At 53.7% G+C, this 52,524-nt stretch carries 44 protein-coding genes (1 of these 44 only partly in view); 23 read left to right on the top strand and 21 right to left on the bottom strand.

Annotated elements, in window-relative coordinates; genetic code table 11:
- Window positions 1-222: 222 nt before the first annotated feature.
- The gene (locus tag PORAS_RS08575) at window positions 223-1,866 is read right to left on the bottom strand and encodes a fumarate hydratase (protein ID WP_169309396.1); all 1,644 of its coding nucleotides are present in this window, start codon (window positions 1,864-1,866) and stop codon (window positions 223-225) included.
- A 188-nt stretch (window positions 1,867-2,054) separates the two neighbouring features.
- On the bottom strand, window positions 2,055-3,335 hold the full coding sequence (glyA, locus tag PORAS_RS08570) for a serine hydroxymethyltransferase (protein ID WP_004331089.1): 1,281 nt from the start codon (window positions 3,333-3,335) through the stop codon (window positions 2,055-2,057).
- 595 nt (window positions 3,336-3,930) lie between these two features.
- Between glyA and PORAS_RS08565 the strand changes: the two genes are divergently transcribed.
- From PORAS_RS08565 to PORAS_RS08475, 19 genes are all read left to right on the top strand, one after another.
- Window positions 3,931-5,049 carry an Ig-like domain-containing protein gene (locus tag PORAS_RS08565; RefSeq protein ID WP_013760946.1) on the top strand — a complete coding sequence of 373 codons (1,119 nt, stop codon included), beginning with the start codon at window positions 3,931-3,933 and terminating at the stop codon, window positions 5,047-5,049.
- A gap of 252 nt (window positions 5,050-5,301) precedes the next feature.
- Window positions 5,302-5,733 (top strand): DUF5606 family protein, encoded by a 432-nt coding sequence (locus PORAS_RS08560; RefSeq protein WP_004331076.1) that lies wholly within the window; start codon window positions 5,302-5,304, stop codon window positions 5,731-5,733.
- Between the two features lie 65 nt (window positions 5,734-5,798).
- Complete coding sequence (kbl, locus tag PORAS_RS08555) at window positions 5,799-6,989, top strand: glycine C-acetyltransferase (protein WP_004331072.1); 1,191 nt, start codon at window positions 5,799-5,801, stop codon at window positions 6,987-6,989.
- A gap of 118 nt (window positions 6,990-7,107) precedes the next feature.
- Window positions 7,108-8,319, top strand: coding sequence for a 4-phosphoerythronate dehydrogenase (locus PORAS_RS08550; RefSeq protein ID WP_013760945.1), 1,212 nt, complete (start codon window positions 7,108-7,110; stop codon window positions 8,317-8,319).
- Between the two features lie 103 nt (window positions 8,320-8,422).
- Window positions 8,423-10,129, top strand: coding sequence for an AMP-binding protein (locus PORAS_RS08545; protein ID WP_013760944.1), 1,707 nt, complete (start codon window positions 8,423-8,425; stop codon window positions 10,127-10,129).
- Between the two features lies 1 nt (window position 10,130).
- A complete protein-coding gene (locus PORAS_RS08540) occupies window positions 10,131-10,742 on the top strand; it encodes a DUF2284 domain-containing protein (RefSeq protein ID WP_013760943.1) in 612 nt (203 codons plus the stop codon).
- Window positions 10,743-10,832: 90 nt separating this feature from the next.
- Window positions 10,833-11,840 (top strand): phosphate acetyltransferase, encoded by a 1,008-nt coding sequence (gene pta / locus PORAS_RS08535; RefSeq protein ID WP_004331071.1) that lies wholly within the window; start codon window positions 10,833-10,835, stop codon window positions 11,838-11,840.
- A 24-nt stretch (window positions 11,841-11,864) separates the two neighbouring features.
- On the top strand, window positions 11,865-13,061 hold the full coding sequence (locus tag PORAS_RS08530; RefSeq protein WP_013760942.1) for an acetate/propionate family kinase: 1,197 nt from the start codon (window positions 11,865-11,867) through the stop codon (window positions 13,059-13,061).
- Window positions 13,062-13,869: 808 nt separating this feature from the next.
- A complete protein-coding gene (locus PORAS_RS08525) occupies window positions 13,870-15,168 on the top strand; it encodes a hypothetical protein (protein WP_013760941.1) in 1,299 nt (432 codons plus the stop codon).
- Window positions 15,169-15,199: 31 nt separating this feature from the next.
- Window positions 15,200-16,345 carry an imelysin family protein gene (locus PORAS_RS08520; protein ID WP_004331074.1) on the top strand — a complete coding sequence of 382 codons (1,146 nt, stop codon included), beginning with the start codon at window positions 15,200-15,202 and terminating at the stop codon, window positions 16,343-16,345.
- A gap of 87 nt (window positions 16,346-16,432) precedes the next feature.
- Window positions 16,433-18,031 (top strand): di-heme oxidoredictase family protein, encoded by a 1,599-nt coding sequence (locus PORAS_RS08515; RefSeq protein WP_013760940.1) that lies wholly within the window; start codon window positions 16,433-16,435, stop codon window positions 18,029-18,031.
- A 151-nt stretch (window positions 18,032-18,182) separates the two neighbouring features.
- A complete protein-coding gene (locus tag PORAS_RS08510) occupies window positions 18,183-19,751 on the top strand; it encodes a di-heme oxidoredictase family protein (RefSeq protein WP_013760939.1) in 1,569 nt (522 codons plus the stop codon).
- Window positions 19,752-19,777: 26 nt separating this feature from the next.
- Window positions 19,778-22,018 (top strand): cytochrome c biogenesis protein CcsA, encoded by a 2,241-nt coding sequence (locus PORAS_RS08505; protein ID WP_013760938.1) that lies wholly within the window; start codon window positions 19,778-19,780, stop codon window positions 22,016-22,018.
- 514 nt (window positions 22,019-22,532) lie between these two features.
- Window positions 22,533-23,600 carry a helix-turn-helix domain-containing protein gene (locus PORAS_RS08500; RefSeq protein ID WP_013760937.1) on the top strand — a complete coding sequence of 356 codons (1,068 nt, stop codon included), beginning with the start codon at window positions 22,533-22,535 and terminating at the stop codon, window positions 23,598-23,600.
- Complete coding sequence (locus tag PORAS_RS08495) at window positions 23,597-24,112, top strand: PIN domain-containing protein (RefSeq protein WP_013760936.1); 516 nt, start codon at window positions 23,597-23,599, stop codon at window positions 24,110-24,112. The genes PORAS_RS08500 and PORAS_RS08495 overlap by 4 nt, the downstream gene beginning before the upstream one ends.
- Window positions 24,113-24,291: 179 nt before the next feature.
- On the top strand, window positions 24,292-26,331 hold the full coding sequence (locus PORAS_RS08490) for a fructose-bisphosphatase class III (protein ID WP_013760935.1): 2,040 nt from the start codon (window positions 24,292-24,294) through the stop codon (window positions 26,329-26,331).
- A gap of 75 nt (window positions 26,332-26,406) precedes the next feature.
- A complete protein-coding gene (locus PORAS_RS08485; protein ID WP_004331070.1) occupies window positions 26,407-28,761 on the top strand; it encodes a transglycosylase domain-containing protein in 2,355 nt (784 codons plus the stop codon).
- Window positions 28,762-29,100: 339 nt separating this feature from the next.
- Window positions 29,101-29,961, top strand: a complete 861-nt coding sequence (locus PORAS_RS08480) for a sigma-70 family RNA polymerase sigma factor (protein WP_004331078.1) — start codon at window positions 29,101-29,103, stop codon at window positions 29,959-29,961.
- Between the two features lie 120 nt (window positions 29,962-30,081).
- On the top strand, window positions 30,082-31,002 hold the full coding sequence (locus PORAS_RS08475; protein WP_013760934.1) for a DMT family transporter: 921 nt from the start codon (window positions 30,082-30,084) through the stop codon (window positions 31,000-31,002).
- On the opposite strand, the gene PORAS_RS08470 is transcribed toward PORAS_RS08475, so the two are convergent.
- Together PORAS_RS08470 and rsmA are read right to left on the bottom strand one after the other, a co-directional pair.
- On the bottom strand, window positions 31,003-32,694 hold the full coding sequence (locus tag PORAS_RS08470) for an alkaline phosphatase (protein ID WP_013760933.1): 1,692 nt from the start codon (window positions 32,692-32,694) through the stop codon (window positions 31,003-31,005).
- Between the two features lie 11 nt (window positions 32,695-32,705).
- The gene (gene rsmA / locus PORAS_RS08465) at window positions 32,706-33,521 is read right to left on the bottom strand and encodes a 16S rRNA (adenine(1518)-N(6)/adenine(1519)-N(6))-dimethyltransferase RsmA (protein WP_004331090.1); all 816 of its coding nucleotides are present in this window, start codon (window positions 33,519-33,521) and stop codon (window positions 32,706-32,708) included.
- A gap of 270 nt (window positions 33,522-33,791) precedes the next feature.
- Between rsmA and PORAS_RS08460 the strand changes: the two genes are divergently transcribed.
- Window positions 33,792-34,322, top strand: coding sequence for a CD225/dispanin family protein (locus PORAS_RS08460; RefSeq protein WP_004331093.1), 531 nt, complete (start codon window positions 33,792-33,794; stop codon window positions 34,320-34,322).
- Between the two features lie 452 nt (window positions 34,323-34,774).
- Here PORAS_RS08460 and PORAS_RS08455 read toward each other — a convergent pair whose 3' ends face one another.
- Entirely contained in the window at window positions 34,775-35,944 is a 1,170-nt protein-coding gene (locus PORAS_RS08455; RefSeq protein ID WP_013760932.1) for a sensor histidine kinase, read from the bottom strand.
- Window positions 35,945-36,051: 107 nt separating this feature from the next.
- Between PORAS_RS08455 and PORAS_RS08450 the strand changes: the two genes are divergently transcribed.
- The 3 genes from PORAS_RS08450 to PORAS_RS08440 are packed head-to-tail and all read left to right on the top strand — an operon-like array spanning window position 36,052 to window position 38,130.
- Entirely contained in the window at window positions 36,052-36,669 is a 618-nt protein-coding gene (locus tag PORAS_RS08450) for a TetR/AcrR family transcriptional regulator (protein WP_013760931.1), read from the top strand.
- Window positions 36,670-36,674: 5 nt separating this feature from the next.
- Window positions 36,675-37,424, top strand: coding sequence for a 3-oxoacyl-[acyl-carrier-protein] reductase (fabG, locus tag PORAS_RS08445; protein ID WP_004331067.1), 750 nt, complete (start codon window positions 36,675-36,677; stop codon window positions 37,422-37,424).
- 19 nt (window positions 37,425-37,443) lie between these two features.
- Entirely contained in the window at window positions 37,444-38,130 is a 687-nt protein-coding gene (locus PORAS_RS08440) for an RluA family pseudouridine synthase (RefSeq protein WP_004331064.1), read from the top strand.
- A 160-nt stretch (window positions 38,131-38,290) separates the two neighbouring features.
- On the opposite strand, the gene PORAS_RS08435 is transcribed toward PORAS_RS08440, so the two are convergent.
- The 16 genes from PORAS_RS08435 to porE all read right to left on the bottom strand — a co-directional run.
- Window positions 38,291-38,716, bottom strand: coding sequence for a DUF695 domain-containing protein (locus PORAS_RS08435; protein WP_013760930.1), 426 nt, complete (start codon window positions 38,714-38,716; stop codon window positions 38,291-38,293).
- 7 nt (window positions 38,717-38,723) lie between these two features.
- Window positions 38,724-39,362 (bottom strand): cytidylate kinase-like family protein, encoded by a 639-nt coding sequence (locus tag PORAS_RS08430; RefSeq protein WP_013760929.1) that lies wholly within the window; start codon window positions 39,360-39,362, stop codon window positions 38,724-38,726.
- A gap of 46 nt (window positions 39,363-39,408) precedes the next feature.
- A complete protein-coding gene (cdd, locus tag PORAS_RS08425) occupies window positions 39,409-39,888 on the bottom strand; it encodes a cytidine deaminase (protein ID WP_004331719.1) in 480 nt (159 codons plus the stop codon).
- 93 nt (window positions 39,889-39,981) lie between these two features.
- Window positions 39,982-40,872 (bottom strand): ACP S-malonyltransferase, encoded by an 891-nt coding sequence (gene fabD / locus PORAS_RS08420; RefSeq protein ID WP_013760928.1) that lies wholly within the window; start codon window positions 40,870-40,872, stop codon window positions 39,982-39,984.
- 13 nt (window positions 40,873-40,885) lie between these two features.
- Window positions 40,886-42,346, bottom strand: a complete 1,461-nt coding sequence (locus PORAS_RS08415; RefSeq protein WP_013760927.1) for an aminoacyl-histidine dipeptidase — start codon at window positions 42,344-42,346, stop codon at window positions 40,886-40,888.
- The gene (locus tag PORAS_RS08410; protein ID WP_013760926.1) at window positions 42,330-43,394 is read right to left on the bottom strand and encodes a lysylphosphatidylglycerol synthase transmembrane domain-containing protein; all 1,065 of its coding nucleotides are present in this window, start codon (window positions 43,392-43,394) and stop codon (window positions 42,330-42,332) included. The genes PORAS_RS08415 and PORAS_RS08410 overlap by 17 nt, the downstream gene beginning before the upstream one ends.
- 434 nt (window positions 43,395-43,828) lie before the next feature.
- A complete protein-coding gene (locus tag PORAS_RS08405) occupies window positions 43,829-44,116 on the bottom strand; it encodes a hypothetical protein (RefSeq protein WP_004330916.1) in 288 nt (95 codons plus the stop codon).
- A 45-nt stretch (window positions 44,117-44,161) separates the two neighbouring features.
- Entirely contained in the window at window positions 44,162-44,809 is a 648-nt protein-coding gene (locus PORAS_RS08400) for a C40 family peptidase (RefSeq protein ID WP_013760925.1), read from the bottom strand.
- A 48-nt stretch (window positions 44,810-44,857) separates the two neighbouring features.
- Window positions 44,858-45,268, bottom strand: coding sequence for a DUF4878 domain-containing protein (locus tag PORAS_RS08395; protein WP_013760924.1), 411 nt, complete (start codon window positions 45,266-45,268; stop codon window positions 44,858-44,860).
- Between the two features lie 55 nt (window positions 45,269-45,323).
- Window positions 45,324-46,760, bottom strand: coding sequence for an aspartate ammonia-lyase (locus PORAS_RS08390; protein ID WP_004330914.1), 1,437 nt, complete (start codon window positions 46,758-46,760; stop codon window positions 45,324-45,326).
- 138 nt (window positions 46,761-46,898) lie between these two features.
- A complete protein-coding gene (locus tag PORAS_RS08385; protein WP_013760923.1) occupies window positions 46,899-48,419 on the bottom strand; it encodes a ComEC/Rec2 family competence protein in 1,521 nt (506 codons plus the stop codon).
- 43 nt (window positions 48,420-48,462) lie between these two features.
- On the bottom strand, window positions 48,463-49,110 hold the full coding sequence (gene rpe, locus PORAS_RS08380) for a ribulose-phosphate 3-epimerase (protein ID WP_013760922.1): 648 nt from the start codon (window positions 49,108-49,110) through the stop codon (window positions 48,463-48,465).
- Window positions 49,111-49,146: 36 nt separating this feature from the next.
- Complete coding sequence (locus tag PORAS_RS08375) at window positions 49,147-49,704, bottom strand: FAA hydrolase family protein (RefSeq protein WP_004330913.1); 558 nt, start codon at window positions 49,702-49,704, stop codon at window positions 49,147-49,149.
- Complete coding sequence (rfbB, locus tag PORAS_RS08370) at window positions 49,701-50,861, bottom strand: dTDP-glucose 4,6-dehydratase (RefSeq protein WP_013760921.1); 1,161 nt, start codon at window positions 50,859-50,861, stop codon at window positions 49,701-49,703. Before rfbB ends, PORAS_RS08375 begins: the two co-directional genes overlap by 4 nt.
- A complete protein-coding gene (gene rfbC / locus PORAS_RS08365; protein WP_013760920.1) occupies window positions 50,858-51,424 on the bottom strand; it encodes a dTDP-4-dehydrorhamnose 3,5-epimerase in 567 nt (188 codons plus the stop codon). Before rfbC ends, rfbB begins: the two co-directional genes overlap by 4 nt.
- Window positions 51,425-51,444: 20 nt before the next feature.
- Window positions 51,445-52,524: the 3' portion of a PorE family type IX secretion system protein gene (porE, locus tag PORAS_RS08360; RefSeq protein ID WP_013760919.1), read on the bottom strand. Its footprint extends 918 nt past the window's final position; the window shows 1,080 of its 1,998 coding nt (coding positions 919-1,998); its start codon lies off the right edge, out of view — the gene reads right to left on this strand; it ends in the stop codon at window positions 51,445-51,447.

Raw genomic sequence — 52,524 nt, 5'->3', positions numbered from 1 at the left:
AAGTTACGAGTAGCGTCATGAGATAGCTCTTCATTGTAGCTGTAAAGTTATATCAGCTTCAGATTTTGAACTGATCAGATGTGTCGGATAGATCGTACGTAAACGGAGTGATCAGGGTCTTTAGTGACTCCGATCACTCCGATATTTATAATCCTCTCAGCAGTCTGCGTATCCGTCTTCCGAGCCTTCGTGGAGGCAGACAAGTCTCAGCATCGTGTGAGTCTAGCCACGGGGGCAGCCTGCACACTGTCTGATCTGCTGAAAGAAGTCGTTGCCCTTGTCATCGACTAAGATGAAAGCGGGGAAGTCCTCCACCTCTATGCGCCAGATCGCCTCCATACCCAGCTCGGGGTACTCCAGACACTCGACACGCTTGATGCTCTCCTGAGCTAAGATCGCTGCAGGGCCTCCGATGCTGCCGAGGTAAAAGCCTCCATGCGCCTTGCAGGCGTCGGTAACCTGTTGACTGCGGTTGCCCTTGGCAATCATAACGAGGCTACCGCCATGGCTCTGGAAGAGATCTACGTAGGGATCCATACGTCCTGCCGTCGTGGGGCCAAAAGAACCACTAGGCATCCCCTCAGGCGTCTTGGCGGGACCAGCGTAGTAGATCGGGTGATCCTTGATGTATTGGGGTAGCTCCTCACCACGATCGAGGCGCTCCTTGAGCTTAGCGTGGGCTATGTCACGCCCCACGACGATGGTGCCTGAGAGCGAGAGACGTGTAGAGACAGGGTACTGACTCAGCTGCTTGCGTATCTCATCCATTGGGCGGTTGAGGTCTACCTTAACGACCTCGCCCTCGGTGCCGTGGCGCATAGCCTCGGGGATCAGTCGTGCGGGGTGCTTCTCCAGTCGCTCGATCCATAGCCCCTCCTTATTGATCTTAGCCCGTACGTTGCGATCTGCGGAGCAGCTTACTCCTAGTCCGACAGGACAGGAAGCTCCGTGACGTGGCATACGGATTACACGGATATCGTGGGCGAAGTACTTACCGCCAAACTGCGCTCCCAGACCAATCTCGTGAGTCGCCTCAAGGAGTCGCTGCTCCATCTCTAGATCACGGAAAGCATGCCCCAGTTCGTTGCCTTCAGTGGGGAGTTCATCGTAGTACTTAGCACTGGCGAGCTTGACCGTCTTGAGGTTTGCCTCGGCCGAGGTGCCGCCTATGACGAAAGCTATATGATAAGGAGGACAAGCAGCAGTACCTAGCGAACGCATCTTGTCAACCAGGAAGGGGAAGAGCCGCTCCTCCGTGAGGAGTGCTTTGGTCTCCTGATAGAGGTAAGTCTTATTGGCAGAGCCACCGCCCTTAGCGATAAAAAGGAACTTATACTCATCGCCCTCGGTCGCCATAAGGTCTATCTGTGCGGGGAGGTTGCACCCCGTATTGACCTCACGATACATATCGAGGGGTGCATTTTGCGAGTATCGGAGGTTGTAGCGTGTGTAGGTGTCGTAGACGCCGTGAGAGAGGTACTCCTCATCGCAAGCACCAGTCCATACGTTTTGCCCCTTCTTACCTAGAATGATGGCGGTCCCCGTGTCTTGGCAGAAGGGGAGCTGCCCCAGAGCACTCACCTCAGCATTGCGGAGGAAGGTGAGAGCGACAAACTTATCATTGTCCGAAGCCTCAGGATCGGACAGTATCGATGCGACCTGCTCCTGATGGGCAGTGCGTAGGTAGAAGGCTACATCGTGCATAGCTCGCTCGGCAAGTATGCGTAGTGCCTCTGGCTCGACTTGGAGCATCTGGTGACCATTGCAGTCGACCGTGTGAACGTAGTCAGAGGTGATTAATTCGTACTCAGTCCGATCGGTTCCTACGGGAAACATCGGCTGGTATTGAAACGGTGGTGTCGGCATCTCTCTTGTGTCAGTTAAGTGTGTGTATAAAGAGCCTCGTGACATAGCTTGTCATAGGCTCGAATAGGGTAGGAGAAAAATAGTAAGAGACTGAGTGCTAGGGCTTGCTCCTTAGAAGTCTAAGCGTGCGTCCCCCTGCATTCAGTCTCTATCAGGTTTGTAAGAGGCTATGCCTCTTTGAGTTTATCTTACCAAGCGAAGATAGGTAGTGGAGACATCATCTCGTTGACCTCCTTACGTACCTTAGCTATCTCAGCCTCGTTCTCAGGATCACGTAGTACGCGGTCTATGAGCTCGACGATGTATGGCATCTTGTCCTCCTTGACACCACGCGTTGTGATAGCGGGCGTGCCCACACGGATACCAGAAGTCTGGAATGCAGAGCGTGAGTCAAAGGGTACCATGTTCTTATTGACCGTGATGTCAGCACGTACGAGTGCGTTCTCAGCCACCTTACCCGTTAGATCAGGGTACTTAGAGCGTAGGTCGATGAGTAGGCAGTGATTGTCTGTACCGCCAGAGATACAGTTGTAGCCCATCTTGATGAAAGCCTCGCCAAGAGCCTTAGCGTTCTTCATCACCTGCTTCTGATACTCCTTAAATGAAGGATCGAGAGCCTCACCAAAGGCGACAGCCTTAGCAGCGATGACATGCTCTAGTGGACCACCCTGGATGCCTGGGAAGACAGCCGAGTTAAGCAGCTGAGACATCATCTTGACAACACCCTTAGGCGTCTTGAGACCCCAAGGATTCTCAAAGTCCTTACCCATGAGGATGATACCACCACGAGGACCACGTAGGGTCTTGTGGGTTGTAGAGGTGACGATGTGAGCATACTTGACAGGGTTGTCGAGCAGCCCAGCAGCGATTAGTCCGGCAGGGTGAGCCATATCGACCATAAAGATAGCGCCGATCTCATCGGCTACCTTGCGGAAGCGTGCATAGTCCCACTCGCGGCAGTAAGCTGATCCACCAGCGATGATGAGCTTAGGCTTGTGCTGGCGAGCTAGTTGCTCCATCTCGTCATAGTCTACCGTACCGGTCTCCTTGCTCAGATTGTAGCCTATAGGATTGTAGAGGATACCAGAGCTATTGACAGGCGAACCGTGTGAGAGGTGACCACCGTGGTCTAGGTTTAGTCCCATAAAGGTGTCACCAGGCTTGAGGCAGGTGAAGAGGACAGCCATATTAGCTTGAGCACCTGAGTGAGGCTGCACGTTGGCATACTCCGCACCAAAGAGCTTCTTGACACGCTCTATAGCTAGGTTCTCAGACTTATCGACTACCTCACATCCGCCGTAGTAACGCTTGGCGGGGTATCCCTCAGCGTACTTATTGGTCATACAGCTACCCATAGCTTGCATGACCTGGTCGCTGACAAAGTTCTCAGAGGCGATCAGCTCGATGCCCTTTTGCTGGCGCTGATGCTCCTGTTCGATCAGATCAAAGATCTCTTGGTCTCTTTTCATTCTATGTGAAATTAAATAAGTTAGTCGTCATACATAGGTGTGCGAAGCCCCTAACCCCTCAAGCGCGAGCAGAGGCTCACACGATTCTCTCGCAAAGATAACAATAATATCTGAGTCAGGGCAATCTTTGCGGAAGTTTTCAACTTCGTAAATCGGATAACCCGATGAGACGAGTAACGATTTGCAGGGACGCTCGGATGTGGCACAGATCCGTTTGTACGGGGTGGACACAAATTGCTCGAAAGAGCGGATATCCACGTGGAGATTTTCGAATGCTCACGTGGAAATAAAAAAATCTCCACGTGGGGAAGAAATGAAACTTCGGAGGAATCAAATGATATGTCCGAGGAATCGTTTCGTCCCTACGTGGAGAATGAGAGATATCCACGTGGATATTTGAGATTTTCCACGTAGAGATCGGATTAGAGATTAGAAGTTAGAGATTAGAGATTAGAGATTAGAGATGTGTACTTGTGGAGGTGGTAAGCTTGTTGCGTGGGCGCTAAGTTGTTTTTTTTTGTGTTACATTTGTAGGCAACTCACGCGACAGAGTTGATCACACACTATAGTATAAACCAATAATTCAATCATCAGTATGAAAAGAACAATCTGCTATCTGCTACTGCTTCTCCCGCTCCTGACGCTCGTCAGTTGTGATGATGATCCCGTAGAGCAAAAGGTCGAGACCTTGGTCATCACACCTGCTGAAGCTACCATGACCATCGGCGAGAGCTTACAGCTACAGGTGACACAACAACCGAACCTCAACAAGCCAGTCGCCTTCCGTAGCCTCAATACTGAGCTGGCGACTGTCTCTGACAAGGGTGTGGTCACAGCTGTTGCCAAGGGCGAGACGACTATCTTAGCTGAGGTGGATGGTGTCTCTGCTCAGTGCAAGATCACGATCAAGGAGCCAGCTCCCAAAGGGGACTTTGCCATAGACATCCTTAGGGTGACGGCGACTAACATCTACATTAAGGTGACGCCTAAAGATCCTGAAATGCTCTACTCTGTCAACGCTGGTACGCGAGAGGGTTACGATCGCATCCTCGCCAACCTACAGTCTCAGCCTAATGCCAATCGTGAGTGGTGGAAGGCTGTCTCTGGAGGTGAAATCGGAAGTGCGGCATACAGAGCGACTATGGCTCGTGAGTCCTTCAAGGGGACGAAAGAGTTTGACCTAGGAGAGATCTCAGGCTCAGACTATCCTTATCCGGCAGATCACACCATCGTCGTAAGAATCTATGGTATGGATCAGGACGGCTACGAGCTGACTAAGGTCATTGAGCTCGAGCAGAAGACGAAGCCTCGTACGATGCTGGACTTCACCTTCAATGTCGAGGCCCTCACACCTAGCGACTCTTGGATATCAGCATTGGTTCGTCCGTCTGATATGACGAAGTCTTATTTCTACTCTATACAGAGCAAGCGCTATGTAGACTTTTACCGTAATCCGAAGCCTGGAAACGAAGTCCTAGACGGTATCCCCGCTAAGGAGATGATGTGCTACAAGCTAGTGCAGAGCGAATACCAGATGGATCCTATGCCAGATGCTTTCAAGGTCGGTGAGCTACAGATCAATAAAGAGACTAATGCTGGTCTGAAACCCAATACAGACTATGTCTTAGTGCTATTCGGATGGGATAAGGATCTAGGACTGACGACTGATCCTGCTTACTTCGACTTTAAGACCAAGCCTGCAGAGGGCGAATAGTGCTGGCTACGCTAGCTAAATAAGGACTGTGACATGAGTCGATGGTCTTCACAAGGACGACGGGCGCACGAGATCGGGCGTCCGTCGTCGTACAAATGAGTCTCATAGGGACGCACGTGGTGCAAATCCCTATCGTTACTCGCCTTACAGAATTTAAAGAGTGATCTGTGTACACACCATACGATACTATTTTGGTATCTTTGCAGGTGATATAACGAGAGCCTTAGGGGCTTTCGCCACATAATATAGTTTATGCTCAAAGAAATCTTATCCATCTCAGGCAAGCCAGGACTCTTTAAGCTCCTGACGCACACTAAGAATAGTATCATCGTCGAGGATCTAGAGACGAAGCGTCGCATCCCTGCGTACGCCTCCGATCGTGTCGTATCTCTAGGCGATATATCGATCTATACGACTACTGAAGAGGCTCCTCTGCGAGAGATCTTGCAGACGCTGCTCGACAAGTACGAGGGCAAACCAGTTGACCTCAAGGGAGTCAGCGGCAAGGAGGCTTACTTCGACCTCTTTGCGGAGGTACTTCCCGAGTACGATCGTCAGCGTGTCCACGACAACGATATCAAGAAGATCTTTCGCTGGTACAATATCCTCGTAGAGACGGGACATACCGACTTCTCCGAGCCTGCACCTGAGGAGACCAGTGAGGAGGCTCCCACAGAGGAGTAATAAACCCTCTCCTGAGCCACACTTGGCTCACCGACTCTTGTCTAATAACTTTACCACATAATATTATGTACAAAGAACTGAAGAACTTCCTCACCAAGGAGATCCAAGACACTAAGGATGCGGGTCTCTACAAGGAGGAGCGCATTATCATCACCCCTCAGACGGCCGCTATCAAGGTAGAGGGGGGCAAGGATGTCTTGAACTTCTGCGCTAACAACTATCTAGGTCTCTCCGATAATCCTCGCCTCATCAAGGCTGCCAAGGCTATGATGGATTCGCACGGATACGGCATGAGTAGCGTACGCTTCATCTGCGGTACGCAAGATATCCACAAGCAGCTCGAGAAGGCTATCGCACACTACTTCCACACGGAGGACGCGATCCTCTATGCTGCTTGCTTTGATGCCAACGGCGGTGTCTTCGAGCCGCTCTTTGGACCAGAGGACGCTATCATCAGCGACTCACTGAACCACGCCTCGATCATCGATGGTGTACGTCTCTGCAAGGCTAAGCGTTATCGCTACGCCAACGCCAATATGGAGGAGCTAGAGAAGTGCCTTCAGGAGGCTCAGGAGCAGCGCTTCCGCATCATCGTCACGGACGGTGTCTTCAGTATGGATGGCAACGTAGCTCCTATGGACAAGATCTGCGATCTCGCTGACAAGTATGACGCTCTCGTAATGGTCGATGAGTGCCACTCGGCTGGTGTAGTCGGTAAGACGGGTCGTGGTGTCGCTGAGGCTTTCGACTGCTTCGATCGTATCGATATCCACACGGGTACGCTCGGTAAGGCATTCGGTGGTGCTGTCGGTGGCTTTACAGCTGGTCCTAAGGAGATCGTCGAGATACTACGTCAGCGCTCTAGACCTTATCTCTTCTCTAACTCACTGCCCCCCGCAGTGGTCGGCGCTGGTATCGAGGTCTTCAAGATGCTGGAGGAGGATGACTCACTACACACGAAGCTGATGGATAATGTCAACTACTTCCGCGATAAGATGCTCGCAGCTGGCTTTGACATCAAGCCTACACAGAGCGCTATCTGTGCGGTGATGCTCTACGACGCTCCTCTATCTCAGCGCTACGCTGCTCGTCTTCTCGAGGAGGGTATCTATGTAACTGGCTTCTACTATCCAGTCGTTCCGAAGGGCGAGGCTCGTATCCGTGTACAGCTCTCAGCAGCTCATGAGCGCGAGCATCTCGACAAGGCGATCGCTGCCTTTATCAAGATTGGTAAGGAGCTGGGCGTGATCAAGTAATCGCAGCTCTCAGCAAAGCATAACTAATAACGAAGGTGACTAGACGCTATCCCATAACATCGGGAGTGCAGATCTAGTCACCTTCCTCTTTATATTAAGCAGCTATACTATTATATATATGTCCCTGCGAATAGTTGTAGATAGTTCTATCCCATACATGGCCGACGGCATGCCCCTCGGGGTCGAGGCGCATTACCTGCCGAGTGGAGAGATAACGGCCGAAGCGGTTGCCGATGCCGATGCCCTGATGATCCGTAGCGTGACGCATTGCGACCGTACGCTCCTGGAGGGGAGTGCGGTACGTCTGATCACCTCAGCGACAGCGGGCTTTGACCACATAGATACCGAGTACTGCCGTGAGGCGGGCATTCGCTGGTACAATGCTCCTGGGTGCAATGCTGCCTCTGTAGCGCAGTATGTCCTGACGGCTATCTCTCGTATCGCACTAGAGCAGGAATTGGCTCCTAAGGATATAACCCTCGGGATCATTGGCACGGGACATACCGGCGGACGGGTCTATCAGCGTGCCAAAGCGCTCGGCGTGCGGACGCTCCTCTACGATCCGCCTCTCGTGACGGCTTACGATGAGCACCCTGACTGGCAGAGCTATCTGGAGGAGCTGGATCGCAATGGACTACCTCGTCCTTACCTCGCGGAAGATATGTCGGCGCTACGAGATAGCTATGTAGACCTAGACACGCTCCTCGCCTCGGCTACGATGATCACCTGTCACGTGCCTCTGACGAAGGGGGGCGCATACCCTACTTATCACTTAGTCGATGACGCTTTCTTGAGAAATGCTCAGCAACGACCTTGGTTGATCAATGCTTGTCGTGGAGCTGTCGTCGACACCCCCGCACTGGTACGAGCCCTTGAAGACAAGGCGGTCGCAGGAGCCGTGATCGACTGCTGGGAGGGCGAGCCACGCATAGCACAGACACTACTAGATCGTGTCTTCATCGGCACACCCCACATTGCGGGCTTCTCGGTGCATGGCAAGGCGCAAGGCGCGGTGCAGAGCCTGCGCCACCTGTGCGACTTCTTTGATCTCAGTGACGAGCGGATAGCTCTGGCGCACCCTCGCTCCTTGGCGGAGCCATACCTAGACCTCACGGGGTGCGAACCGTGGCAGACCCCTTGGCGTGCGATGATTCACACGCTCGACTTGCCAGCTATTATGAGTCGACTGGTGGCTAGTCCCGACACATTCGAGCAGCAGCGTGTCCACTACCAGCACCCCTACGAGCCACGCGACTACACTGTGCGAGGTGTCCCCGCCTCTGTGCGTCCTGCACTGACGGCTCTTGGCTTTGCTATCGCCAGCAACTAAGGCCGACGGATCTTATTATGAGTTTCGTTTTTAGGAACAGCCGGGTTAGGGCTCTATTTCGTAACTTTGTGCCACACGCTTAACACAATAGGAGATAGCACCTATGTATCCAGACAATCTCATCAAGGCCTACGAGGCGAGCTTTAGAGAGCACTTCCGACAGCCAGCTCTCTCGGACTACGCCACCGGCTACACCATATCTTATCGCGACTTAGCGCTACAGATAGCGCACCTACACTACGTATATAAGGAGATCGGTATACAGCGCGGCGACCGCATCGCTCTGATGGGCGCTGACTCGGTCCACTGGTGCGTCATCTTTATGGCTACGATCACTTACGGTGCTGTGATCGTCCCCATACTGCAGGACTTCAACGTCGAAGACGCTAAGACGATCATCAATCATAGCGAGGCGAAGCTCCTCTTTATAGATGATCTCATCTTGTCGAAGCTCAATCCTGAGGAGGATCTCCCGATGGTGCAGACTATCTTCGACATCAAGAAGATCACGTGGCGCTATGCTCGCTCGGGGATGCCATACGACTATAAGCGGCTCCTTCCCTTTGCCCCCTTTGTGGCACGCTTTTATCCCAAGGGATTCCGTCGTACCGACATCGTCTACCCCGAGGTGGACAATGATGAGTTGGTCGTGATCAACTACACCTCAGGAACGACCGGCTTTAGCAAAGGGGTACTGATCACTGCGGGCAATCTTGCGGGCAATGCACTCTATGCGCAGAAGCTCGACCTCATGTATAGCGGCGAGCAGATCATCTGCTTCCTCCCGCTGGCACATACTTACAGCTGTGCCTTCAACATGCTCGCAGCCCTTTACATAGGCGTCCATACGCATATTCTAGGCAAGGTCCCTTCGCCCAAGATCTTGATGAAAGCCTTTGCCGAGATACGCCCCGTGCTGATCATCTCCGTGCCACTCATCTTGGAGAAGATCTACAAGCAGTCTATCGTGCCCGTCTTAGAGCGCTCCTCTATCAAGGCGCTCCTACATATTCCGCTCTTACGCAAGTTGGTCTACCGAGTGATCCGCAAGAAGCTCACCGATGGACTCGGGGGCAACTTCCGCGAGGTGATCGTCGGTGGGGCACCGCTCTCCAAGGAGGTGGGACTCTTCCTACATCGTATCGGCTTCCCGCTCACTGTCGGTTACGGCATGACCGAGTGCGCTCCGCTCATCTCTTACAGCAACCATCGCCGCTGGGTGCCACTCTCTGCGGGACGCGCTCTGCCACATATGGAGATACGCATCGAGGTGCCAGAAGACTTTGACCAGCCTCTAGCTCCAGGTGTCGGCGAGATACAGGTGCGTGGTGACAACGTCTGCCTCGGCTATAACAAGCTCCCCGAGATCAATAAGCTCCTCTTCACCACCGACGGCTGGATGCGTACGGGTGACCTAGGGCGTCTAGACAAGCGGGGCAATCTCTTCATCCTCGGTCGCTCCAAGACGATGATCCTAGGGGCTAATGGGCAAAACATCTACCCCGAGGAGATCGAAGCTAAGCTCAATAACCTACATTTTGTTTCTGAGAGTCTAGTCTATCAGAAGAATGGTCGTCTCGAGGCGCTCGTTTATCTTGACGAACTGGCAGCCAAGCAGGCGGGGGTGACTATCGAAGAGGCTTGGGAGCAGATCAAAGCTCAGCGTAAGCAGCTCAATGCTAAGCTTGGCTCCTACGAGATGGTGACTAAGTTCGTCCTCCAGAGGACCCCCTTCATCAAGTCGCCCAAGCGTAGCATCAAGAGACACCTATATAAGGATGGCGTTGAGGTGACACAGATGGATAGATAGTATGTCTGAGCCTGCTTATCGTATCGAGGGAACGCTCCGTCAGCTACCTCTAGATGAGTATATGGCGGGGTACTTCGACCCTGATCGCTTTTTCGCACTGTGTGAGCATTGTCCCACTTACTTGACCAATTGGTCTTGCCCGCCCTTTACTTATGATGTGCGTGAGGCACTAGCACGCTACCGCTATGCGCATATCCTCGTGCATCGTGTCACGCCCGATGAACAGTCGTGGGCGGCGTGTCTGCCTGACGAGGTGGGGGACTACTGCTTTCGCCTGATGGGTGCCGTGCGGGATCGTATCGACCCGCTCCTCTATCAGCTAGAGCGGCAACATACGGGGAGTCGGCTCTTTACGGCTGGTCGCTGTCGGCTCTGCCAGCCACAAGCCTGCACACGCAGTGCCGGCGATCCTTGCCGTCATCCCGACCAGATGCGCTCGTCGCTCGAGTCGTGGGGCTTCGACCTGAGTGGCACCACAGAGCGACTAGCGGGTATCCCGATGGTGTGGGGCGAGGAGGGGCATCCGCCACGCTACCTCACGATGGTCTCGGCGCTCCTCTCGGCAGAGCCAGTTCCTGAGAGAGACTTTGAGAAGTTAGAGATTAGAGGTTAGAGATTAGGGGGGCGTAGAGGCTCTGCTCTTTATTTTGTAACTTTGTGGAGCTAAAGACTGCACAACAATATAAACTTATCATACACCTCTATGGAACTACTTCAAAAGAACGTACAGCGCGCTAAGGCTAACAAGCAGCGCATTGTACTCCCCGAGGGTCTCGAGCCTCGCACCCTCCAAGCTGCTGATCGCATTATCGCTGACGGCATCGCTCACATCATCCTCCTAGGTAACCCCGCCGAGATTCAGGCTAAGGCTGCTGAGCTAGGGCTTAAGCATATTGACCAGGCTGAGATCATCGACCCACAAAATCACGCACGTCGTGAGGCTTATCGCGATCTCCTGATGGAGCTGCGCAAGGCTAAGGGTATGACCCGTGAGCAGGCTGACGAGCTAGTTGTCAATCCGCTTTACCTCGCTTGCTTGATGATCAAGTCTGGCGACGCTGACGGTGAGGTAGCTGGTGCACACAACACGACGGGCAACGTGCTCCGTCCCGCACTCCAGCTCATCAAGACACGCCCAGGACTCAAGGTGGTCAGTGGCGCATTCCTCATCTTCTCTCCGCTCAAGGAGTATGGCGAGAACGGCTTCTTCATCTTTGCAGATTGCGCCGTCACACCCAATCCTGACAGCAACGAGCTAGCACAGATCGCTATCGCTTCTGCCGATACGGCTCGTAGCATCGGCGACATGGAGCCACGCATTGCCCTCCTGAGCTATTCAACAAAGGGCTCTGCCAAGAGCGAGATGATCGACAAGGTTACGGAGGCTTACAAGATCGCTAAGGAGATGGCTCCTGACCTACTCATCGATGGTGAGCTACAGGCAGACGCAGCTATCGTGAGCAAGATCGCTGAGCTCAAGGCTCCTGAGAGCCCTGTAGCTGGTAAGGCAAACGTCCTCGTCTTCCCGAACCTAGAGGTGGGCAACGTAGCCTACAAGCTCGTCGAGCGTCTCGGTCGTGCTACCGCTGTCGGTCCTATCCTACAGGGTATGGCTGCTCCAGTCAATGACCTCAGCCGCGGCTGCTCCGTAGACGATGTCTACAACGTGATCACGATCACTTGCAACCAGGCTATCGCAGCTAAGAAGTAATTCATCACCCCCTAAAGATAAATTATGATCGTACTAGTCCTTAACTGTGGCAGCTCGTCTGTCAAGTATTCACTATATGATATGCCCGAGGCTCGTATCCTAGCTTCAGGCGGTATTGAGAAGCTCGGCCTGCCCGACTCTTTCATCAAGTTCAAGACGACCGATGGCAAGAAGGTACAGATAGACCGTCCGCTACCTGAGCACACGGTAGCTGTCGAGTTTATCCTCGAGATCCTGACGAAGTCTGAGTACGCGGTCCTCGACAGTGTAGACCAGATCGAGGCTGTGGGTCACCGTCTCGTACATGGTGGTGAGGCAATCAATAAGAGCGTCCTCATCAATGACGAGGTGATCGAGCAGGTGAAGCGTGTCTCTGACCTCGCTCCACTACACAACCCACCCTCACTGAAGGGTATCGATGCTATCACGAAGCTCCTCCCGAAGGTGCAGCAGGTAGCTGTCTTTGATACAGCCTTCCACCAGACGATGCCCGCATACACCTATATGTATGCGCTACCCTACGAGTACTATGAGAAGTACGGGGTACGTCGCTACGGCTTCCACGGCACGAGCCACCGCTACATCAGCCATCGTGCTTGCGAGATCCTTGGTAAGGACTTTGACAAGACACGCATCATCACCTGCCACATCGGCAATGGTGCTTCGATCGCAGCCGTATGCAATGGCAAGGTACTCGACACTTCTATGGGCTTGACCCCTACGGATGGTCTGATGATGGGAACTCGCTGTGGAAGCATCGACCCAGGTATCGTGCCCTTTATCATGGAGCATGAGAAGATGACCCCGAGCGACTTCTCGACGATGGTCAATAAGAAGAGCGGTGTACTCGGTATCAGCGGTGTCTCCTCCGATATGCGTGACGTAGAGCAGGCAGCCGAGGCTGGTAACGAGCGCGCTAAGCTTGCGCTCGAGATGTATCGCTATCGTATCAAGAAGTACATCGGAGCCTACGCAGCTGCTATGGGCGGTGTCGATGTAATCGTCTTCACGGGCGGTGTCGGCGAGAACGACCAGACAACTCGTGAGTCGGTAGTCTCTGGACTAGAGTTTATGGGCGTAGAGTTTGACTCAGCAGTCAATCGCTCTAGCCGTGGCGAGGAGAAGGTACTCTCTAAGCCCTCTAGCCGTGTGACTGTCATCTGCGTCCCCACCGACGAGGAGCTGATGATAGCACGCGACACGATGGATCTCGTCAAGTAAAGCGAGCCACGCAGCTCGTCACAAGACGACAACATAAAAGTAGGGGCGGACATCTCGGATGTTCGCCCCTACTTTATTATAGGTAGTCGAGGTTGTCGTGCGATAGCCACGTGGAGATTTGAGAATTGCCACGTGGGGAACAGCTTCTTCTGAGATAAAAGCGTATTGAATCACGGGAGATTCCATTTATAACATGCCAGCAGAGACTTCCCGCCTCAGGAGCTCGCAATATGATTTTTGAGACGAACAAAGTTCTTGTACCGCACTGGTTCTCTGCTACATATGAGTTCCAAAGACAGCTCCCCTCTTGGAACTTTTTAGTTCCAATGGAGGAACTCTTTAGTTCCAGCGGAGGAACCTTCCAGTTCCAAGGCAGGAACTTTTCCTTTCCACCGTTGGAAACTTTGTTTTCCTCCCTAGGAAATGTTTCTTTCCACAAGAGGAGCGTCTAGCTATTCCTACATTAAGCATAGATCGGCAGTAAGAGCCTCTGGATGAGAGTAGAGCTAGAGAAAACGGATCTCGGCATCGCTCGATCATTTCAGCGGATTACCTAACAGGTAGTATTGAACAGTTGTTACTCCCCACCGATATACCTACAATTTGCTAGCTTTTGTCGTGAGCCATTGTAAGCCCCTGCCGTACCTTTGCAGTGGAAATTTGTCGCGTAGTAGAGGGTTCGTTCCCCTTATTCTCTTCGTTTCCCCCTCTATGCCCATCTTTAGGTACACTAAACAATGTAAGGGGGGCTGATGAGGCTCTCCCTGCGTTTGATTCACTCGGATGTCAAACACGCTATAAATAATATATGAAACGATTCATTTCGTATCTCCTCTGTGGTCTCGTACTTTGCACCGTACAGCTATCAGAGGCGCAGACTGTGGACTCATTATCACAGACCTCCTCGCCAGCTCCTCGTCGGCTCACCTTTGGTGGGTATGGGGAGGCTGTCGCTTCGAGGATGTTTTACAGTAATAACTTTAAGCGCTACACCGATGCGGCACTCTACAAAGATGCTCGTAGCTTCGGACAGGTAGACTTGCCTCACGTTGTTTTCTTTGTTGGTTATGATTTCGGTCATGGTTGGTCTCTAGGCTCTGAGATCGAGTTTGAGCATGGTGGCACGGAGAGTGCTGTCGAGATCGAAGAGGAGGAGACCGGCGAGTACGAGTCTGAGATAGAGCGTGGTGGCGAGGTGGCTCTCGAGCAGTTTTGGCTACAGAAGAGCTTCTCACCAGCGCTCAACCTGCGCATAGGACATATGGTCGTACCAGTCGGAGCAACCAACGCATCTCACATGCCGACGGAGTTCTTTACGGTTTATCGACCCGAGGGGGAGAATACGATCCTGCCCTGCACCTGGCATGAGACGGGTATAGGGTTGTGGGGTAAGCTACCCAATTGGCGGTACGAGATCATGGGTATAGCTGGGCTAGATGCTGACCGCTTTAACAATAAGGATTGGATCCATGGCGGGGCGGGTAGTCCCTACGAGTTTAAGATGGCGACCAACTACGCCTGCGCTATGCGTGTGGACAACTACTCGGTACGCAACCTGCGCCTTAGCCTGAGTGGCTACGTCGGGACAAGCGGTCGTAACACGCTCAATGCGACAAATAAGTATGACCATATCAAGGGGCTCGTCTGTATCGGAGCTTTTGACTTCCAGTATGCCAATCCGCAGCTCATCTTGCGAGGCAATGTGGACTACGGACACCTGAGTGACTCGATGGAGATCACAAATGCTAATCGTACGACTCGTAAGGACTCCCCCTCACCAAAGAACAGTGTCGCCAAGGCGGCTCTAGCCGCTGGCTTGGAGGGCGGATATGACCTCTTCTCAGCTTCGGACAAGCTGCGTCAGCTCAAGCAGCGTCTCTACCTCTTCGGGCGGTATGACTACTATGACTCCATGTTTCAAGTAGTGCCCAGTATGACCGACGAGCCAGAGTGGGAGCGACAGAAGTTTACCGTCGGACTCAACTACTACCCGATCCCCGAGATCGTTGTCAAGGCTGAGTATAGCCATCGTATGCTACACAAGCAGTTCAACGATGAGCCGACCGTCAGCCTCGGCATCGCCTACTTCGGAATGTTTCACTTCTAGATTCTTTTAACTCAACACAATACAATCGACTATGAATAAGTATACCTACATCTTCAAAATGCTCCTTCTCTCAGTCGTGGGCGTCCTCCTCGTCTCTTGTCAAGAGAGCGACGAGCCCAAGGCAAAGCAGCTAGACCCCGCACAGACGGCACTCATTAAGCAGTTTGTCGAGGGTGTCGTAGTACCCACCTACAAGTCTCTAGCAGACAATGCTATCGAGCTGTCTGGGCTTTGCGAGGAGCTGATGAAGAACCCCTCTCAAGAACTGGTCAACAAGGCTTGCAAGAAGTGGGTCTCAGCGCGTGCTTACTGGGAGCTTAGTGAGGCTTTTCTCTATGGAGCTGCTGGTGACTACAACATCGACCCGCACATCGACTCTTGGCCTCTGCAAAAGAATCAGCTAGACAACATCCTTAAGAACAAAGACCTCCTCGACGAACTCAAGGAGGAGGGTCCTGATGCCAAGGGCTTCGCTTCTCTAGGCTACGGTCTGCTCGGCTTCCACGCTGTGGAGTACATGATCTTTAGAGATGGTCAGCCTCGCAAGGTCGGTGAGATCACAGAGCCTGAGCGCATTTATAATGCGGCTGTCGCTGAGGATCTAGCACGTCAGGCGATCCGCCTAGAGGCTAGCTGGGCTGGCATTGACAAGGTGACGGCTGATAAGAAGAAGACGCTTGAGGATGCGGAGCTCCTGCCTACGATGGACTACGGTCAGCTTATGATCGCCGCTGGTGAGCAGGGCAACAGCTCCTACAAGAGCCAGAAAGATGCTCTCGTGCAGATCCTACAAGGTGCGAGCGACATCTCTGACGAGGTGGGCAATACGAAGATCACTGACCCCGTCAACTCGGGCAACGTCCTAGACGTGGAGTCGTGGTACAGCTGGAACTCTATTGAGGACTTCACAGACAACCTCCGTAGCGTCCGCAACGCTTACTACGGTTCTCTCGACGGCACTGTCCACAACCACTCTCTCGCTACCTACATGGCTCAGCAGCATCCTGATCTAGACAAGGAGATCCGCACAGCCCTAGACCATGCGATCAAGACGGTAGCCGCTATGCCGGCACCCTTCCGCAATAACCTGACTAAGGAGGCTACCAAGCCCGCCATCGAGGCGTGCAATGCACTCCTAGAGCAGATCGATGCAGCTATCGAAGCTGTACAGAAGTAATCAATAAACCACCGTCATACCATCTGCAGGCTTGATCCCTAGAGAGGATGCCTGCAGATGTATGATAGCATTTTAGAGGAAGTTGTTATGAACAAGGTATTAAGTATATGTAGCCTGATAGGCTGTCTGGCTCTCCTGAGCGCATGTAGCTCAGACTCTCCAGATCCAAGCAAAACAAATCTATACGAAGAGCAGTATTATAGCGGAGGCAAGCTAGGCACCGCGTTCAATAACACGGCCACCTGTTACGAGCAGTTTACCCCTGCAGTCGAGGAGGCTGGTTTGGTCGCTAGGTTTAAGAGGGGAGAGCGTCTCTTCGAGAACCCCTTTGACACCTCTACCGATCCAAACTTCCCGCTACGTGGTCTAGGGCCACTGTGGTTGCGTGCTAGCTGTATCGCTTGCCACCCAGGTTACGGACATGGTGCTAGACAGACCGAGTACAACTCGCACATCATAGGCAACGGCTATCTACTCGTCCTCACGGACCAAAACGACACTTATCTGTCTTCTCTCACAGGTATGCCTCAGACGCAAGCTGCGCCTCCCTTTAAGGCACCACTTGATGAGCGTAAGATCAAGATAGACTGGCTCCCCTACACAGATGAGTGGGGCAATAAGTTTGACGATGGTGAGACCTACGACCTTATTTACCCAGAGGTGACCATTCCGGAGGATGCCTTCTACGTCCCCTTGCAGGTTAAGGGCAAAGACATCCCATACTCCGATCTCCGCGTTCGCCTAGAGAGCACCATCGGTATCTACGGCACGGGGCTGCTCGATGCTATCAGTGACGAGGACCTCCGTGCTCAGTATCAGACGGAGGAGAAGCATGGTGCCAACCTCAACCCCACCGTCTGGAAGAACGGTGACTTCGCTCGCTACTATACTAATACCAAGCAGGGCGACGGCACTAAGTACCTGCCCCGCTACACCTACGGACTGACACGTGGTAGCATACAGGATGGTCCTGGCGCCAACGCTATTTGGAACATCACCAACGTGACTCGTAGCGATCGTCGCTACCACTACATGACCCCTGCCTATGCTAAGGTAGCTTCCGAAGATCCCGAGGTACAGGCAAAGTTTTACACCTACTATCCAGAGTGGCGGAAGAGTGGTGATGTCAAGAAGGATATCTACGACTACCTAACCTCTAGCGAGCTCCCTGCCGATATGACCGATGAGGAGTACATAGACTTCATGGTATGGCACCGTGGACTAGCCGTCCCGTCGGCACGAGATGCTGATAGCAAAGAGTTCCAACAAGGTAAGAAGCTCTTTGAGGAGATGGGGTGCGTTAGCTGCCACCGTCCTACCTGGACTACGGGCGAGGATCAGATCCGTGATCCGAACAACTTCTTCGTAGGTGCTCGTGCTAGCCTCCTGCCACGCTACCCGCATCAGAAGATCTGGCCCTACACCGATATGATCCAGCATCAGCTGCAGATGAAGAACAATATCCGCACAGGCTGGTGCCGTACTACGCCGCTGTGGGGACGTGGTCTGAGCATGAAGGCTACTGGAGCTGGCGATCGTCTACACGACTGCCGTGCACGTACCGTGATCGAGGCGATCATGTGGCACGGTGCTAAGACTAGTGATGCGAGAGCGTCTGTTGAGAAGTTTCGCAAGCTCAGCAAGGAGGAGCGAAAAGCTGTCGTCACCTTCATCGAGTCGATCTAATCTCTAAAGTCTAACCTCTAAAGTCTAACCTCTAATCTCTATCTAACTTCTACCCCTCTCCTGAGCAAGCATTTGCTAGAGCAATAGATTATGATGATAGATATAAGCTGTCAGGGGAGGGGAGACACATACACCCAAACACTTTATTCTTATGAAGCACTTAACTACACAGCTAGCACTGCTAGCACTCATCCTTGCTAGCCTGACAGCTTGTCAGCAGGAGTGCGGTAGCGACACCCCTCAGACGCTTAGCGAGGAGTATTACAGCGGAGGCAAGCTAGGCACTACCTTCAACAACACGGCCTCATGCTTCGAGCAGCCCACAGAGGCTATAGCACTGGCTGGACTAGATGCCAACTTCAAGCAGGGTGAGCGTCGCTTTGAGACGGCGCACGCTGCTGGCGATGTGCCTGGTCTGACCTTTACGGGACTAGGTCCTCTATACAATCGTACCTCCTGCGAGGCTTGTCACCCGGGCTATGGCCATGGTAAGCGCATCACACGCTACAATAGTGAGCAGATGGGCAATGGCTGTCTCATCATCGTTACCGACAAAGAGGGAAATATGGCTAGCTCGCTCGGATTAGTGCCTATGACTGTCGCACTGCCGCCCTTCAAGCCGATGATCGATGCTGACAAGATGACCATCGACTGGCGTACCTATACGGACGAGTGGGGCAATAAGTTTGACGATGGCGAGACTTACGATCTTATCTATCCCGAGGTGCATCTGCCCGCAGAGGCTCTCTACTCGCCACTAGAGGTGAATGGCAAGCCCTATCCAATAGACCAGGCGGTCGTCACGCTTGAGTCTACCATCGGCTTTTACGGCACGGGTCTACTTGATGCGATCAGCGATGAGGATATACGTCAGCAGTATATCAAAGAGGCTCCACATTCCCCGCTCAATCCCGCTATTTGGGCTGGTAACGACTTCGCCCCCACGGGGGTAGACGCTGCGGGGCACCCGATGCGCTTTGACTATGCGTGTGACTTTACCAAGCTCTCTGCCAATGTGAGCCTATGGGAGGTGACCAATATCATCACGCCGATGTTTCGTAAGTTCTACATACCTGAGGCTTACGCACGGACGGCAAGCAAAGATCCCAACGTACAGGCTGAGTTCTACAAATACTTCCCTGATCGCAAGAGGTCAGGCAATGTGGAGAAGGATATCTACGACTTCTTTACAGCTACAGACCTGCCCGTCGAGATGGACGCACAGGCTTGCTACGATCTGATGGTGTGGATACGTGGTCTAGCTGTGCCAGCTGCGAGAGACATAGACTCCCCCGATGTGCAGCGTGGTAAGCAGCTCTTCACTGAGATAGGATGTGCCACTTGCCACCGTCCCTCTTGGACTACGGGCGATGACGTTGTCGTGGATGTGTATGGTCTGACCGAGGGCGGCAAGAAGGCTATGCCTCGCTACCCCAAGCAGAAGATCTGGCCTTACACCGACATGGTCCAGCACCAGCTCCACATGCAAAACGACATCCGCACGGGTTGGTGCCGTACCACTCCGCTCTGGGGACGTGGTCTGAGCCAGAAGGCTTCAGGTCACCAGGACCGTCTACACGACTGCCGTGCACGCAATGTGATCGAGGCGATCATGTGGCACGGTGCTAAGAATAGTGATGCACGATTTACGGTAGAGAAGTTCCGCAAGCTCAGCAAGGAGGATCGTGATGCGGTTGTCAAGTTTATCAACGCCGTATAGCTTCACACACTAGATACTATATAAATATGGTGTGGCGCAAGCTTCCTTTCATACTACTACTCATCACGGTGGCTGTCCTCGCGGCAGCCACTGTGGTTGAAAAGCTTTACGGTACGCCCTTCGTTCAGGAGCACTGGTATGGCTCCCCGCTCTTTACCATCTTGTGGGTGCTACTCTCCTGTGCTGGGCTACTTTATATCTTACGAGCTAAGCTCTACAGACGCTTCTGGATCTGGATGATCCACGTCTCACTGCTGGTCATCTTGCTGGGTGCTGGCGTGACTAGCTGGACTGCCATACATGGACGGATCAAGCTCCAGGAGGGTGCCAGTCCTACGGATCGCTATCAGAGTGAACAGGGAGAGACACTGACCCTCCCCTTTGAGGTCGCTTTGGAGCGCTTTGATCTGACCTACTACACAGGGACTCAATTCCCGCTAGACTACCAGAGCAATCTCCTCATTCAGGACGGGGAGCGGTCGCAGAGCCTCCGTGGTGCTGTCTCTATGAATCGCATCTTCCGCTACCGATTCTATCGCTTCTACCAGTCAGGCTACGACCCAGAGACGACCTCCTCGATCCTCTCCATCGCATACGATCCATGGGGTATATCGATCTCTTACCTAGGCTATGCGCTCCTCGCAATTAGCCTCGTAGGGGGCATGTACGCACGTCGTCGTAAGGTGAGACAGCTCCTCAAGCAGGCTCTCGTCTCTCCCGTGGCGATGCTCTTGATACTCCTCGCTGGTGGTACGCTCTCGGCAGAGGCAAAAGCCCCCTCGACGCCACTCCCCAAGACGATCCCCGCTAGTGTGGCTAAGAGCTTGGGCGAGCTGCACATCCTATACAACAATCGTGTCTGTCCTCTAGAGACCTATGCGCAGGAGTTTACCGAGAAGCTCTATGGACGCAGTAGCTACCGAGGCTATTCTGCCGAGCAGGTCTTGGCGGGCTGGATCTTTTACTACGACAGTTGGGTCGATGAGCCGATGATACGGATCAAAGATCGGAGCATACGCAAGCTGCTCGAGTGCTACGAGGGAAAGCGAGTGAGCTACCGTCAGTTCTTTGATCTACAGGGCAACTATCGCCTGGAGGCTCTGCTAGACAACTACATACAGCACCCCGACCAGCCCGGACGCAAAGCCCTCTTTGAGGCACACGAGAAGTGTCAGGTGATACAGAGCTTAGGGTTAGGTGAGTCGCTCTTGATCTTCCCTGTACAGAGCCATGGAACTATCGCGTGGTATCATCCAGCCTCTACCGATCTCCCCGCAGAGATGCCACTAGATCAGTGGACCTTCGTGCGTAAGAGCTTTAACTACCTCAGCGAACTGGTCGTCATGCAGCAATGGGACGAGGCGCAAGACTTTCTCGTCAAGCTCCGTCAGTACCAGCTCAAGGAGGGCGGTGAGAGCTGTCCCTCGGCTGTGCGCTTTCGCTCAGAGCTCTACTATAACCAGCTCTCTCCCTTTATCGGACTGCTCGCCAAGATCCTCGCTACCATCGGGATCTTGCTCTTCATCTGGACTGCCTATCAGCTCTCCGTGGGGCGACTCAAGGATCCTCGATTAGTCAAGTGGGGCATCTGGGCCGTCATCTACGGCAGTATGCTCTACCTAACCCTTATGGTGATCCTGCGCTGGATCGTCTCGGGATATGTGCCGCTGAGCAATGGCTTTGAGACGATGCAAGCCTTAGCTTGGATCGTACTGCTACTGACCATACTTGCAGGGCGTAAGCATCGAGTACTGATCCCCTTTGGGCTACTCATGGGCGGTCTGTCGCTCTTGGTCGCCTCCTTCGGGGGCAGCAATCCACAGATCACTCCGCTGATGCCAGTGCTTCACTCGCCGCTACTGAGCATCCACGTGCTGGTTATCATGATAGCGTATAGTCTCTTGGCCTTTATGATGCTCAATAGCTGCATGGCACTGATCCTGTCGCGACGCTCTACCGTCGGGACGCACCTAGAGGCACTCAGTAGACTGCTCCTCTATCCAGCGGTCGCACTGCTGGCTATCGGTATCTTCATCGGAGCCGTCTGGGCCAATGTCTCGTGGGGACGCTACTGGAGCTGGGACCCCAAAGAGGTGTGGGCACTCATCACGCTCATCATCTACGCCCTGCCACTACACTGCGAGTCGCTGCGCTGCTTCCGCTCGCAGAGGTTCCTGCATGTTTATCTCTTGATCGCCTTCGTGTCGGTGCTGGTCACCTACTTCGGGGTCAACTTCTTCCTCGGCGGGATGCACAGCTACGCTTGATGCTCCCCCTTACGAAGCGATAAATCCACTCCACGGAGGAAAAATCAATTCCTCCGTGGAGATTTTTTATTCTCCACGTGGATATTTTTCTTTTTCCACGTGGGCGTGATTCATTTCCTCCGAAGTTTCATTTGATTCCTCCGAAGAATTTTTTCTCGCCCACGTGGAGAATGAAAATTCTCCACGTGGAGATTTCGAAATATCCACGTGGAAATCAGTTTTCCACGACATAGCCCCGTATCGATATGTAGCCAGTTCTAAATTATTGTAGCGAGTGAGCGTCGAATGTACCCAGACAGGAGTGACGCACCATAATCGCGCTTTCAGGCGGGGTTCATTTCACTAGACAGCTCCAGTCTAGACTACCACCAGCACCTCAAAACAGGAATTACCCCTTTCCCCTAACTTCTAAAATCTAGTTTTCGTCCCTTTTCTTGTTTACAAACTCGGAGTTTATTGCTACCTTTGTAAACGGAAGCGTTTTCACCAAGTGGAAACAAAAGAACTAAAACGTATGGAGCGGTCAACTGGAGAACGAATCAGAAAAGGACGAGCCTTGAGGGGTATGACCTTAAGAGAGCTAGCAGACAAAGTCGGAGTGTCTCATACTCATATCAGTAACTTAGAGCGAGGAGGTAAAGAGATTACAGGTGCTACACTCATAGCACTGTCGGAAGCTCTTGACCTACCCATAGACTACTTTGTCTACCAAGACACCCCTATAATTGAGTCTGTAAACTTTAGAAAGATAAAAGCCTTCTCCAGCAAAGAGGATAAAAAGATCTGGCAAAAAATCGAGAGACAGCTAGAAAATTACCTAGAGCTAGAGGAGATCATGGATGTCAAGACCTCCTTCGATGGAGACGCAATAACTAGAGACGTCATCGCATCACCCGCAGACATCGAAGAGGTTGCAAAGCAAGTTCGACAACTCTATCAGTTAGGTCTATCCCCCATATCAAATGTCTCCAATCTACTCGAGACCATGGGCATCAAAGTCATTGGTGTAGCTGGCAAAAAAGGCTTCGATGGGGTTAGCTTCTTAGCTAATGAAGTCATACCCGTCATCGCATACAATAGTAATATAGAGAGTACCGAACGAAAGCGACTGACCTTACTGCATGAATTCGCTCACCTCCTCCTCAAAAGCTCCCTAGAGACTATCTCTGAGAAAGACGGCGAGCGGCTCTGCACCGCATTTGCTAGTCATCTGTTACTCCCAGATGAGATCATCAGAGCGTTTTTTGGAGGTCGCAGGAAGAGATTTTCTCTTCCCGAGTTCATTGAGCTGCAAAGTGCCTACGGCATCTCCATTGATGCTATCGTATATCGTTTAGGTGAGATGCAGCTTATCTCTCAGAGCAATTGCAGAGGATATTTCATCAACAAGAAAAAAAACAAAGAGCTGCGGGAGATCTTAGAAAAGAGCAGGTATGTAGAGCCTCAGAGTAACCGCTTCGCAAGACTGGTCATCAAAGCGCTAGACCTAGACTTAATAACCCAAGCTAAAGCTCAAAGCTATCTCCAAGAGGCAGGCATACCAGCCGATCAAGTCGTCAATCTGCTAAACGCCAATATATGAGTCAGACACAGCTCGTTGTCGTTAGCGACACAAACATCTTTATAGACTTAATCGACTTAGACCTCTACAAAGACTTTCTGCAGTTAGGATATCAGGTACACACCAATATATTTGTACTTCATGAGCTGAGAGACAAACAGCAGAGAGCCTATCTCGACAACATAGGCGGACTAATCGTCGAGCAGTTCGACACCCCAGGCTTTATGCCCCAGGTGTATCAATTCTTTGATGAGAGACAACGCAAAGGGCTCTCCTTCACAGACTGCACCGTACTCTACCAAGGCATCACGCTAAGTGCTACCGTACTTACTGGAGACAAGAAGATGATGCGCAGTGCTAAAGAGATGGACATTGACGTCCGAGGCATACTATATATTTTCGACCAGCTAGTCGAGCAAGGCATACTCTCTCATAGTACCGCCTGCCAAAAGCTACAACAGCTCTTCAGCAGAAATACCCGCTTGCCAAAAGATGAAATAGACAAGCGTCTAACCCTATGGAGCAACTCTTGAGACTACCCCAAAGCATCGTAACGTCTAGACCTCTGATACGAGGAGGAAACGAAAGTACTGGCAGTGCATCCTGACATCGGGCTGCCCGACATGCGGGACTAGCACCTCACGACTTGGCTCGTGGTCTTCTTTTATTTAGTAACTTTGGGTCGTGGTATATCCCTAGACAATAGATAGACATGATGCAAGACAAGACTGATCTACAGGCTGCGAAGGATGACTTGAGATACCTTCAGCTCCTCTCTAACCAGTTCCGCAACTCGGCCGAGGTCTCTACAGAGATCATCAATCTGCAGGCGATCCTGAGCCTTCCGAAGGGTACCGAGCACTTTCTCGCAGATGTGCACGGTGAGCATGAGGCCTTCGACCATGTGCTGAAGAATGCCTCGGGCAGTGTGATGCGTAAGATCCGCGAGGTCTTCGCAGGACAGATGATGGAGCTACAGATGCGTGAGCTGGCTACGCTCATCTACTATCCGCAGGCTAAGCTGGAGCAACTCCATGAGACGGGCGAAATTGATGAGGAGTGGTACAAAGTGACACTCAATCGTCTCGTCAAGGTGTGCCGTAAGGTAGGCGAGAAGTACACACGCTCGAAGGTACGCAAGGCGCTACCACCTCAGTATAGCTACATCATCCAGGAGCTACTACACGAGGACGGGGTCAACCCAAACAAATCGGCTTACATCTCCAGTATTATCTCTACAATTATCTCTACGGGCAAGGCGGAGGACTTCATCTGCGCTATCTCAGCGACGATCAAGCGTCTCGTCATAGACCGCCTCCACATCGTCGGTGACATCTACGACCGTGGTCCTGGCGCTCAGTACATTATGGATACGCTACTAGACTACCACAATGTAGACATACAGTGGGGTAATCACGATATGCTCTGGATGGGTGCTGCAGCGGGCAACGATGCTTGTATCGCCTGTGTCATACGTATCGCTCTGCGCTATGCCAATCTAGATACCATCGAGGACGGTTACGGAATCAACTTGATGCCACTCTCCCGCTTAGCTAGTGAGGTCTATGCGGGTGATCCGTGTACTTACTTCAAGCCCAAGCTAGGAGACTCCGACGTGGCATACGATGACAAGGGTATTTACCTGATTAGCCAGATGCACAAGGCAATCAGCATTATTCAGTTCAAGCTAGAGCATCAGTTGATCATGCGTCACCCAGAGTGGCAGATGCAGGAGCGTGACCTACTTCACAAGATAGACTTTGAGGCTGGCACGGTCGATCTCTCGCATACCAATCCTAACGAGGACTATGGTGTGCATGAGATGCTCGATATGAACTTCCCCACGATCGATCCGAAGGACCCCTATCGCCTCACGCCCCAAGAGGAGGAGGTGATGGATCGCTTGCGTCGCTCCTTCGCTACGAGTGAGCGGCTCCATACGCATATAGATGCTTTCTATCGACTGGGTAGTATGTACCTCGTATGCAATGGTAACTTGCTCTACCACGCTTCGATGCCGCTAGACGCTTCTGGGCAACTCAAGGCGGTGCGTGTCCTCGACTCGCAGCCCCTACGCGGTCGTGCGCTCTTAGATGAGATAGATCGTGTGGTGCGCCTAGCGCATCCATCTAGGCATAGTCATCCGAAGCATGAGGCGGCAGTGGACTATATCTTTTACCTCTGGTGCGGTCCCGACTCGCCACTCTTTGACAAGTCTGCTATGACCACCTTCGAGCGTTACTTCGTCGCTGACAAGAACACCCACACGGAGACGAAGGGCTACTACTTTAAGTATCGCCAAGATCTAGAGACGATCGAGATGATCCTTCGCGAGTTTGGTCTAGAGGGCGAAGACTGTCACGTGATCAACGGGCATGTCCCAGTCAAGGTCGCCAAGGGCGAGAAGCCTATCGCAGCTGGTGGCAAGCTGATGATCATCGACGGGGGCTTTAGCCGAGCTTATCAGAGCAGTACAGGTATCGCAGGCTACACATTGATCTATAATTCGCAAGGCATGCAGCTGGTGCAGCACGAGCCCTTTACGACGATGCGCCGTGCCGTGGAGCTGATGGAGGATATCAAGAGCGTGACGGTCATCTCGGAGCGTACGACGCACCGTATGTTGGTGGCTGATACGGACGTAGGTGCTGATCTACAGCAGCAGGTGAACGATCTAGAGAAGCTTCTCAAGGCCTTTAACGCAGGTCTGATCAAGGAGCGCAAATCCCTTCCTCAGGTCATCACGAAGTAGTGACTGGGAGATTGTCTCTCTGAGCTGCATCGGTCGGCTTCTCACTCTTATATTATAGTAGAAAAACTCTTTCGTATGAAAGGAAAGGTCATTAAGGTGCTGTGGCGGCTCTTTGGAGCCTTTTGGACTTTGGTCTTAATCATATTTATATTGATCTGGCATGGGGTCATAGGCTATATGCCTGATGTGGAGCAGTTGCAAAATCCTATCGATAAGTATGCCTCTGTCCTGATCTCGGATGATGGCGTGCAGATAGGATCCTACGCGCATGGCTCGACAAACCGTATCTACGTGAGCTATGACGAGCTTGCTGAGCCACTGGTACAGGCTCTGATAGCTACGGAGGATGTGCGCTTTTACCAGCACTCGGGTGTCGACATGCGAGGCGTGGGGCGTGCCGTCATCAAGCGTGGCGTGCTACGCAATACGGCTAGTGGTGGTGGTAGTACCATCACGCAGCAGCTGGCTAAGCAGCTCTACTCGCCTCATGCTAAGTCGACGCTACAGCGCCTTCTGCAGAAGCCTATTGAGTGGGTTATAGCGATCAAGCTGGAACGCAACTATACCAAGGAGGAGATCATCGCGATGTATCTGAATCAGTTTGACTTTCTTTACAACGCTGTCGGAATCCGCTCGGCCGCGCAGACTTATTTTGGCAAGACTCCCTCTGAGTTAACTCTGAATGAGTCGGCAATGCTGGTGGGGATGTGTAAGAATCCCTCACTCTACAACCCTGTCCTGCATGCTGACAGCGATGCACCACTGAAACGCCGCAACACGGTCCTCCTACAGATGAAGAAAGCGGGCTACCTCTCCGAGGAGGCTTACACGACCGCCATTGCCGAGCCGATCCATATCAACTTTACCAATAATACGCACTCCGATGGTTTGGCTCCTTATTATAGAGAGTTCGTGCGTCTCTTACTGACTGCCAAAAAACCTAAGCGAAGTGACTACTCGCAGTGGAATCAGGAGCAGTATGCTATCGACTCACTCCTCTGGGAGACACAGCCGATCTATGGATGGTGCCAGAAAAACAAAAAGTCTGACGGCTCCTGCTATGATCTCTATGCTGATGGGCTCAAGATCTATGGTACGATCGATAGTCGTATGCAGCAGTACGCTGAGGAGGCGGTTCAGAAGCACATGAGCGAGTTTGTACAGCCTAACTTCGATCGTGAGATGCGGGGCTCTAAGCTGGCTCCTTACAGTAGCGACCTGACAGCACAGCAACGCAAGGATGCTATCGAGCGTGCACTGCACAACACGGATCGCTGGCGATCGCTCAAGAAGCTCGGTATGTCGCCAGAGGAGATCCGCAAAACGTTTGACCAAAAGCGCAAGATGCGCGTCTGGAGCTACAACGGCTGGATCGACAAGGAGATGACTCCTCGGGACTCGGTACTATACTATAAGCACTTCCTCCACACGGGCTTCATGGCGATGAATTCGCACAACGGTAATATACTAGCCTATGTCGGAGATGTGGACTTTCGTACGTTTAAGTATGATATGGTCTCTCAGGGACGACGACAGGTGGGTTCGACGATCAAGCCTTTTCTCTACTCTCTCAGTATGATACAGGGTATCTCTCCATGTGAGCAGGTGATGCATCAGCCGATCACGCTCTATGATGCCAATGGCAAGGCGTGGACGCCGCGCAATACTGGAGCTAAGCGGGTGGGGGAGATGGTCTCGATCAAGTGGGGACTACAAAACTCCTCTAACTGGGTCACGGCATACCTAATGGGTCGCACCTCGCCCTATACCTTTGTTCGCTTGCTCCACTCCTTCGGCATCAAAGGCAATATAGATCCTGTCGTCTCTGTGGCTCTCGGCACACCCGATGTGACGGTCAGCGAGATGGTGGCGGCTTACAGTGCTTTTGTCAATCAAGGTATCCGTGTCGACCCGATTCCTGTGACTCGTATCGAGGACCGCTACGGCAATGTGGTGGCGACCTTTACGGCTAATCTTACGGAGGTCCTTCCTGCACGAGCTGCATTGCAGATGCTGGACATGATGCGTGCCGTCATCGATGGCGGTACGGGCGGTAGACTGCGCTTCCGACACAATCTGACGATGCCTCTGGGAGGTAAGACGGGTACGACACAGCGCCACAGCGATGGTTGGTTCGTCGGCTTCTCTCCTGAGATCGTGGCGGGTTGTTGGGTCGGTGGCGAGGAGCGCTCGATACACTTCCGCTCGATGGCGTATGGTCAGGGTGCCTCAGCAGCGCTGCCTATCTTTGGCTACTTTATGAAGGCAGTCTATGCAGATCCGTCGCTGGGCTACTCGGTGGGGACGCCGTTCAACGTACCTGCGGGCTTCTCTCCATGTGGCGAGCAGGCAACGGTCGAGCTACACGAGCCTCTGAGCGAGGCTGTCGATGATGCCGTCGATGACGTTCTAGACTCTATCTTAGAGTGATGAAAATAAACTTTTAGGATTTTACCACTCTAAGAACAGGCAAGCTGGGGCTGCTGATGCTCGCTAGAGAGTCAAAAGAAGCTTCATCTAAGCGTTTAAGCGTTAATGTGCCTTACAGATACTGCTTATGTCGTTTGTTTTTACGACCTTTGCAATCGGTTTGAGTACACTGGCTTGATTTGCCCATTCTTAGAGGCTACAGCTGTCAGCTCTGTGACGAGATCTCAGTCGTCCCTCTCTAGGAGTGGTATCTTTAGCACAGTCATTTCAAAGTAAGAGCTAGGCGACTAGCACCAACAAGCGTAGAGTTAACCCTTTAAATCGAGTATAGCCATGGCAATGAGACAATTAAAAATCAATCAGTCGATCACCAACCGTGAGAGTGCGTCGCTGGATCGTTACCTTCAAGAGATCGGGCGGACGAGCCTCATATCTCCTGAAGAGGAGGTGGAGCTGGCGCGAGAGATACATCGTGGTAATCGGCGTGCATTGAACAAGCTGGTGGAGGCCAACCTCCGGTTTGTCGTCTCTGTGGCAAAGCAGTATCAGAACCAAGGCCTGAGCCTTCCTGACCTGATCAATGAGGGAAATATTGGAATGATCAAGGCGGCCGAGAAGTTTGACGAGACACGCGGATTTAAGTTCATCTCCTACGCTGTGTGGTGGATCCGTCAGTCTATCCTGCAGGCGCTTGCCGAGCAATCACGCATCGTGCGTCTACCGCTCAATCAGGTGGGACTGCAGCAGAAGATGAATAAGGCGATCGTCAAGTTCGAGCAGCTCAACGGTCGTCGTCCTAGTCCGCAGGAGATAGCTGCTGAGCTGGAGCTCCCCGAGGACAAGATCCGTGAGGCGCTCAAGGTGCAGGGCAAGCATCAGTCGCTCGACGCTCCTTTTGTGGAGGGCGAGGACAACAACATGCTGGATGTCCTGGTCAATGAGGACACGCCCTCGACCGATAGTAGTCTGATCAACGAGTCTCTCTCTGCTGAGATAGATCGTATCCTGGATCAGCTGGGAGATCGAGAGGCGGAGGTGCTACGCTGCTTCTTTGGCATCGGTTGTCCTGAGATGACTCTCGAGGAGATCGGTGAGCGCACCAAGCTCTCTCGTGAGCGTGTGCGTCAGATCAAGGAGAAAGCGATCCGTCGTCTCAAGCAGTCTGACCGCTGCGAGTACTTAAAAGCATATCTTGGATAGTCGTCTCGCTCGATAGCAGAGGCGCATCACAACTACATAAAGAGCCTCATTGGTCTAGCATACGACTGTAGCTAGAGCAATGAGGCTCCTTTTCCATACGACCCAATAATCTCATATTATATGACAGACAAGACAAGTACCCCCTCGACCGACTGGCTAGGCTATCTGATGGGACTCATCTCATCGGCCACCTTTGGACTGATACCACTGCTGAGCATACCCGTGCTGTCGCAGGGCGTGGCAGAGGGGACGGTGCTGATGTATCGCTTTCTCATCGCAGCACTCATCGTTGGCAGCATCGTCGTGATACGTAGAGAGTCGCTACGCATATCGTGGCGAAGCTTCTTGATCCTGCTCGCTTTGTCTGTCTTGTACTTCTTCTCCTCCTTCCTGCTCATCGAGGGGTATCAGCATATGCCGTCAGGAGTTGCTACGGTGCTTCACTTCAGCTATCCAACGTTTGTAGTACTGCTCATGTTTCTCGTCTTTCGTCAGCGGATAAACCTACTGCAAGGGCTGGCTGTCCTCTTAGCTTTATGTGGCGTGTCGCTTATCTCAGGCTTCTTTGAGTCTGACGTGACTGCTATCCCGCTGCGGCCGTTGTTCACAGTACTCTTCTCAGGCTTTTGCTACGCCACCTACATCGTCATCCTTCGGCACTCCCGCCTGGAGCCGATGAGCAGCTTCAAACTGACCACCTACGTGATGGGACTCTCGGCCATACTCTTTGCGCTCTTTTGCAAAGCTACAGGCGCCAGTCTCCTCCTGGACAATACGACGCAGTGGATCTATACCGCCCTGCTAGCACTCATCCCGACCGTCTGCGCCAATATCACGCTCGTCTGGGCGGTACAGCGAATAGGCTCCACACCGACCGCCATTATGGGGGCGCTAGAGCCACTCACAGCCGTCCTCGTGGGGGCATTAGCTCTAGGCGAGGAACTCTCCCTAGGTCAAGGCATCGGCATCGGTGTCGTCCTGCTGGCGGTCCTGCTACTAGTCGTGTCGCCGCTTCTGATGCGCCGACTCAAGCAAGTGTAGCTAAAGCTGGCGCGCCAAGGTGCGAGAGAGGTAAAACTTGTTCGTCTCGGAGACATAGACGACAGGCGTCGGAAGCTCTTGCTCCACCCCGTCAACCCATGCTCTGCGCTGGTAGGCGCGTAGCTCGATCTCGTGTCCCTTGTAGTGGATCGTGATCCGCTTCTCCTCGGGCTGATCACCCGTTATCTCGCACTGAGCCTGAGGAAAGAGCGCATCGTGTGGCGCATAGTACTCCTCCGACAGCTCCATCATCGTCTGCTTCAGACCCAGCTGCGTACGCATATAGTTATGCAGATCAATGTTGGTCACACAACCTCTGATCGGCGTCAACCGCTGTGGCGTGTAGCTAGCGAGAAAGACCTCTTCGCCCGTATGTCCGTGCGTCGTAAAGCCGATGAGCAGATGACGCTTCATCCAGTCAACGAAGTACTCCTTCAGACGGTACTTCTGGCTCCAGCCCAGCTCAGCATACTTCGCTTTGCGTTGCTCAGCCGAGAGTGTCGAGCAGGCGTAGTCCTCGATTGCATTGATCTCTGCTAGCTCCTCCTCCGAGGGACGTATGCCGCTCCAGATGTAGAGACTATCGGCAAGGAGTGAGAGAGCCGTCTGACTTGTCTTACGTCCTAGCTCTACCGAACTGTAGCGAAAGCGCGTCAGCGGCTTGATCAGTTCATCGAGTGTCAGACGCGCATAGCCTCGATCCACACGACCGATGCTCATACCGCTATTTCCATGGTCTGCCGTCACGAGGACGATCGTATTCCCGTCCCGCTGTGCATAGTCCAGCGCCACGGCAACCGCCTTGTCAAAAGCTAGAAACTCCGTAGCCATCGCCACGGGATCGTTGGCGTGAGCCGCCCAGTCTACCTTGCTGCCCTCGACCATCAGGACGAAGCCGTTAGGGTTCTCCAGATTACGGATTGCCGTCTCCGTCATCTCAGCCAGCGAAGGGTAGCGCAGCGTGTCTCCCAGCGAACGCCTGTCCATATCGTACGGCATATCCATATCTCCAAAAAGTGCCCACATACCGCCCCCTCGATGCGCTCGCATAGCTGCGAGATCATCGAGGTAAAGCGCTATACCCTGGCGGTTCAGACGCTCCTTTAGTTCACTCGTCATCAGCGAGGTGCCACCACCCAGGAGGAGGTCCACGCCATTGTCCACCATCTGTGGCACGATGCTCTTGTAGAGCTTGCGAGAAGGCGTATGAGCCGTGCAGTCTGCTGGCGTAGCATGCGGAAACTCACACGTGCAGACGACCCCGATACGCTTGCCTTGCGTCTGCTTGGCAGCTTCCAAAAGGGTCACGACAGGACGGTAAGCCCACGAGGAGTCGAGCGGTACGAGGTCATTGTGTGGCTCGCTGTACGGATAGGTCGCGATAAAGCCATCGATCGAGGGAACGCCCGTCATATAGCACGAGGTGGTCGGAGCCGAGTCCCCGATCGGTGCATTAGAGCAGTAGGTGATGACACTCCCCGAGAGGTAAGGGTCGAGTGCTAGGTGCTGCGCCTGAGGGTCCAGTGCCCTTTGGTACCAACGAGCCAATGAGACTGCCGGTAGCGAGGTGCCGTCCGAGATGAGGAGGATCACATTCTTCGCAGGGTGCTCTGGTAGGGGGTACTCCTTTTGCTGCCCTACCAGTGAGAGCGTGGGGAGGAGCAGCAGTAAGATACGCAAGATGCTTTTCATAAAGGTTGTATTTAAGGTGTTGTTAGGTTGTCAGTTGGTAGTGCTTCGTACATCAAGGTGAGACTGATAAAGTCCTCTACCGAGAGACGCTCTGCACGGAGCGTGAAGATCTCATGATCAGCGTAGGGGAACTCCTTGCCAAAGAGTGACATCAAGGCATTGCGCAGCATCTTCCGCCGCTGCCCGAAGGCGGTTTTGACCACCCGCTTGAAGTTAGCCTCATCGCAGGGCAACTCGGTGCGACTATTTCGTCGTGCGATCATCACGCCACCATCTACCTTGGGCGGTGGATTGAAGTCGCGCTTAGACACCTTAAAGAGGTAGTCGCAGTCGTACCAGCACTGGAGCAAGACGCTCAGGATGCCGTAGTCACGCCCTCCAGGCGAGGCGCACAGCCGCTGTGCCACCTCGTGCTGTAGCATGCCCGCCACAGCAGGGATGCGCTCGCGTAGCTCTAGGATGCGAAAGAAGATCTGCGAAGAGATATTGTACGGATAGTTGCCGATCACCACAAAAGGCATGTCCGCCCGACCAGGGATCAGCTCCTCAGCGGGGAGCTTGAGAAAGTCTCCCTCGATGATCCGCCCCTCTTGGCTCAATTGCGGGAAGTGCTGGTGCAGATACTCGATACTCTCATGATCTATGTCGATCACCTGCAGGTCGTGCCCCGCCTCTAGGAGTGGCTGCGTCAGGACGCCCATGCCAGGGCCTACCTCTAGGATCGGCGTACCGAGATAGTCGGCGACCGAGTCGGCAATGCGCTGTGCTGCGCCGTGGTCCGTGAGAAAGTGCTGCCCTAGATATTTCTTTGCTCGTACAGAATCCATAGTTCTTTCGCTCGTTGTCGTGTCAAAAGTACAACTTTTCCGTCAAGGGAGAGGGGAGACCAGAGATTAGAGGTTAGACATTAGAGGTTAGAGGGCGACACATCTTTCGAGCGTGCTATTGATATTTAACCTGTAGCATCTAGCACTATTGTATAAGTCCAAGTGATTACATACCTTTGCGTACGAAGCACATAGATTGAGTCAGAGAGAGCTTGAGCTTTGCTAAGTTTTGCGATCTCGCTCATACAGATCATAAACTAAACTAGGCGTATGAGGCAGTACTATATCGTCTGCAATGGACAGGAGCTAGGTCCCTACACGGTTGAGGAGTTGTCCGCACGAAGGATTACTCCCCAGACTATGATACGCGTCGAGGGTATGAGCGATGCTTGTCCGGCTCAAGAACTGGATGAGCTACGCATTCTCTTTGAGTACCAAGCCCCTGGTCCCAATCCCTATGCGGGGGCTCCAGCTTATGGCTCCCCGTATGGCTTTGGCGCACCGAGGGGTAGCTACATGCAACCACAAAATCGCCCCAAGATGCCACCCGACAATCTGTTGTGGAGCATCCTCTGCGTCTTATTCTTCTTCCCGCTAGGGATCATACCGCTTGTCTACTCGATACAAGTCTTTACGTACTATGATAGAGGCAACTACGCAGAAGCTGAGAACGCAAGTCGCAACTCGCTCCTGTGGGCTAAGGGGCTTACCATTGCCGCCGCTGTGTGCATAGGCGTTGCCATAGCCATCTTCGTATTCATAGCTATTGCTGCCACGTCGGCAATCTCGGCAGCTTTGTAAGACAGTCTCTTAGCTATCCGATGGGTAGCTTGCTCCCGTGAGCAACTAATCAATCTCATCGAGCATTCTGACTACAAAACAACCGCTTTTAGATATCCACGTGAGAAACGACCCATTTCTCACGTGGATATTTTTTATTCTCCAGGTGGGGAATAAAAAATTCCTCGGACTTATCATTTGATTCCTCCGAAGTTTTATTTGATTCCTCCGAAGTTTTATTTCTCGCCTACGTGGAGAATTTTGATTTTCCAGCGAGCTATTTGGGATTTCCTCCGTAGAGATTTTAGACCATCCGCACAGAAGCGTTGCGTTCCTAAGGAGCATTGCCGAGATAGTCAAGAGAAACTAAAGCTAATCCGCTCGCTATTAGCTTAAAACGAAGAACTCTCTTTCGGCGTTTCCATTTTTGGCCGTGTTTCGTTTCCGCTTTTGGCCGAATGGAGATAGGCTGGCTAGGGGAGCTGCTGCAGGGGGAGGGTGATACGGAAGGTGGTGCCGACTTGTAGCTCGGAGCGCTTGACGTAGATGCGCCCGCGGAAGTAGTGCCGTATGATGCGACGTGCGAGCGATAAGCCGAGCCCCCAGCCACGCTCCTTGGTGGTGAAGCCTGGCTTGAAGATCATGCGCTGCGTGGCTCGTGTCATACCACGGCCCGTGTCGGTGATCTCTAGGTAGGCGTTCTTGCCGTGAGCCTCTGTCGTGATGGTGATCGTGCCCTTGCCGTCCATCGCGTCGACGCCGTTCTTGACGATGTTCTCTATGACCCAGCTCATGAGGTCGGGCGTGATGAGGCAGCAGAGCTCCTCGGGTGCTGGCTCAAAGACGATCTCTACCTGTCTGGAGATGCGTCGTGAGAGGTACTGCACGGAGGTGGCGACCAGTCCGTTGAGCTCTATGGGCGTCAGCTCGGGTAGGCTGCCGACCTTCTGGAAGCGGTGGGCGATCAGTTCGAGGCGATTGACATCTTGGCCTATGCTCTCGATGATTTCGGGGGGTAGGTCGTAACTCTTGAGCAGTTCGGTCCACGCCATGAGCGAGGAGATGGGCGTGCCGAGCTGGTGGGCGGTCTCCTTGCTGAGCCCGACCCATATACGGTCCTGCTCCCAGTGCAGTAGGCTACGAATGGTGAGGACGAGGATGATGATGTAGAGGATGAAGATACCTGTCTGCAGATAGGGGAAGCGTAGCAACCGCCTTAGGTTACTGCTGTCGCTGTAGTAAAGGTATTGGCGTCCAGCGGTACCTAGGTCAATCTCGATAGGAGCGTAGCCAGAGCGAAAAGCTGTGAGCCGCTTCTCCAGATAGGTTGAGTCACGAGCGACCGCCGCGGAGTCAATGTTTTTGTATCCTAGGATGTTCCCGAGGCTGTCTGTGAGGATGAGCGGTATGGTGGTGTTTGACTCTAATATTTGGAGGGCTAAGGCATTGAGCTGCTCGTCGCTTTGGCTAGCTATGCACTCGGTCGCCTCGGCCCAGGTCTGCATCTTGAGTCGCTCCTCATCAGCCATGCGTCTCACGAGTGGCTCCGAGAGGATGAGCGGGAGGAGTGCCACGACGAGTGCCAGCACGACAAGTAGTATATTGGTAGGTAGGGAGCCGAGTAATCTCCTGGTGGATGACATGTGGGTGAGGATTAAAAGGGCGTGCGCTCGATCCCAAAGGGCACTTTCGGCGCAAAGCTGTATCTTTGTAACGGATATCTCACGCTTTTATTATCGTCCACGTGCCTATGACCTCAACACAACACATGCGCCAGCGCATCGTCCAAATGGCTCACACGCTCTTTGTGCAGCAAGGAGTCGAGGAGACGACCATGGTCGCTATTGCAGAGGCTGTGGGGTGCAGTCGGCGCACGGTCTACACTTATTATAAGGACAAGCAGGCACTGCTCATGGCGGTCATAGAGCGGGAGATCAGTCTGATGAGCCAGTCGCTGAGCGAGGTGTTGTCTCGTCCGGGCGATGCGATCACTAAGCTGCTGGTACTGCTAGACAATCATCTGCAGCTGATACAGAAGACAGTGCAAAGACAGGGCGTGCATAATGCGAGCTTCTTTAGCGATAGCTTCAACATCGAGCGTCTTCGCCTCAAGTATGACCAGAGCGAGTACGACATGCTCAAGCGGATCCTACAGGAGGGACACGATCGAGGAGAGTTACTAGTCCCAGATATCAACTCGACAGCCTACCTGCTCCTCAAGAGCTTCAAGAGTCTAGAGGCACCTTACATCAATCGCTACCATCATGAGTACGGCAAGGAGGACTACCTACGCATCATCGCTGCGATGAAGCAGCTCCTCAGGCAGGGACTGACCAATCATGCAAATACAAAACCTATAACTCAATAGAATCTATGAAACTACTTCAGGACAAAGTGGCTCTGATCACCGGAGCAGCACGTGGTATCGGCAAGGCGATCGCCACGAAGTATGCAGAGGCTGGATGCCATGTAGCTATCAGTGACCTCAAGGTTGCCGACGAAGCAAAGGATTACTATACTCAGCTGGCGCAGGAGTGCGGTGTCACGATACGCACCTACGAGAGCAATGCGGCAGACTTTGAGGCAGCGCATCAGCTCGTGGAGCAGATCGTCGCTGACTTTGGCAAGCTAGACATTCTAGTCAATAATGCCGGTATCACCCGTGATGGTCTGCTCCTACGTATGAGCGAGCAGCAGTGGGATGCGGTGATCAATGTCAACTTAAAGTCCGCCTTCAATATGACGCACGCTGTGGCTCCCGTCATGATGAAGCAGCGTCAGGGCAGCATCATCAATATGGCGAGCGTCGTCGGTGTGTCGGGCAATGCGGGGCAGGTGAACTACTCGGCCTCTAAGGCTGGTATGATCGCACTGGCTAAGAGCGTTGCCAAGGAGCTCGGCTCACGCGGTATCCGTGCCAACAGCATCGCGCCCGGCTTCATCGAGAGCGATATGACGGCTGTCCTCAGCGAGGAGGTGCGCAAGGAGTGGGCTAAGCAGATCCCGCTACGTCGTGGTGGCAAGCCGGAGGATGTGGCCAATGTGGCTCTCTTCCTCGCGAGCGACCTCTCCTCCTACATGACAGGACAGGTCCTCTCCTGCTGCGGCGGTATGAATATGTAAAGCTTTAGTAAGCAGACCAATGCCTGACCTACAGATCCTCTACGAGGACAATCATCTCCTCATCGTCAATAAGCCGGCGGGGATGCTCGTACAGGGTGACAGCACGGGCGATACACCGCTCTCGGAGCTTGTCGAGCGCTATCTCATCGATAAGTACGACAAGCCTGGGCGGGCGTTCGTTGGGGTCACGCATCGTATCGATAGACCAACGTCGGGGGCGGTGCTTTTTGCCAAAACTTCGAAGGCTCTGGCACGGCTCAACGCTATGTTTCAGCGACGAGAGATTCACAAAGTCTACCACGCTGTGGTCTGTGGCGCTTTTCCGCAAAAGGCGGGAGAGGCTAAGGATCTGCTCTATCGCAATCGCAAGCAAAACAAGAGCTACGTCGTGACGGAGGCTCACGCTGAGGCTAAGCGCGCCTGGCTCACCTACGAGCGTCTCGCCGTGGGCGACCGCTACAGCCTGCTGGCTGTGACGCTCCATACGGGACGGCATCATCAGATACGTACGCAGCTGAGCCACATGGGCTTCCCGATCAAGGGAGACCTCAAGTATGGTGCTCCACGGAGCAACAAGGATGGTGGCATCTCGCTCCATGCACGTATCTTAAGCTTCGAGCACCCCGTCACTCATGAGCAAATAGAGGTCGTTGCACCATACCCTGAGGACGATGCTATCTGGTCTTTGCTGAGCCATACGAAGTAACCTAGCAAGTCGACGAAACAAAAGAAAAGGAGAGCTTCACCTAGCGTGAGGCTCTCCTTTGGCATTTGTGGGTATGCAAGACGAGTAACGATCTGACGTGTAACGATTTGTAGGGACGCACGGCTCGTGCGTCCCTATAGTCGTGTAGCCTAGGCGCAGACTACGGCTGTAGCTTGTCCAGTAGCTCCTGGTAGTAGCTCCAGTCGGAGTCCTGGACTACCTCAAACTGTAGCGGCAGGAGGGGCAGCTCCGCCAGCACCTCCTCGAGACGATCGAAGAAGGGATCGTACGTGCGGCTCACATAGAGCCACACTTTGCGCCCTGGCTCTAGGATAGAAGCTGCGAGGATCGCCATCTTGTCCCGCTCCATAGCGGTCTGTAGCAGTTCATCGACCGCCTCTATCTGCGCGGTGTCCGTGTCTGATGGCTCTATGCCCTCGCCATCAAAGGGGTAGGCGATCTCGATCACAAAGCGGTACTTGCCCGTAGCACGAAACTCCTCCAGCTCATCACGCACATGCAGGTGAGCCGTCTGGCCAGCTTCGCTCTCGGCCAAACCGTTGAACCAATTGTCCGTCAGTCGCATAGTGAGTTTACTTTTTGCCAATGGTCACGCCACCGCAAGGGAGCTGGTAAGCGTGCGCAATGATGTCGGTGCAGCAGGGCGCACCGAAGGCTCCCGTATTGAGACAGAGGTGGTAGTTGGTCGACTCCCCCCACTCCCTATTGGTCATCTGCTTATAGTTCTTGCGGCGGGCGCGGTCGGACTGCTCAATGCGCTTGCGCGCTGCATCTTCCGTCTCCTCGTCGCCTCGCTGTAGGAGCGTCTGGATACGCGCCTCGACATCGGCATAAAGGAAGACGTTGAGCACATCGTCTCGATCTCGTAGGATATAGTCGGCACTGCGCCCGATGATGACGCAGGGGGTCTCCTCGGCTATCTTGAGGATGAAGTCGTTGAGATAACGGGTCACTGAGGGCGTCTCGACGAGTCCCGTCATAGGTACGGAGAAGAGTGCTCCGTGAGACATCGGCATGAAGTCCAGTCCCGACGTCGAGGCGTACTCGCTCTGCTCCTCGACATAGTCGGCAGCGTAGCCACTCTCCTCGGCGATCATGCGGATGAGCTCCTTGTCGTAATAGGTCAAGCCGAGTTGCTCTGAGAGCTGACGCCCTATGGTGCGAGCTCCGCAACCATACTGTCTACTGATCGTAATGATGCGATAAGCCATATACTAATGGGAAATAGGTCTCTATAAAAGGTGGATGCGCTTAGCGCTACGAGGGAATGTCTGAGCCATCAAACGCAAAGGGCAAGAGAAGCCGACAGTCGCTGATAACGATAGCTTCGTCAGGTCCGCAGAGGATTACCTCAAAGGGCTTGCCCTGTCGCTTTACCGTCTCCATCATCACCTGTCGGCACACGCCACAAGGGGAGATCGCCTCGACACGCTTGCCCTCCGTCTCAGCGACGATCATGAGTCGCTCTACGACAGCTCCTGGGTGATGCGCCCCGATGGCATAGAGTGCCGTTCGCTCCGCACAGAGCGTGGGCGAGAAGGAGGCGTTCTCCTGATTGCACCCCAACACGATCTCGCCATCCTCCAGCAGTGCCGCAGCCCCTACGTGAAAGTGACTGTACGGGGCATACGACCGGCGGGTAGCCTCTACGGCAGCCTCCTCAAGTTGCTCGTACACTGCAGGCCACTCCGAGCGGGCTAGCCGCGTGTAGGGGATTAGTAACTCCTTATCGCTCATAATACTATCTACTTAAATCTGAATAAATCAGAGGACAAGCTCGACCAAACGATCAGCCGAACTTGTCCTCTTCTTAGTTCTTGCAAAGATTCATTAGATCGTTGCCAAGCTCTCACAGGTTACATCACGAGCGATACGACCGATGAGTCCTGCTAAGACTTTGCCTGGTCCTAGCTCCACGAAGTGCGTGGCTCCATCGGCTACCATCGCCTCGACACTCTTCGTCCAGCGTACGGGAGCCGTGAGCTGAGCGATCAGATTGGCCTTGATCTCCTCCACATCGGTATGAGGACGAGCATCTACATTCTGGTAGATCGGGCAGATCGGTGTGGCAAAGATCGTTGCTTCGATAGCACGCTGCAGACGCTCCTTGGCAGGTTGCATAAGCGGTGAGTGGAAGGCTCCGCCCACCTTGAGCGGTAGCGCACGCTTAGCGCCCGCAGCCTTGAGCTGCTCGCAAGCCTCAGCGATACCCTCCATCGTGCCAGAGATGACTACCTGACCCGAGCAGTTGTAGTTCGCTGGTACCACCACCTGACCAGAGATGCCGCGGCAGACCTCCTCGATCTTGTCGTCCGGCAGCCCGATGATCGCTGCCATCGTCGAGGGGTGTGCCTCGCAAGCGGCCTGCATAGCGAGTGCACGCTCGGAAACAAGTCGCAGTGCATCGGCAAAAGGCAAGGCGCGACTCGCAACTAGTGCCGAGAACTCGCCTAGCGAGTGCCCAGCGACCATGTCTGGTGCGAAGGCCTCTCCGAGCGCCACGGTCATCGCCACAGAGTGGAGGAAGACCGCGGGCTGTGTCACCTTCGTCTGCTTGAGGTCCTCTTCGGTACCCTCAAACATGGTCTTGGATAGGTCAAAGCCTAGCACCTTGTCCGCCTCAGCAAAGAGCTTGCGTACTGCTTCGCTCTTCGTATAGATCTCTTGACCCATACCGACGAACTGGGAGCCTTGACCCGGGAATACAAAAGCTTTTTTCATATGTTCTTATCGATTAGATTAGTTCCAAAGCACGGACGAGCATGCGGTAGCTACGCTCCACGGAGGAGATGCTCACGCGCTCATCGGGTGAGTGTGGGTGCTGGATCTCAGGTCCGAAGGAGATCATATCCATATCGGGCATGACACCCTGTATGATACCGCACTCGAGACCGGCGTGCATCACCTTGACAGCGGGATCCTTGCCGTAGACCTCCTTGGCGGCCTGACACATCACCTGCATGATATGAGACTCAGCATTGGGCTGCCAACCTGTATAGGAAGCGTCAAACTCTACGCGAGCGTCCATCAGTAGGAAGCAGCTCTCGATGCTAGAGGCGACCCACATCTTGCGTGAGTCACTCGAGGAGCGGACGAGGAAGCGGACAGAGATGTGTCCCTCGCCAGCCTGTACCTGAGCTAGGTTCGATGAAGCCTCTACCGTGTCGGGAAATTCGGAGAGCATAGAGATGACACCATTCTGACAGGCATTCAGCGCGTGGATCAGCGCATCCTGTATCTCGTCGGGTAGGATCGTCTTAGGACGGTCACAACGCTCTAGAGAGACGGTGATGTGGTTCTCTATTCCAGCAAACTCCTTATTAAATAGCTCCTCGTAGTCGGATACCAGTTCCCAGAGAGCCTCGGTGTCGTCCTCCTTGACAGAGAGCAGAGCGACCGCCTCACGAGGTATCGCATTGCGCATGTTACCTCCATCGATCTCAGCGACAAGAGCGCCGCACTGCGAGACAGCCTCCTTGAGGAGACGCGCCATCAGCTTGTTGGCATTGGCACGACCGAGGTGTATGTCCACACCGCTGTGTCCCCCCTTGAGCTCCTTGATCGTAAGGCGTACGCCTATCTCGTCTTCGTCAGGCTCGTGGTTGTCTTGATACTCTAGAGAGACATTGACATCGATACCACCAGCACAACCGACGAAGAGGTCACCCTCTACCTCGGAGTCTATATTAAGGAGTATGTCCCCCTTGCTAAAGCCCGGCTTAAGACCGTTGGCACCGTCCATGCCGACCTCCTCATCAATGGTAAAAAGCGCCTCGATGGGGCCATGCTTGAGCGTGTCATCAGCGAGCACTGCTAGAGAGAAGGCGACTCCCATACCGTTGTCCGCACCGAGTGTCGTGCCATCGGCCGTGATCCAGTCGCCGTCTTGCATCGTTTGGATAGGATCAGTCTCGAAGTTGTGTACCTTGTCAGAGTTCTTCTGAGGTACCATATCTAGGTGTCCCTGTAGGGTAGCTACGGGGCGATCCTCTAGACCTGGTGTGGCTGGCTTACGGATCAACACGTTGCCCACCTCATCTACATGGGTCTCTAGCCCTAGTCGCTTACCCTCGGCAACGACATACTCCCTGACAGCCTGACAGTGTCCTGTGGGGCGAGGTATCTGTGTGAGATCATAGAAATAGCCCCATAGTGTGGAGGGGGCGAGCTTTTGGTAGTCAGCTTTGTTCATCATAGCTTATTCTCTTTATTTTTGAAGTGTCTTCTAGTGAGGAGGCACGTTTGTAGTGTCTATTGACTATTGGTAAGGCAAATATAGCAATAATCCCCGTAATAATGGTCCAGAGCGTCTGTACAGCATGGACTATCAAGGCAAAGTGTCCCGCCTCCGCCTCGCTCACGCCAAAGGCTGTCAGCGATATAATCACCGCGTAGTGCCACGGGCCGATACCCGCCGGCGTGGGAATCGCGATCATCAGGGTGGAGAGAACAAAGGAGGCAAAAGCGGCTCGATGACCCAGCTCAGCCGTGAAGGCAAAAGCTCCAAATGTAAGGTAGAAGAAGTAGTAGTAAAAGAGCCACAAGAGGATCGTGAGTGCGATAAACTGACTCCAGGCGCGCCATCCTCTCAGTGCCGATGCGGCTTGCAGTACGGAGCGAAGTTTCTCTCGTACACGCTGCATGAAGCTACTCTTTCTGAAGCGATAGAGAACCAGCAGGATGACGAGAAGTGAGACACCCGCTATCAGCCAAGCCGTGGTGTAGTCTGACGAAAAGAGGTCGCCTAAGTTACTGCCGAGCGATAAGCCCTGAGCAGCTAAGATCTGCGATATAGTCCCCGGCTGAAACAGCATCATAGCCACGAAGAGGGCTAGGACAACGACTATATCTGATAGACGATCTACTAGGAGCGTGCCGACCGTTGCCGAGAGCGTGTAGTCCTCTCGCTGCTTCATCTCGGTACAGCGCCACACCTCGCCAGCACGTGGTATGACAAAGTTGACGGCATAGCTCCCGACCGTGATCAAGATCGGATTGATGGGTCGTGCCGGGGGTGTGTATAGAGGTCGCATCTGGAGGTGCCAGCGATAGCCTCGCGTGGCATTACCCAGGAGTCCCATAGGTAGAGACAAGAGGAGATACTCGTAGCGCACGCCATGCTGTAACAAGCGTAGCGTGTCTGCGAGCTCTAGATGGCGATAGAGGTAAAACAGTATCGCCAGACCTATGAGGAGTGGCAAGAAGTTCTTCAGCCACCATTGCCAGGAGTGTCTCTTCTTCACACTCCAAAAGTACGAAAAAGAGGTTAGAGATTAGGTATTAGAGATTAGAAGTTAGAGCTTAGGCTCTAGTAGCTCTAGCCAACTACGACTCTATTTGGAAGATCTAGGTAGGGATTTTCGATTTTCCACGTGGATATTTTTTATTCCCCACGTGGAGACAAAACGATTCCTCCGAAGTTTCATTTGATTCCTCCGAAGTTTTATTTCTCGCCTACGTGGGAAATGTTTTTTCTCCACGTGGGGATTTCGAAATTCCTCCGTGGGGATCGATTTAGAGATTAGAAATTAGAGCCTAGTGGCTTTAGAGGCTCTAGCTAACAGCCAGTATACAACAGCAAAGGTCACCCAATCCTCACGGAGAGGACTAGGTGACCTTCGTCATGTTTAGTTGCTTAGGTTATCTCAGATTGCGAATGATCTAGAGAAGTTGGTGTTTACTTCTTGATCTCTTCCTTAGCCTGAGCTGCTGCCTGCTGAGCCTGGTCAGTAGCATTCTCTACGGCTGCTGTCGTAGCATCAGCTGCTGCGTTAGCCTGGTCTACAGCGACCTGAGCTGCATCCTGAGTAGCCTGCTGCATATCCTGAGCTGCTGCATCAAGATTCTCCTGAGCATTCTCTAGGTTCTGCTCAGCCTGCTGAGCGTCCTGACTTTTGTTCTCCTTGTTGCAAGAAACAAGGCTTAGAGCTGCAACAGCAGCTACGAGTACAAATACCTTCTTCATATTAGCTTTAGTATAAGTGATTAGTAACTGGTGCAAAGGTACGCATTAATTTTGAATGTGCAAGGGGTTGACAGTTTTGATCAAGTCATCAAGCGTATAATAAGTGTAGGGTATAGCGACATTGTGGCCTGTAGGCTGCACTTGATAAGCGGGGATCTCAGTGGCGCAGTAAGCGAGTGCGACGAACTCGGTGCAGTAGAGCGTGGTCGTATCTCTGAGGTCAAAGCGCGAGTCAAACCTCTTGGGATACTGCGCCCCAGGGCGATGCAGTGCTATGTAGGCTCTCATCCTCTGCAAGCCTAAGCTGTCCAGTGCGAGAGCTGGATAAATAGCTACCGCCTCCGACTCCATCACGAAGCTGTCTAGCGACTGACGGAAGATACCGTCAGCACCGAGCGAACCATCCTGATAGGCGTGCCATACGACCCAGCGTTGATTAGTAGAGTCGTAGTCGATGATACCGCAGTGGCTGTAGAGTTGCCCCTGGGAGGCTATCTTGCTAAAGAAGGTCGAGAGCATCCCCTCGCCACGACGCAGTATGAGGCTCCCAGCCTGCAGCGTGGTCGTATCGATAGCGATGGTCTCTCGCTTGTGATGAGACGTGCAGGCGACAGTGCTAGATAGAGTAAGCCCCAAGAGCAGTAGGAGGAGAGACCTCGCTAACTCTTGGGGCTTGTAGTTGATAGACTTCATCTAGAGATTAAGTCTAGAGAGCGTGTGCCTAAGAGGCAGTCGCCGCTGTTACTTCATAGGTATGTCAACGATCTTCCACTCGTTGTCTACCTTGGTGAGGACCACCTTTTGCTTGAAGACATCGGCGCTATCAGTCGGGTCTGTAGGCTGCTCGGTCGTCTCGACATAGCAGATGACCGTGTCCTGTCGCTCCTCTGAGCTTGCGATCTTGGTCGTCCGCTCGGGAGTTTCCTCCTGAGAGAAGACCTTAACACTGTCAGAGTCGAAGTAAGACATAAGATTGACATAAGCCTCAGCCTGCTCCGATGCCGTGTAGGTACGAGCCTTGTCGTAGTCGCCAGCGTTGAGAGCCTTGAAGAAGTCCATCGTGACCCGCTCTGCCTTTTTCGTAGGACTAGAGCAAGCTGCAAACGCCAGCATGCTGACGAGTGCAAAGCTGATTAAAGCTAATCTCTTCATATATATAAGGTCTTAAAGGTTAGTAGTTCCTATTTCCTTGTATAGTCTAAGGGGCTTATAGTTGCTTCTTAGGCTTGATGTGATCTAGCTTAGAGGGCTGGGTCATGTGCTTAGGATCCATTACCTCGTCTAGGTCTTTCTTGTCTAGGATGCCATGCTCTAGGACGAGCTCGTAGATACCCTTACCTGTCTCAAGTGCCTCCTTGGCGATCTTGGTTGAGTTCTTGTAACCGATGATCGGGTTGAGCGCCGTGACGATCGTGATCGAAGCCTCGATCTGCTGGCGGCAGCGCTCCTCGTTGGGCGTGATGCCGGTGATACAGCGCTCGATGAGGGTCGTGATACCACGCATCATCAGGTCAGAGCTCTCGAAGCAGCACTGAGCCATAACGGGCTCCATAGCGTTGAGCTCCATCTGAGCAGCATCGCCAGCCATCAGGACAGTTGTATCGTTGCCCATCACTTTGTAGCATACCTGGCTCATCACCTCGGGGATGACGGGATTTACCTTACCTGGCATAATAGAGGAGCCAGGCTGCACAGCGGGTACGTTAAACTCGCCAATACCAGCTCTAGGACCAGAGGAGAGGAGACGGATATCGTTGCAGATCTTGTTGATCTTGACAGCGATGCGGCGTAGTGCAGATGAGTAGCCGATCATCACAGAGGTGTCGCTCGTAGCACCGACGAGATCAGCGCTCAGCTTGACGGGCCAGCCTGTAATCTCTGCTAGTGCCTTGACGCAAGCCTCTGCATAGCCAGGCTCTGAAGCGATACCTGTACCGATAGCGGTAGCACCCATATTGACCGTTAGGAATTCCTCGCAAGAGCTCTTGAGTCTTGGTAGCTCATCCTCTAGGATAGAAGCAAAGCCGTGGAAGGTCTGTCCTAGCGTCATAGGCACAGCGTCCTGTAGCTGTGTACGACCGATCTTGAGGACATGCTTCATCTCCTCAGCCTTGGCACGAAGTGCTGCTATGAGCTGCTCGACATGCTTGTAGACCTCTAGCCCCTTGGGGTATAGCCCTAGGTGAATGGCTGTGGGGTAAGCATCATTAGTAGACTGCGAGGCGTTGACACCATCATTGGGAGCGAGGAACTTATATTCGCCTGGCTTGTGCCCCATCTTCTGGAGGGCAATATTGCAGATCACCTCGTTAGCAGCCATATTGGTTGTCGTGCCAGCACCACCCTGGATCATATCCACTGCAAAAGCATCGTGATGCTTGCCAGCGAGTAGCTCCTGGCAGGCAAAGACGATAGCCTCGTACTGCTCATCGGTGAGGATGCCCTCGCTGTGGTTAGCGATAGCTGCGCCCCACTTGGTGTAGGCGAGACCCTGGATGAAGTAAGGGTACTGGCTCAGCTTGAAGTTACTTATCTGAAAGTTTTCCATACCGCGTAGCGTCTGCACCCCATAGAGTGCGTCTGCGGGTAGTTGGCGATCGCCTATCAGGTCGCCTTCCGTTCTCATTTGCTTATTAGCCGTCATGTCTATATAGTTGTATTATCTGTATTTCGCTGCGAAGGTCGGTCACCGAAGCGTGACTGTACAATCCGTTTGGCAAAGATACCTCTTTATTTTCTTATTGAGCCTATTGAGATCTAAGAATTTCAAGAGCGTAGCTCGCTAGACGCGTATGGGGCGGGGGCGTGCCAGGAGGTACTGCACCCAGGCGTAGAGGAGGAGGTAGTAAGCGATGCAGAGCCAGAGCGGCATGGCGATGGTGAGCTGAGCGGTGAAGTGTTGCTCGAGGAGTGCCATCGCTCCACTGGTGAGGTCGCTCACACCGACGAGAAGCATCGGCAGGAGCTTCGTGGGGAGTCCGATGGCGAGCAGTCCCATGGTGACCAGTCCCGTGATGATGAGTAGCGTGGCGAGAGGCGACAGAAGGAGGTTGGCGAGGAGCATCCAGACGGCTGTGGTGCCGAAGCTCCGTGCGAGGATAGGCCAGACGAAGAGTTGTACGGCGATGGTCGTGACGATGAGGTAGTAAAGGTAGCTGACGATACGGGAACTACTCGGCGTGATGCGTTGGTTGAGTGCGCCCCAAGTGACAAAGATGGCTAGCACCGCTCCGAAGCTGAGTTGCATGCCTACGTCAAAGAGTGCGTAGGGTGAGACTATAAGTAGGAGGACGGCTGCCTGCGCCCAGACGTTGAGCCGATCGGTGGAGCGCCCCAAGAGACGTGCCACAGCAAAGATCGAGAACATGAGCGAGGCACGGAGTGTCGGGATGGAGAGTCCGCAGATGAAAGCGTAGATCCATACCGCTACGAGGGTCAGGCTCCAGCGCAGAAGGTAAGCGGTGTGGACGTTGCGTATGAGTCGGAGCGGATAGCGTATGAGCCAGTAGATGAGCAGTAGGATGACCCCAACGTGAAAGCCACTGACCGACAGCAGATGAGCGACGCCTACAGAGCGAAACTGTGCCTCTGCAACGGTACCTTCGGAGCGATCGCCTAGGCAGATGGCACGGAGCGTCTCTCGCTGTAGCGGGGTGAGTCGGTCAATCTCGTCTAGCGTGCTACCGATACGCTGCTGGAGGGTATAGGCGCGGTAGCGTAGTTGATCCCAGAGCGACCAGTGGGTGGTCGTTGGTTCGTTACAAAGCTCGGCTGTGGAGGCGGACAGCACGCCCGAAACCTTTCGTGAGAGGAGGTAGTGCTGATAGCTTGGCGAGGAGACTTGCTCTAGTGGTGTGAGCCGTCCACGGACGAGGTAGCTGGTGCGAGGCGTGAGCTGCAGCGAGTCATCATATAGGTATAGCATGATGTGCTGGCCACTCCAGTGAGCTAGGACGGATCCGCTCGGGTCTGTCGCCTGCTCGATGATAGCCTCGGCACGGGAGCCCTGCTCACGCGCTGTGGGCGGACGGGAGATGGTGACGAGGTAAGTCGCCCCTTCGCAGGGCTGTGGTAGTTGCGCTACTCGCTCTCGTGGTATGGTGGCTAGACAAGCTCCTGTGCAGAGGAGGAGTAGGTACCAAGTGGAGCCAGCGAGGAGTGCTTTGCGCCAAAGTCTAGAGAGGACGAGGAGGAGCGTCGCCACGGCGATACCGAGGAAGTACCACTGTGCCGCTAGTAGCTCGAGACTACCTAGATAAATGCCCAGCACTAGCGACAGGAGTGTCACCAATGCTGGGCGCATGATTGTGGCGTGTAGCCCTCGGACGAGGTAGTGCAAGGTGGGTCTACAAAGCGTCTAGCTGTGCGATCATCTCCTGAGGACTGGAAGCTTTAAAGACGGCACTGCCCGCCACGAGCGAGTCGGCACCCGCCTCGATGAGCTGGCGACCTGTCTCGAGGTTGACTCCGCCGTCGACCTGTATGAGGGTGGAGAGACCCTGCTCTTGGATCATTTTGCGCAGACGCTCGACCTTGCGGATAGACTGCTCGATAAACTTTTGCCCACCATAGCCGGGGTTGACACTCATGAGGAGCACCATGTCGGCTTCGCAGAGGATGTCGGTGAGGAGCTCCACGGGGGTATGTGGATTGAGCGTGACGGCTGGACGCATACCCGCCTCACGGATAGCACGCAGCGTGCGGTGCAGGTGAGGGCACACCTCGTAGTGCACGTTCATAATGTAGATGCCGAGCTTGGCAAACTGGTCGATGAACTTCCACGGTTCGACGATCATCAGATGCACATCGAGAGGCTTCTGACAGATGGGGCGTATCGCCTCAATGATAGGAAAGCCAAAGGAGAGGTTTGGGACAAATACACCATCCATCACGTCAATGTGGAGCCAGTCGCACTGACTCTCGTTGATCATCGTGATCTCATCGGCGAGATGCAGGAAGTCAGCACTGAGGAGGGAGGGAGATACAATAGCCATAGTGAAGGGGTTTTTAGACGATTCTATATAGATGCTTTACTTGATGCGTAGTAGGGTAGTGGAGCGAAGCTTTTCGCCAGCTTGTAGCGTGAGGGAGAGCTGCTGCTCGGGGGCAATGGCGGGAGCCTCTGTTATGGGGATCGCGTTGAGTAGGAGTATGTCGCCCGTATGAATGGTGAGGCACTCGGAGAGGAGCGAAAGGGCTTGGCAGATTGTCTCTCGGGAGAGCGCCCAGCTCTGCTCGGAGAGTGTTATCGTGTAGTGCTCTGCGAGCGTTGTGTCAAGGGGTTGCCAGTCGAGGGCTACGGCACTACCGTCGTACACCTTAGCGCGCTCCCACGGAGCGGCTGTCTCGCGCAGCTCAGCGAGTAGCGAGCGGCAGGTGATGTCCCAGCCGGCAGCGCAAGACTCGATGTATCGCTCAGCAAAGGGAGGCGCCACGCACTTGCCCGTACGCCCTATCTTGATAGCGAGCGAAGGGATAGCACACCACTCCGCTTCGAGGTGAGGAACGAAGAAGGGGTAGCCCGGGCGAAGGAGTGCTTCGCCTTTGTAAAAGAGCCGCGATGCGTCGTCTATGCCGTAGACCTTCATCGTCCGCTGTACATCTGCTGGTAGTAGTGCTGGTAGTCTTCGTCGGTGATCCCCTTGACCCAGTCGAAGTGGTCGAGGTACCAGTCGATCGTGTAGCCGATGCCCTCAGCAAAGGGGATCGAGGGGAGCCACCCTAGCTCCTGATGAATGAAGGTGGGGTCGATGCCGTAGCGGGCGTCGTGGCCGAGACGATCACGAACGAAGGTGATCAGCTGCTCGTTGATCAGCTCGGGCTGAACCTGAGCGCCTAAGATCTCAGAGATACGCTCGGCGCGTGCCGGCTCCTTGCTCAGCCGATCGTGTAGCTTGTCGATGATGATGCGGACTATCTCCAGATTGGTATGTTCGTTGTGCCCACCGATATTGTATGCCGTACCCGCTTTCCCCTGAGTCACCACAAGGTGCAGCGCACGACAATGGTCGGTCACGTAGAGCCAGTCACGCACATTCTCGCCCGTGCCGTAGATCGGGATCTCCTTGCCGAGGAGACACTGGCGTATGACGAGCGGGATGAGCTTCTCGGGGAATTGGTAGGGTCCATAGTTGTTCGAGCATCTGGTCCAGACGACTGGCGCATGGTGCGTGTGAACGGCCGCTTTGCAGAGAAGATCTGCCGAAGCCTTGGCTGCACTGTAAGGGCTGCGCGGGTCGAGGGGGGTGCTCTCTACGAAGAAGCCTTCCTTACCAAGCGAACCGTACACTTCGTCCGTAGAGACCTGCAGCATCATGCGCCCCTCCTGCCATACGGGATAAGATCCTCGCCCACTGGTCGTAGACCAATGGTTGCGAATGGTGTCTAGCAGGGTCTGCACACCGAGGATATTGGTGCGAACGAAGATGGCGGGGTCCTCGATGCTTCGATCAACGTGGCTCTCTGCCGCAAGGTTGATCAGGTAGTGCGGCGCGTAGCGGGTGAAGAGGTCGTCCATCGCCTCGGCATCGCAGATGTCTGCCTGCACGAAGATGATCCGCTCGTTATCGATGAGCGGCTCGATGGAGCGGTAGTTGCCCGCATAGGTTAGTTTGTCGATCAGGACGATGCGCTCGTCTGGGGCAAGAGCTTCGCTCAGGTAGTAAGCGAGGTTAGTACCGATGAAGCCAGCGGCTCCAGTCACGGCGTAGGTGTGTCGGTATGTAGTCATGGTCTGTTGCGTCATAATAGAGATGCGGTGTAGTCGGCTAGGGAGATGCCGCGTAGGTCTTTGTCTGAGAGGATCAGCTCCTCGGGTGCGATGCCCCACGACTCCCAGGGGATCGCCAGCTGCGGGTCGTCATAGCGTATGCAGAGCTCGCTCTCGGGGGCGTAGCCGTTGTCCACCTTATAGAGAAACTTCGCTTGATCCGAGAGTACGAGGAAACCGTGCGCGAACTCTCTCGGTATGTAGAGTTGCCGATGGTTTGTCTCCGAGAGATGATAGCTGCGCCACTGCCCGTAAGTGTCGCTGTCTCGTCGTAGGTCAACGATCAGGTCCATGATCTCGCCCACTACGCAGCGCACCAGCTTCGCCTGGCTAGCTTCGCCCCGCTGTAGGTGCAGACCACGCAAGACGCCACGGACGGAGGAAGATTCGTTTTCCTGCACCCAAGGTCTAGGCGAGACGGTCGCTGCAAAGTCTGCCGTGCGGTAAGTCTCGGCAAAGTAGCCACGCGCATCGCCGTAGCAGTCTGGCTCGATGAGGTAGACACCCGCTAGGTCTAGGTCAGCTTGGTAATGTATCATTGCTTAGGTCACTCTATATATTATTGTATGACGGTAAACTCAGTGCGACGGTTGAGCTGATCGCAGACGATCTGCTGCTCTTCGGTCAGCGTGTCGACCCATTCGGCCGTTAGCTCCTGCCCCTCGGGCAACCAGTCGAAGCGTGCCGCCATCCCTTTGGTCACCACGTAGGGACGCTCCTTGCCGTAGCCACGAGCCTCTAAGCGGTCGGCGGCAATGCCCTTGGCGATGAGGTAGTCGACGACACTCTGTGCACGACGCTGTGAGAGCTTTTGATTGTATGCTTGCGAACCCTTGCGATCTGTGTGACTGCTCAGCTCTAGGCGCACGTCGGGGTTTTGCTCCAGGAGTGTGATGAGGTAGTCGAGACTCTTCTTGCCCTCGGGGCGCAGCGAAGCACGGTCGAAGTCGTAGTAGATGTCGTGGATCTGCTCCGAGTGCAAGCGCGAAGCTAGGTAAAAGTCGACTAGGTAGTCGGTGCTCTCGGTGGCGCTGTCGGTCACGAGCGGCATATATTGGTTGAGGTAGTCCGGGTGCGAGGCGTGTAGCACGTAGCGGTTGGACCCGGCGATCTCAAGGACGAAAGAGCCGTCGTCACGTGTCGAGACAATGGGTGTGGCGAGCAAACCTTGCTCATCGGCAATGCGTACCGTCGCCTGCGGTATGCCGTACCCCTCACGATCCATCACGAAGCCATCGATGCGTATGATGGTGGCGGGCAATGAGAAGCGGTAGAGATGTGGTCGTCCACGCTGGTCGCCACGAGTCGAGGAGAGGTAACCCTCCTCCGCCAAGCCCGATTGCGGCTTCGGAGCGAAGGTGATGGCGTAGTCATCGGCGGGGGAGTTCATCGGAGCGCCCAGATGCGTCACCTGCCACCCGCCGAGCGAGTCCATCTGCGCTTTGTATAGGTCTAGTCCGCCCAGCCCCACACGTCCATTGGAGGAGAAGTAAAGGGTGCTGTCGCCTACCATCGTCGGGAAGAGTTCGTCGCCAGGTGTATTGATCTCGTTGCCGAGGTTCTCCGGCTTGCCCCAGCCATGCTCGCTAAGGGCTATGCGGTAAAGGTCTTTGCCACCAAGGCCAGCTCCCTCGCTCAC

Source organism: Porphyromonas asaccharolytica DSM 20707 (assembly GCF_000212375.1).
GTDB lineage: Bacteria > Bacteroidota > Bacteroidia > Bacteroidales > Porphyromonadaceae > Porphyromonas > Porphyromonas asaccharolytica.
Note: the sequence above shows the minus strand (reverse complement) of the source record. Positions and strands in the feature narration are given on the sequence as shown.

Bases quoted from the DNA above. Each gene is read 5' to 3' on its own strand.
- PORAS_RS08575 (WP_169309396.1), bottom strand. From the start codon at position 1,866: ATGCCGACACCACCGTTTCAATACCAGCCGATGTTTCCCGTAGGAACC.
- glyA (WP_004331089.1), bottom strand. From the start codon at position 3,335: ATGAAAAGAGACCAAGAGATCTTTGATCTGATCGAACAGGAGCATCAG.
- PORAS_RS08565 (WP_013760946.1), top strand. From the start codon at position 3,931: ATGAAAAGAACAATCTGCTATCTGCTACTGCTTCTCCCGCTCCTGACG.
- PORAS_RS08560 (WP_004331076.1), top strand. From the start codon at position 5,302: ATGCTCAAAGAAATCTTATCCATCTCAGGCAAGCCAGGACTCTTTAAG.
- kbl (WP_004331072.1), top strand. From the start codon at position 5,799: ATGTACAAAGAACTGAAGAACTTCCTCACCAAGGAGATCCAAGACACT.
- PORAS_RS08550 (WP_013760945.1), top strand. From the start codon at position 7,108: ATGTCCCTGCGAATAGTTGTAGATAGTTCTATCCCATACATGGCCGAC.
- PORAS_RS08545 (WP_013760944.1), top strand. From the start codon at position 8,423: ATGTATCCAGACAATCTCATCAAGGCCTACGAGGCGAGCTTTAGAGAG.
- PORAS_RS08540 (WP_013760943.1), top strand. From the start codon at position 10,131: ATGTCTGAGCCTGCTTATCGTATCGAGGGAACGCTCCGTCAGCTACCT.
- pta (WP_004331071.1), top strand. From the start codon at position 10,833: ATGGAACTACTTCAAAAGAACGTACAGCGCGCTAAGGCTAACAAGCAG.
- PORAS_RS08530 (WP_013760942.1), top strand. From the start codon at position 11,865: ATGATCGTACTAGTCCTTAACTGTGGCAGCTCGTCTGTCAAGTATTCA.
- PORAS_RS08525 (WP_013760941.1), top strand. From the start codon at position 13,870: ATGAAACGATTCATTTCGTATCTCCTCTGTGGTCTCGTACTTTGCACC.
- PORAS_RS08520 (WP_004331074.1), top strand. From the start codon at position 15,200: ATGAATAAGTATACCTACATCTTCAAAATGCTCCTTCTCTCAGTCGTG.
- PORAS_RS08515 (WP_013760940.1), top strand. From the start codon at position 16,433: ATGAACAAGGTATTAAGTATATGTAGCCTGATAGGCTGTCTGGCTCTC.
- PORAS_RS08510 (WP_013760939.1), top strand. From the start codon at position 18,183: ATGAAGCACTTAACTACACAGCTAGCACTGCTAGCACTCATCCTTGCT.
- PORAS_RS08505 (WP_013760938.1), top strand. From the start codon at position 19,778: ATGGTGTGGCGCAAGCTTCCTTTCATACTACTACTCATCACGGTGGCT.
- PORAS_RS08500 (WP_013760937.1), top strand. From the start codon at position 22,533: ATGGAGCGGTCAACTGGAGAACGAATCAGAAAAGGACGAGCCTTGAGG.
- PORAS_RS08495 (WP_013760936.1), top strand. From the start codon at position 23,597: ATGAGTCAGACACAGCTCGTTGTCGTTAGCGACACAAACATCTTTATA.
- PORAS_RS08490 (WP_013760935.1), top strand. From the start codon at position 24,292: ATGATGCAAGACAAGACTGATCTACAGGCTGCGAAGGATGACTTGAGA.
- PORAS_RS08485 (WP_004331070.1), top strand. From the start codon at position 26,407: ATGAAAGGAAAGGTCATTAAGGTGCTGTGGCGGCTCTTTGGAGCCTTT.
- PORAS_RS08480 (WP_004331078.1), top strand. From the start codon at position 29,101: ATGAGACAATTAAAAATCAATCAGTCGATCACCAACCGTGAGAGTGCG.
- PORAS_RS08475 (WP_013760934.1), top strand. From the start codon at position 30,082: ATGACAGACAAGACAAGTACCCCCTCGACCGACTGGCTAGGCTATCTG.
- PORAS_RS08470 (WP_013760933.1), bottom strand. From the start codon at position 32,694: ATGAAAAGCATCTTGCGTATCTTACTGCTGCTCCTCCCCACGCTCTCA.
- rsmA (WP_004331090.1), bottom strand. From the start codon at position 33,521: ATGGATTCTGTACGAGCAAAGAAATATCTAGGGCAGCACTTTCTCACG.
- PORAS_RS08460 (WP_004331093.1), top strand. From the start codon at position 33,792: ATGAGGCAGTACTATATCGTCTGCAATGGACAGGAGCTAGGTCCCTAC.
- PORAS_RS08455 (WP_013760932.1), bottom strand. From the start codon at position 35,944: ATGTCATCCACCAGGAGATTACTCGGCTCCCTACCTACCAATATACTA.
- PORAS_RS08450 (WP_013760931.1), top strand. From the start codon at position 36,052: ATGACCTCAACACAACACATGCGCCAGCGCATCGTCCAAATGGCTCAC.
- fabG (WP_004331067.1), top strand. From the start codon at position 36,675: ATGAAACTACTTCAGGACAAAGTGGCTCTGATCACCGGAGCAGCACGT.
- PORAS_RS08440 (WP_004331064.1), top strand. From the start codon at position 37,444: ATGCCTGACCTACAGATCCTCTACGAGGACAATCATCTCCTCATCGTC.
- PORAS_RS08435 (WP_013760930.1), bottom strand. From the start codon at position 38,716: ATGCGACTGACGGACAATTGGTTCAACGGTTTGGCCGAGAGCGAAGCT.
- PORAS_RS08430 (WP_013760929.1), bottom strand. From the start codon at position 39,362: ATGGCTTATCGCATCATTACGATCAGTAGACAGTATGGTTGCGGAGCT.
- cdd (WP_004331719.1), bottom strand. From the start codon at position 39,888: ATGAGCGATAAGGAGTTACTAATCCCCTACACGCGGCTAGCCCGCTCG.
- fabD (WP_013760928.1), bottom strand. From the start codon at position 40,872: ATGAAAAAAGCTTTTGTATTCCCGGGTCAAGGCTCCCAGTTCGTCGGT.
- PORAS_RS08415 (WP_013760927.1), bottom strand. From the start codon at position 42,346: ATGATGAACAAAGCTGACTACCAAAAGCTCGCCCCCTCCACACTATGG.
- PORAS_RS08405 (WP_004330916.1), bottom strand. From the start codon at position 44,116: ATGAAGAAGGTATTTGTACTCGTAGCTGCTGTTGCAGCTCTAAGCCTT.
- PORAS_RS08400 (WP_013760925.1), bottom strand. From the start codon at position 44,809: ATGAAGTCTATCAACTACAAGCCCCAAGAGTTAGCGAGGTCTCTCCTC.
- PORAS_RS08395 (WP_013760924.1), bottom strand. From the start codon at position 45,268: ATGAAGAGATTAGCTTTAATCAGCTTTGCACTCGTCAGCATGCTGGCG.
- PORAS_RS08390 (WP_004330914.1), bottom strand. From the start codon at position 46,760: ATGACGGCTAATAAGCAAATGAGAACGGAAGGCGACCTGATAGGCGAT.
- PORAS_RS08385 (WP_013760923.1), bottom strand. From the start codon at position 48,419: ATGCGCCCAGCATTGGTGACACTCCTGTCGCTAGTGCTGGGCATTTAT.
- rpe (WP_013760922.1), bottom strand. From the start codon at position 49,110: ATGGCTATTGTATCTCCCTCCCTCCTCAGTGCTGACTTCCTGCATCTC.
- PORAS_RS08375 (WP_004330913.1), bottom strand. From the start codon at position 49,704: ATGAAGGTCTACGGCATAGACGACGCATCGCGGCTCTTTTACAAAGGC.
- rfbB (WP_013760921.1), bottom strand. From the start codon at position 50,861: ATGACGCAACAGACCATGACTACATACCGACACACCTACGCCGTGACT.
- rfbC (WP_013760920.1), bottom strand. From the start codon at position 51,424: ATGATACATTACCAAGCTGACCTAGACCTAGCGGGTGTCTACCTCATC.